45 protein-coding genes and 1 tRNA gene (1 of these 46 only partly in view) are annotated in these 47,943 nt (G+C 49.3%); 19 read left to right on the top strand and 27 right to left on the bottom strand.

What is annotated here, in order from left to right:
* Nucleotides 1-61: 61 nt before the first annotated feature.
* The 13 genes from ACJJID_RS03445 to ACJJID_RS03385 all read right to left on the bottom strand — a co-directional run bounded on the left by ACJJID_RS03445 (nucleotide 62) and on the right by ACJJID_RS03385 (nucleotide 11,338).
* Nucleotides 62-151 (bottom strand) — tRNA-Ser (locus tag ACJJID_RS03445).
* Nucleotides 152-430: 279 nt separating this feature from the next.
* Complete coding sequence (gene csrA, locus ACJJID_RS03440; protein ID WP_091391203.1) at nucleotides 431-625, bottom strand: carbon storage regulator CsrA; 195 nt, start codon at nucleotides 623-625, stop codon at nucleotides 431-433.
* A 239-nt stretch (nucleotides 626-864) separates the two neighbouring features.
* On the bottom strand, nucleotides 865-2,088 hold the full coding sequence (locus ACJJID_RS03435) for an aspartate kinase (RefSeq protein WP_152452370.1): 1,224 nt from the start codon (nucleotides 2,086-2,088) through the stop codon (nucleotides 865-867).
* A 129-nt stretch (nucleotides 2,089-2,217) separates the two neighbouring features.
* Nucleotides 2,218-4,830, bottom strand: a complete 2,613-nt coding sequence (gene alaS / locus ACJJID_RS03430) for an alanine--tRNA ligase (RefSeq protein ID WP_444921496.1) — start codon at nucleotides 4,828-4,830, stop codon at nucleotides 2,218-2,220.
* A 71-nt stretch (nucleotides 4,831-4,901) separates the two neighbouring features.
* Entirely contained in the window at nucleotides 4,902-5,249 is a 348-nt protein-coding gene (locus ACJJID_RS03425; protein WP_444921495.1) for a histidine triad nucleotide-binding protein, read from the bottom strand.
* 4 nt (nucleotides 5,250-5,253) lie between these two features.
* Nucleotides 5,254-5,439 carry a Trm112 family protein gene (locus ACJJID_RS03420; RefSeq protein ID WP_152452364.1) on the bottom strand — a complete coding sequence of 62 codons (186 nt, stop codon included), beginning with the start codon at nucleotides 5,437-5,439 and terminating at the stop codon, nucleotides 5,254-5,256.
* 132 nt (nucleotides 5,440-5,571) lie between these two features.
* Nucleotides 5,572-6,411 (bottom strand): lysophospholipase, encoded by an 840-nt coding sequence (locus ACJJID_RS03415; protein WP_444921494.1) that lies wholly within the window; start codon nucleotides 6,409-6,411, stop codon nucleotides 5,572-5,574.
* Nucleotides 6,412-6,455: 44 nt separating this feature from the next.
* Nucleotides 6,456-7,475, bottom strand: a complete 1,020-nt coding sequence (locus tag ACJJID_RS03410) for a class I fructose-bisphosphate aldolase (protein ID WP_444921493.1) — start codon at nucleotides 7,473-7,475, stop codon at nucleotides 6,456-6,458.
* Between the two features lie 46 nt (nucleotides 7,476-7,521).
* Nucleotides 7,522-9,000, bottom strand: a complete 1,479-nt coding sequence (gene glpK / locus ACJJID_RS03405; protein WP_444921492.1) for a glycerol kinase GlpK — start codon at nucleotides 8,998-9,000, stop codon at nucleotides 7,522-7,524.
* Nucleotides 9,001-9,099: 99 nt separating this feature from the next.
* Nucleotides 9,100-9,588: a regulatory protein RecX gene (locus ACJJID_RS03400; RefSeq protein WP_152452356.1), complete on the bottom strand. Its 489-nt coding sequence runs from the start codon at nucleotides 9,586-9,588 to the stop codon at nucleotides 9,100-9,102.
* Nucleotides 9,589-10,623, bottom strand: coding sequence for a recombinase RecA (gene recA, locus ACJJID_RS03395; protein WP_444921491.1), 1,035 nt, complete (start codon nucleotides 10,621-10,623; stop codon nucleotides 9,589-9,591).
* A gap of 112 nt (nucleotides 10,624-10,735) precedes the next feature.
* The gene (locus ACJJID_RS03390; RefSeq protein WP_444922601.1) at nucleotides 10,736-10,819 is read right to left on the bottom strand and encodes a twin-arginine translocation signal domain-containing protein; all 84 of its coding nucleotides are present in this window, start codon (nucleotides 10,817-10,819) and stop codon (nucleotides 10,736-10,738) included.
* 3 nt (nucleotides 10,820-10,822) lie between these two features.
* The gene (locus ACJJID_RS03385; protein ID WP_444921490.1) at nucleotides 10,823-11,338 is read right to left on the bottom strand and encodes a CinA family protein; all 516 of its coding nucleotides are present in this window, start codon (nucleotides 11,336-11,338) and stop codon (nucleotides 10,823-10,825) included.
* 612 nt (nucleotides 11,339-11,950) lie between these two features.
* Between ACJJID_RS03385 and ACJJID_RS03380 the strand changes: the two genes are divergently transcribed.
* Nucleotides 11,951-13,978 (top strand): glycoside hydrolase family 16 protein, encoded by a 2,028-nt coding sequence (locus tag ACJJID_RS03380; protein WP_444921489.1) that lies wholly within the window; start codon nucleotides 11,951-11,953, stop codon nucleotides 13,976-13,978.
* Nucleotides 13,979-14,487: 509 nt separating this feature from the next.
* On the opposite strand, the gene ACJJID_RS03375 is transcribed toward ACJJID_RS03380, so the two are convergent.
* Entirely contained in the window at nucleotides 14,488-14,736 is a 249-nt protein-coding gene (locus ACJJID_RS03375) for a hypothetical protein (RefSeq protein ID WP_444921488.1), read from the bottom strand.
* Here ACJJID_RS03375 and ACJJID_RS03370 point away from each other — a divergent pair.
* On the top strand, nucleotides 14,647-14,832 hold the full coding sequence (locus tag ACJJID_RS03370) for a discoidin domain-containing protein (RefSeq protein WP_444922600.1): 186 nt from the start codon (nucleotides 14,647-14,649) through the stop codon (nucleotides 14,830-14,832). The genes ACJJID_RS03375 and ACJJID_RS03370 overlap by 90 nt on opposite strands.
* Before the next feature lie 321 nt (nucleotides 14,833-15,153).
* Here ACJJID_RS03370 and ACJJID_RS03365 read toward each other — a convergent pair whose 3' ends face one another.
* The gene (locus ACJJID_RS03365) at nucleotides 15,154-15,588 is read right to left on the bottom strand and encodes a GNAT family N-acetyltransferase (RefSeq protein ID WP_444921487.1); all 435 of its coding nucleotides are present in this window, start codon (nucleotides 15,586-15,588) and stop codon (nucleotides 15,154-15,156) included.
* 27 nt (nucleotides 15,589-15,615) lie between these two features.
* Here ACJJID_RS03365 and ACJJID_RS03360 point away from each other — a divergent pair, with 27 nt between their 5' ends.
* Nucleotides 15,616-16,215, top strand: coding sequence for a tRNA-uridine aminocarboxypropyltransferase (locus ACJJID_RS03360; protein WP_444921486.1), 600 nt, complete (start codon nucleotides 15,616-15,618; stop codon nucleotides 16,213-16,215).
* Between the two features lie 136 nt (nucleotides 16,216-16,351).
* On the opposite strand, the gene ACJJID_RS03355 is transcribed toward ACJJID_RS03360, so the two are convergent.
* The 4 genes from ACJJID_RS03355 to ACJJID_RS03340 all read right to left on the bottom strand — a co-directional run bounded on the left by ACJJID_RS03355 (nucleotide 16,352) and on the right by ACJJID_RS03340 (nucleotide 18,361).
* Nucleotides 16,352-16,687 carry a DMT family transporter gene (locus ACJJID_RS03355; protein ID WP_444921485.1) on the bottom strand — a complete coding sequence of 112 codons (336 nt, stop codon included), beginning with the start codon at nucleotides 16,685-16,687 and terminating at the stop codon, nucleotides 16,352-16,354.
* A gap of 421 nt (nucleotides 16,688-17,108) precedes the next feature.
* Entirely contained in the window at nucleotides 17,109-17,456 is a 348-nt protein-coding gene (locus ACJJID_RS03350; RefSeq protein WP_444921484.1) for a hypothetical protein, read from the bottom strand.
* An 87-nt stretch (nucleotides 17,457-17,543) separates the two neighbouring features.
* Entirely contained in the window at nucleotides 17,544-17,873 is a 330-nt protein-coding gene (locus ACJJID_RS03345) for a DUF4288 domain-containing protein (protein WP_444921483.1), read from the bottom strand.
* A gap of 110 nt (nucleotides 17,874-17,983) precedes the next feature.
* Entirely contained in the window at nucleotides 17,984-18,361 is a 378-nt protein-coding gene (locus ACJJID_RS03340) for a DUF7674 family protein (RefSeq protein ID WP_444921482.1), read from the bottom strand.
* A gap of 1,162 nt (nucleotides 18,362-19,523) precedes the next feature.
* Between ACJJID_RS03340 and mutS the strand changes: the two genes are divergently transcribed.
* The 4 genes from mutS (at nucleotide 19,524) to ACJJID_RS03320 (ending at nucleotide 23,638) form a co-directional block, all read left to right on the top strand.
* Nucleotides 19,524-22,184: a DNA mismatch repair protein MutS gene (gene mutS / locus ACJJID_RS03335; protein WP_444921481.1), complete on the top strand. Its 2,661-nt coding sequence runs from the start codon at nucleotides 19,524-19,526 to the stop codon at nucleotides 22,182-22,184.
* 137 nt (nucleotides 22,185-22,321) lie between these two features.
* Nucleotides 22,322-22,645 (top strand): ferredoxin FdxA, encoded by a 324-nt coding sequence (gene fdxA, locus ACJJID_RS03330; protein ID WP_020411359.1) that lies wholly within the window; start codon nucleotides 22,322-22,324, stop codon nucleotides 22,643-22,645.
* Between the two features lie 67 nt (nucleotides 22,646-22,712).
* Nucleotides 22,713-23,381: a polysaccharide deacetylase family protein gene (locus ACJJID_RS03325; protein WP_444921480.1), complete on the top strand. Its 669-nt coding sequence runs from the start codon at nucleotides 22,713-22,715 to the stop codon at nucleotides 23,379-23,381.
* An 89-nt stretch (nucleotides 23,382-23,470) separates the two neighbouring features.
* Nucleotides 23,471-23,638 carry a DUF1328 domain-containing protein gene (locus ACJJID_RS03320; protein ID WP_152454369.1) on the top strand — a complete coding sequence of 56 codons (168 nt, stop codon included), beginning with the start codon at nucleotides 23,471-23,473 and terminating at the stop codon, nucleotides 23,636-23,638.
* Between the two features lie 46 nt (nucleotides 23,639-23,684).
* Here ACJJID_RS03320 and ACJJID_RS03315 read toward each other — a convergent pair whose 3' ends face one another.
* Nucleotides 23,685-24,227 (bottom strand): carboxymuconolactone decarboxylase family protein, encoded by a 543-nt coding sequence (locus ACJJID_RS03315; protein ID WP_444921479.1) that lies wholly within the window; start codon nucleotides 24,225-24,227, stop codon nucleotides 23,685-23,687.
* Between the two features lie 86 nt (nucleotides 24,228-24,313).
* Here ACJJID_RS03315 and dinB point away from each other — a divergent pair, with 86 nt between their 5' ends.
* The 5 genes from dinB (at nucleotide 24,314) to ACJJID_RS03290 (ending at nucleotide 28,398) form a co-directional block, all read left to right on the top strand.
* Nucleotides 24,314-25,393 (top strand): DNA polymerase IV, encoded by a 1,080-nt coding sequence (gene dinB, locus ACJJID_RS03310; RefSeq protein WP_444921478.1) that lies wholly within the window; start codon nucleotides 24,314-24,316, stop codon nucleotides 25,391-25,393.
* A gap of 429 nt (nucleotides 25,394-25,822) precedes the next feature.
* Nucleotides 25,823-26,344, top strand: a complete 522-nt coding sequence (locus ACJJID_RS03305; RefSeq protein ID WP_444921477.1) for an RNA polymerase sigma factor — start codon at nucleotides 25,823-25,825, stop codon at nucleotides 26,342-26,344.
* A 13-nt stretch (nucleotides 26,345-26,357) separates the two neighbouring features.
* On the top strand, nucleotides 26,358-26,807 hold the full coding sequence (locus ACJJID_RS03300) for a hypothetical protein (RefSeq protein ID WP_152454373.1): 450 nt from the start codon (nucleotides 26,358-26,360) through the stop codon (nucleotides 26,805-26,807).
* A 138-nt stretch (nucleotides 26,808-26,945) separates the two neighbouring features.
* Nucleotides 26,946-27,560, top strand: coding sequence for a hypothetical protein (locus ACJJID_RS03295; protein WP_444921476.1), 615 nt, complete (start codon nucleotides 26,946-26,948; stop codon nucleotides 27,558-27,560).
* Between the two features lie 73 nt (nucleotides 27,561-27,633).
* Nucleotides 27,634-28,398, top strand: a complete 765-nt coding sequence (locus ACJJID_RS03290) for a substrate-binding periplasmic protein (protein ID WP_444921475.1) — start codon at nucleotides 27,634-27,636, stop codon at nucleotides 28,396-28,398.
* 122 nt (nucleotides 28,399-28,520) lie between these two features.
* Here ACJJID_RS03290 and ACJJID_RS03285 read toward each other — a convergent pair whose 3' ends face one another.
* From ACJJID_RS03285 to ACJJID_RS03265, 5 genes are all read right to left on the bottom strand, one after another.
* On the bottom strand, nucleotides 28,521-29,297 hold the full coding sequence (locus ACJJID_RS03285) for an SDR family NAD(P)-dependent oxidoreductase (protein ID WP_444921474.1): 777 nt from the start codon (nucleotides 29,295-29,297) through the stop codon (nucleotides 28,521-28,523).
* Between the two features lies 1 nt (nucleotide 29,298).
* On the bottom strand, nucleotides 29,299-30,075 hold the full coding sequence (locus ACJJID_RS03280) for an SDR family oxidoreductase (protein WP_444921473.1): 777 nt from the start codon (nucleotides 30,073-30,075) through the stop codon (nucleotides 29,299-29,301).
* Between the two features lie 69 nt (nucleotides 30,076-30,144).
* Nucleotides 30,145-31,200 carry a phosphotransferase gene (locus ACJJID_RS03275; protein ID WP_444921472.1) on the bottom strand — a complete coding sequence of 352 codons (1,056 nt, stop codon included), beginning with the start codon at nucleotides 31,198-31,200 and terminating at the stop codon, nucleotides 30,145-30,147.
* Nucleotides 31,193-32,425: an acyl-CoA dehydrogenase family protein gene (locus ACJJID_RS03270; protein ID WP_444921471.1), complete on the bottom strand. Its 1,233-nt coding sequence runs from the start codon at nucleotides 32,423-32,425 to the stop codon at nucleotides 31,193-31,195. Before ACJJID_RS03270 ends, ACJJID_RS03275 begins: the two co-directional genes overlap by 8 nt.
* A 35-nt stretch (nucleotides 32,426-32,460) precedes the next feature.
* Nucleotides 32,461-33,138 carry a histidine phosphatase family protein gene (locus ACJJID_RS03265; RefSeq protein WP_444921470.1) on the bottom strand — a complete coding sequence of 226 codons (678 nt, stop codon included), beginning with the start codon at nucleotides 33,136-33,138 and terminating at the stop codon, nucleotides 32,461-32,463.
* 108 nt (nucleotides 33,139-33,246) lie between these two features.
* On the opposite strand from ACJJID_RS03265, the gene ACJJID_RS03260 reads away from it, so the two are divergent.
* Nucleotides 33,247-34,140 carry a LysR family transcriptional regulator gene (locus ACJJID_RS03260; protein ID WP_444921469.1) on the top strand — a complete coding sequence of 298 codons (894 nt, stop codon included), beginning with the start codon at nucleotides 33,247-33,249 and terminating at the stop codon, nucleotides 34,138-34,140.
* A 212-nt stretch (nucleotides 34,141-34,352) separates the two neighbouring features.
* Complete coding sequence (locus tag ACJJID_RS03255; RefSeq protein ID WP_444921468.1) at nucleotides 34,353-36,389, top strand: oxidoreductase; 2,037 nt, start codon at nucleotides 34,353-34,355, stop codon at nucleotides 36,387-36,389.
* A 138-nt stretch (nucleotides 36,390-36,527) separates the two neighbouring features.
* Here ACJJID_RS03255 and ACJJID_RS03250 read toward each other — a convergent pair whose 3' ends face one another.
* On the bottom strand, nucleotides 36,528-37,799 hold the full coding sequence (locus ACJJID_RS03250; RefSeq protein ID WP_444921467.1) for an MDR family MFS transporter: 1,272 nt from the start codon (nucleotides 37,797-37,799) through the stop codon (nucleotides 36,528-36,530).
* Nucleotides 37,800-38,416: 617 nt separating this feature from the next.
* Here ACJJID_RS03250 and ACJJID_RS03245 point away from each other — a divergent pair.
* The 3 genes from ACJJID_RS03245 (at nucleotide 38,417) to ACJJID_RS03235 (ending at nucleotide 42,959) form a co-directional block, all read left to right on the top strand.
* A complete protein-coding gene (locus ACJJID_RS03245; RefSeq protein ID WP_444921466.1) occupies nucleotides 38,417-40,096 on the top strand; it encodes a hypothetical protein in 1,680 nt (559 codons plus the stop codon).
* A 736-nt stretch (nucleotides 40,097-40,832) separates the two neighbouring features.
* The gene (locus ACJJID_RS03240; protein ID WP_444921465.1) at nucleotides 40,833-42,398 is read left to right on the top strand and encodes a carboxylesterase/lipase family protein; all 1,566 of its coding nucleotides are present in this window, start codon (nucleotides 40,833-40,835) and stop codon (nucleotides 42,396-42,398) included.
* 12 nt (nucleotides 42,399-42,410) lie between these two features.
* The gene (locus ACJJID_RS03235; RefSeq protein WP_444921464.1) at nucleotides 42,411-42,959 is read left to right on the top strand and encodes a histidine phosphatase family protein; all 549 of its coding nucleotides are present in this window, start codon (nucleotides 42,411-42,413) and stop codon (nucleotides 42,957-42,959) included.
* An 88-nt stretch (nucleotides 42,960-43,047) separates the two neighbouring features.
* On the opposite strand, the gene pepN is transcribed toward ACJJID_RS03235, so the two are convergent.
* On the bottom strand, nucleotides 43,048-45,678 hold the full coding sequence (gene pepN, locus ACJJID_RS03230; RefSeq protein ID WP_444921463.1) for an aminopeptidase N: 2,631 nt from the start codon (nucleotides 45,676-45,678) through the stop codon (nucleotides 43,048-43,050).
* A 348-nt stretch (nucleotides 45,679-46,026) separates the two neighbouring features.
* Here pepN and ACJJID_RS03225 point away from each other — a divergent pair, with 348 nt between their 5' ends.
* Both ACJJID_RS03225 and ACJJID_RS03220 read left to right on the top strand, forming a co-directional pair.
* Nucleotides 46,027-46,473, top strand: a complete 447-nt coding sequence (locus ACJJID_RS03225; protein ID WP_444921462.1) for a nuclear transport factor 2 family protein — start codon at nucleotides 46,027-46,029, stop codon at nucleotides 46,471-46,473.
* A gap of 209 nt (nucleotides 46,474-46,682) precedes the next feature.
* Nucleotides 46,683-47,943, top strand: partial view of an intermembrane phospholipid transport protein YdbH family protein gene (locus ACJJID_RS03220; protein WP_444921461.1) — the start only. The gene runs 1,733 nt beyond the window's last position; only the first 1,261 of its 2,994 coding nucleotides appear in the window; the start codon lies at nucleotides 46,683-46,685; its stop codon lies beyond the right edge, outside the window.

Below are 47,943 nucleotides of genomic sequence, written 5' to 3'. Positions count from 1 at the left end.
TGCAAGCCCCTCAAAATTTCTTTTGTGAGACTCAAACCTTCAAACAAGAAGGCCTAAATTATGGCGGAGAGAGAGGGATTCGAACCCTCGATGAGTGTTAACCCATACGCCCTTAGCAGGGGCGCGCCTTCAGCCACTCGGCCATCTCTCCTTCTAGACCTCAATGGAAGCTCAGCTTCCAGGCCGCCTCCGAAGAGGCCTTTCATGTCGATCAATCTGTTTGATTGCTCGCTGAAAGTGGGCGGCATAATACCAACGGTTCGGCAAAAATCAATGGTGAATCAATAACTTTTTGCACTTTTTTGCTTTTCCGGACACCTTTTACACAAGGTGCTCAAAAAAAAGACTTTCCCGCCAGACGCGAAGCACAAACAATAAACAGCAAAAATAAAAAAAGGCCGGGATCCCGGCCTTTTAGAAAAGAGTTCGCTTACTCGTTGCCACCCTCCTCAGAGGATTGCTTTTCACGCTGGATGCGCTGGTAAATTTCTTCGCGGTGTACGGCTACTTCTTTTGGCGCATTTACGCCAATACGCACCTGATTGCCTTTCACCCCCAGCACGGTAACCGTGACATTGTCGCCAACCATCAGCGTCTCGCCAATTCGGCGGGTTAAAATCAACATTACCTACTTCTCCTTGATCATCCTGTGATAAAGAGCAGCCTGCACTTTCCCAAAGCTGCTCTTATTTGGTCATCATAACCGGGTGGCGGTACACGCAAGGTCAAAAACTACCCATCACACTCTTCAGTATTGACCAGTCGAACGAAATCTCAACAGGTTGGATGCAATGCCAAACAACTGAATCGAAATGGGAAGGCTCTCTTTGCCTTAACTCCGGTTATAGCGTTCTTTCATCTCTCTCACTTGGAGAGTTCAAACTCACTGTGCAAAGCGCGCACTGCCAGCTCGAGATAGCGCTCATCAATAATCACCGAAATCTTGATTTCGGAAGTGGTGATCATCTGAATGTTGATATTGTCTTCACCCAGCGCACTAAACATACGACTGGCCACATTCGCATGGGAGCGCATTCCCACGCCGACAATAGAAACCTTGGCAATCTTGTCGTCTGTGATCACCTCACGCGCACCAAGTTCCGCTGAGACACGCTCTAATACTTCGCGAGCCTTGCCTAAATCGTTGCGATGCACTGTGAAAGTGAAATCGGTGGTTCCATCAACCGCACTAATGTTCTGTACGATGACATCTACTTCGATGTTTTCTTTGCCAACAGGTGCCAAAATACGGCAGGCAACACCGGGAGTGTCCGGGACACCACGGATCGTTAACTTGGCCTCATCACGGTTGAATGCGATGCCGGATACGACAGGTTGCTCCATCTCGTTATCTTCCTCATCCAGGCTTATCAGGGTTCCCTCACCCTCTTCAAAAGTCGAGAGCACGCGCAAAGGAACCTTGTACTTGCCAGCGAACTCCACGGCACGGATTTGCAGGACCTTAGAGCCAAGACTGGCCATCTCCAGCATTTCCTCAAAAGTAATCCGATCCATACGGCGCGCACTATCCACCACACGTGGGTCGGTGGTGTAGACCCCATCAACATCCGTATAAATTTGGCATTCCGTGGCATCAAGCGCAGCAGCAAGCGCTACACCCGTGGTATCTGAACCGCCGCGCCCGAGAGTGGTGATGTTTCCGTTGTCATCCACCCCCTGGAAACCGGCGACCACAACCACCTTGCCGCTATCCAGGTCCGTGCGCATACGCTCGACATCAATACGCTGAATACGAGCCTTGGTATGGGCATTATCCGTGAGGATTTTGACTTGCCCGCCAGTATAGGAGCAAGCATCGTAGCCGCGCTTTTTCAGGGCCATGCTCAACAGCGCAATAGTGACCTGCTCACCAGTGGATACCAGTACATCGAGTTCGCGAGGGTCGGGTTTTTCCTGAATCTGGTAGGCTAGATCAATCAGGCGGTTGGTCTCTCCGCTCATTGCGGAAAGCACGACAACCATACCGTGCCCCTTTGCACGAAAGGCGGCTACCTTGTCGGCGACAGCTTCGATACGCTCGATAGAGCCCACGGAAGTACCGCCATATTTCTGCACGAACAAACTCATAACTTTCTGTGTTTCCTTAGCTCCAGGCCAAGTCCGCGCACCGCTCGAAATCGTGCAGGCGCGCACTTAATCACCAAACTTCGGCGAAATCAACTTCACACGCTATTTATGGCGCCAATTTGACCGAAATCAGCTTTTGAGAGAGCTCTCCACCCATTCAGGCACTTCCTGCAACATGCCTGGCAGAGCGGATGCGTCGGTCCCCCCCCCTTGCGCCATATCGCTGCGGCCGCCGCCTTTACCACCAATCTTGCCCGCGGCAAAGCGCATCAAATCACCCGCTGACAGGCGGTCGGTGAGGTCTTTAGTAACCGCTGCAACAAGGGCAACCTTGTCTTCGCCCGGTGCCGCCAACAATACGACGCCACTGCCCAGCTTATTTTTCATCTGGTCGGCCAGATCACGCAAAGATTTGGGATCGGCTCCATCGATTGAAGCAGCTAACAGTTTAAAGCCCGCAATTTCTATCGCCTGGGCACTGAGATCACCTCCGGCACCACTGGCCAGCTTGGTTTTTAGCTGCGCAATTTCCTTTTCCAATTTGCGATTATTGAGCAGTAACTGCTCCACCTTATCCGCAAGTGTGTCTGGACGCGCCTTGAGAAGTGCCGCGACATGTTCGATCCGCTGCTCGGCACGATCAAACTGAGCCAATGCATGAGCACCAGTAACGGCCTCGATACGGCGCTGCCCGGAAGCGATACCGCTCTCACTGACAATACGCAAAAGACCAATATCGCCGGTGCGTTTCACGTGGGTACCGCCACACAGCTCTACGGAGAAAGCGACACCTTCTGCAGCCCCCATGGAAAGGACGCGCACTGTATCGCCATACTTTTCACCAAACAGTGCCATGGCGCCCATTTCTTTGGCCGACTCAATATCTGTCTCACAGGTATCGACCGGTGTATTGGCGCGAATCTGTGCATTTACAAGGGATTCAATCGCGTGCAACTGCTTGGCGGTGACCGCTTCCGGGTGGGAGAAGTCAAAACGCAAGCGCTCGGAGTCAACCAGTGAGCCTTTCTGAGTCACATGTTCGCCGAGCACTTTGCGAAGAGCGGCGTGTAACAAATGAGTCGCGGAGTGATTTAAAGCCGTTGCCTGGCGCACATCTGCAGACACCTCCGCAGTGAGCTGCTCACCGACAGCAATGGTTCCCTGTAGCAATTTACCGGCATGCAAATAATGGCCGCCCTGCTTGTTGCAGTCGCGCACCTCAAAACGGCCCGATGCGGCCTTTAGATAGCCACTATCGCCAACCTGACCACCTGACTCGGCATAAAACGGTGTGCGATCAAGGATTACCACACCTTCTTCACCCTCTTCCAGGTGCTGAACCTGCTCACCGCCTTTAACGATGGCAACCACGGTGCCTTCGGCTTCAGTCGTTTCGTAACCGAGAAATTCCGTACTGCCCTGCAGATCCAGAGCTTCGGTGTAATCCTGCTTAAATTTACCGGCGGCACGTGCCCGCTCACGCTGGGCTTCCATAGCAGCTTCATAACCCGCCATATCCAGGGACAGACCGCGCTCGCGGGCGATATCCTGGGTCAGGTCTGTAGGAAAGCCGTAGGTATCGTGCAAAGTAAATACCAGCTCGCCGGGCACTTCACTGCCTTCGAGAGAGCTCAATGCGCTTTCCAGCAAGGCCATGCCCTTGTCTAAGGTCTTGGCGAATTGCTCTTCCTCTTTACGCAGAGCCTGCTCTATCAGCGACTGCTTCTCGCGCAGTTCTGGATAGGCATCCCCCATCTGATCTACCAGGGCGCTTACCAGTTTGTAGAAGAATACTTCCTGGTGGCCCAACTTGTGCCCGTGACGTACTGCCCGGCGAATAATGCGGCGCAACACAAAGCCACGGCCTTCATTGGAAGGCATAACGCCATCGGCGATCAGGAAGGAACAAGAGCGGATATGATCGGCAATTACCCGCAGGGATTTTTCTTCCAGATTGTCGCAGCCAACAATTTCACTGGCCGCTCGCAACAGCGCCTGGAATAGATCGATTTCATAATTTGAGTGCACGCCCTGCATAACAGCGGCAATACGCTCCAGCCCCATGCCGGTATCGACGGAGGGCTTGGGCAGTGGGTGCAGTTCGCCATCCGCAGTGCGCTCGTACTGCATAAATACCAGGTTCCAAATCTCGATATAGCGATCGAGATCATCGTTGTCGGAGCCGGGAGGACCACCGGGGACATCTTCACCGTGGTCATAGAAAATTTCTGAGCTTGGACCACAGGGGCCGGTATCCCCCATCTGCCAGAAATTATCCTCGTCGAGGCGGGAAAAACGCTCCGGGCTGACTCCCACTTCCTTTTGCCAGATATCGGCGGCCTCATCATCGCTAATATGCACGGTTACCCATAGGCGCTCTTCGGGCAGATTCAACACTTTGGTGAGGAAGTCCCAGGCAAAACGGATGGCGTCGCGTTTGAAATAATCGCCAAAGCTGAAATTACCCAACATCTCGAAGAAAGTGTGGTGACGCGCGGTATAACCTACGTTTTCAAGATCATTATGTTTACCACCCGCGCGCACACAGCGCTGAGAACTCGCCGCGCGCTTATAGGGGCGAGACTCCTGACCGAGAAAGGTATCCTTGAATTGCACCATGCCGGCGTTGGTGAACAACAGGGTTGGATCATTGCCCGGCACCAGAGAGCTAGACGGCACCAGGGTATGGCCCTGTTCGGCAAAGTAATTCAGAAAGGCGTCGCGAATCTGTGCGCTTTTCATCCGGCGTAATTCCACTTCGTTAGTTGAGAGTTATTGAATGACACCGATGACGCGGTGTCTCGTCTGTTCCGCTACTGTGCGAGCCCCTGTTCGGGCATTATTTGTTGAGCCAGCAGATGAACATGCAGGTGAAATACGGTCTGTCCCGCGCTTCGACCATTGTTGACCACAAGTCGAAATCCCTCTAGCGCCAGCTTTCGCCCAAGTTCAGCAGCTACCCACATCAGGTGGCCGAGCAGGGCCTTGTCATCGCTTTTGGCGTCGGACAAGTTAACCAGGGGTTTACGCGGAATAATGAGGAGATGGGTCGGGGCTTGTGGCGCCCGGTCCTCAATAACGACACAAAGATCGTCCTCGTAGATTTTCTCGTTTGCTATTTCGCCCGAGATTATTCGACTGAAAACGCTGGGTTCACCCATTGGTTTATTTTTCCAGCTTTTCCTCAGCAGTCAGCTGACGCGCCTCGGATTCCAGCATTACCGGAATGCCATCCTTTATTGGATAGGCCAGACCACTGGCTTTACACACCAGCTCCTGGGTCTCCTCACGGTACTCAAGCGGCGCCTTGCTCACCGGACACACTAACAGGCTCAGTAACTTCTTATCCATGTTCCACCCCACGATTTCCCCCTGACATGAGAAGCAGGGGGCAAAAATGACCGCGTATCATACAATGCTTCATAGGGTTTTTCACGGCATTCGCCACGGCTTCGAGTCTTCGGAGTTGGCACCCGCTTATTTTTATCCATAGGTGACAGAGCCCACTTGTGGGGCGTAGGATTTCAGGTGCCCACACAGTAAGTCCCGCGCCAGGCGCCCTTCTTCAACCTCATTAAAAAGCTCGTGATAGGCCTCTGGAAAGCAATGCAACATTTTACGAATCGACCCCATCCGCTCAAACCACTCACGGCTAACCGCCACATCCACGAGCCGATCAGATTCTGGCAGTAGCATTAGACAGGGCACCAACAATCGCTCCAGATTGACGGAAATAAATTCCCGCTCACGCAAAAAGGTCTCAAACCAGCGCAGGGAAACTCCGCGATGCACCAACTCATCCTCGCGGTAGGCTTCAACCACCGACGTATCCCGGCTCAACCACTGGCTATCAAGCCTGCTGGAAAGTACCAACCCCGGGAACAGTTTTGCCAGTAATAACACCAGCTTCAATTCCAAACCCGATGGCTCTTTAGCTCCCCGGAATCCCGGCGCAGACAGGATGATACTGTCCACTGCACCATAGCGAATGGCACTACCACAGGCGACCACAGCCCCCATACTATGCCCCAGCAGGTGCAACTTTGTACCGGGATTACCACTTTTGACCAGGCAGATGAATTCATAGAGATCCTCACAATAGAGGGAAAAATCCTCTATGTGGCCCCGCTTCCCTTCCGACAAACCGTGACCGTAATGATCCGGCACATAAACGCTGAAGCCGGCCCGATTGAGGTGCGCCGCCAAGGCACTGTAGCGACCACTGTGCTCTCCCAGCCCATGGGAAATCACTACAACCCCCTGTGCACCTTCAACCCACCAACGACGATAATGCAGAATGACATTCCTTGTTACAAATTCCATGGCCACTCCCAACTCTTTATTGTTTTATCTCGCTTAACTTGTCTTTAGCCCTCACCTTCAAGGCTATCGCGGTACTTGCCCAACATAGCCAGGTGATTCATACACGCCCGCTTGACCAGCGCCCTTTGCGCCACTTCGATGTTCTCCACCTGACCACTCCAGGCCATTAGCGCTGGCTGCTGGAGCGCCCGCCCATAGGAGAAGCTCAACTGCCAAGAGGCATTGTTGAGCTGATTAAGTGCGTTAAGGTTTTCTGTAGCCTCTTCTGGCCCCTGACCACCTGAGAGAAAATTGATACTAGGCACTGCGGCGGGCACACAGCGCCGCAGGCTGCGCAAGGTATGCTCAGCGACCTCCTGCGGCTCAACTTTAGGCAATTCCGATCCGGGAGTAACCATGCTCGGCTTTAGCAGCATCAACTCCAAGATGACACCATGACGATACAGGGCATGGAAAACGCTGTGCCAAACCTGCTCATTGACAGCAGCGGAGCGTTCGAGATCGTGGTTGCCATCCATAAGTACTTCCGGCTCAACAATCGGCACCAGGCCCTCGGACTGACAGGCAGCCGCGTAGCGAGCCAGCATTTCCGCATTGGCTGTGAGCCCCAATGCTGTGGGGTTATGGGGTGTCACCGGATAGACTTCCCGCCACTTGGCAAATCGTGCCCCCTGCGCCTTATATTCACGCAAACGCTCAATTAGCCCATCGAGCCCATAGGTGATCATATCTCCCCCTGCGCCGGGTAACGGCCCCTTGCCTTTATCGACTTTGATTCCCGGCAAAATGCCCTGTGCGGCCGCCACCTTCGGCAGAGGAGTGCCACCCCGATCACTTTGGCCGAGTGTTTCCTCGAAAAGAATCACTCCACAAACAAAGTCCCCCAGCCCCTCACTCGCCAACAGGGCCGCACGGTAATCTCGGCGGTTTGTTTCAGTCGACTCCACCCCTACCGCAGAAAAGCGCTTGGCGATAGTTCCGCTGCTCTCATCTGCGGCCAGAATCCCGCGCCGGCCATCGACCAGGGAATCTATCGTTGCCTGCAACTCATCTCGAATCGTCATAGAGCACCTCCATGTGCCAAAACCCAGTCAAGGATAGCCGCTTCGATCAAAAAGCTTTACAGGCCGCGACCGCTCGCTGCCAACCCGCCAGCAAAGACGTTCTTTTTGTTGCAGGCATCCCCGGCAGAAAATCCCGTTCAATCTCCTGCAAACACTCGGGTAACCGGTGAAAATGCCAGAGATCACTGCCAATTCCCGCCAATAGCGCTGCCCCAATCGCCGTGGACTCTATCTGTCTAGGGCGCTCTACACGCAGGTCGGAAATATCAGACTGAAACTGCATCAGGAAATTGTTTGCACTGGCCCCGCCATCGACACGCATATGAGTGATATCGACCCCCAGGGCCTCCTCCATAAGCCGCGCCAGCTCATCACTCTGGTAGGCGATAGACTCGAGGGTGGCACGGACCACTTCTGCGCGTCCCGCGCCCCGGCTCAATCCACATAGGGTTCCCCGCGCCGATGAGTCCCAGTGCGGGGCACCCAAACCACTAAACGCCGGCACTAAATACACACCACGGGTATTGGGGATGCTCTGCGCGATAATTTCGGTATCGACAGCCTGTTGAATCAGCCCCATTTCATCCCGCAGCCACTGTATTGCAGAGCCCGCGGTGAAAACCGACCCCTCAACCGCATAGGCCGGTGAGCCATGGATATCACAGGCGATGGTGGCAAGCAGACCACGGGGCGGATCGGGCCGCTTATCACCGGCATAGGCCAGCATAAAACAGCCTGTGCCATAGGTATTTTTGATATCTCCAGGATTGGTGCACCCTTGACCAAACAGGGCCGCCTGCTGGTCTCCGGCCACCCCACAAATGGGCGCACTAATTCCGGCAAAGGCCGCGGGGTCTGTATCAGCAAAGTGCCCTGCGGATGGCCTGATCTCAGGCAGAATGGATTCGGGGCATTCGAACAGCGCCAGTAATTCCGGGTCCCAGCGCTTTTGCTCCAAGTTGTATAGCAAGGTGCGACTTGCGTTCGTGTGATCGGTCAAGTGCGCGCGGGCACCGCTCATTTTCCAGATTAACCAACTATCTACCGTGCCAAAACACAGATCCCCCCTGCGGGCACGCGCCTGCAATTCCGGCTGCTCGCGAAACAGCCACAATAGTTTGCTGGCAGAAAAGTAAGCATCCAGCAGCAGTCCGCTGCGCTGGCGCAGCCATTCGGATTTCCCTTCGGCGGCAAACTCTGCGCAAATGCCTGCCGAGCGCCGACACTGCCAGACAATCGCCCGATGTACCGGCTCACCTGTGTGCCGGTCCCACAGGATCGTGGTCTCCCTCTGGTTGGTGATACCCACCGCCTTTATATCGGACGCGCGAATCCCGGCACGCTGCAGAGCCGCGGCACAAACACGCTGGGTGACCTGCCAAATTTCCTCGGCATCCTGCTCGACCCATCCGGGCTCTGGATAGTAATTGGGAATCTCTGAATAGCTGCGGCCCACCAGGGCTCCACCACTATCAAAAACAAAGGCCGTGGTGCCCGTAGTGCCCTGATCAATGGACAGGATCATAAAGTCTCTCACGCTTATTATTTTTTCTCTCACTACCCTGTAGCCCGGCTGGGAAGCATAGCTTCCGCACTCCAAGCAAGCATGAGAGTATAAGCGTGGTTACTCTTCGTCCAGCGCCCAACCGATGGCGTCGGAAGGGAAACCGCGGTAAGCCAGGTAGCGCTGGCGGCGTGCGCGCTCTTTCATCTGCTGCTCACGCGGCAACGCCAAATCAATCGGCGACCGGTATTTACGCTGCAGCTGCTCAAGCGCCAAGGCAAACCAATCCACCTCCAACTGCTCCAGCGCCTGGGATAACAGCCCAGCGGAAATACCGCGCTGCTGCAATTCCTGGCGGATACGCAGGGGCCCCTGGCCACGCTGAACGCGAGAGCGGGCAAAGACTTCGGCGAAGCGCTGATCAGACTGATAGTTGAGTTCTTGCAGGCGCTCGAATAGCGCATCGAAATCGGCATCGGGGAACTTACCCACCAGCTTCTGCCTCAGCTCGAGACGGGAGTGCTCGCGGCGGGTAAGCAGCTCAAGCGCCGCGCCGAAAAGCGCTTGAGCCGGGTCAGCGGTGAAAGCCGCTTTTGAGGAAAAAGACACTTACTCTTCCGGCAGTTCCACAGCTTCTGCGGGGCTGGCCGGCACTAGGTCACCTAACAGTTGAGCGCGCAGCTGGCCTTCAATCTCGCTGCGGATATCCGGGTTTTCACGCAGGAACTTGGTGGCATTAGCCTTGCCCTGACCAATCTTGTCGCCCTTGTAGCTATACCAGGCGCCAGCCTTGTCAACCAAGCCCAACTTCACACCATAATCGACGATTTCACCAATCATATTGATGCCTTCGCCGTACATAATCTGGAATTCGGTCTGCTTGAAGGGTGGAGCCACCTTGTTCTTCACCACCTTCACACGGGTCTCGTTACCCACCACTTCATCGCCATCCTTCACCGAGCCGATACGGCGGATGTCCAGACGCACAGAAGAGTAGAACTTGAGGGCATTACCGCCAGTGGTGGTCTCCGGAGAGCCAAACATCACACCGATCTTCATACGAATCTGGTTGATAAAGATCGCCAGGGTGTTGGTGTTTTTAATATTGCCCGTCAGCTTGCGCAGTGCCTGGGACATCAGGCGGGCCTGCAGGCCAACATGGGAGTCGCCCATTTCCCCCTCAATCTCAGCGCGCGGGGTCAAGGCCGCCACAGAGTCCACAACCAATACATCTACAGCACCGGAGCGCACCAGCATATCTGCCACTTCCAGGGCCTGCTCACCGGTATCCGGCTGGGAGACGATCAGCTCATCCACATTTACACCCAGCTTCTCGGCATAAATCGGGTCCAGGGCATGCTCCGCATCCACGAAAGCACAGGTGCCGCCTTTGCGCTGAGCCTCGGCAATCACTTGCAGGGTCAGGGTGGTTTTACCAGAGGACTCCGGGCCATAGATCTCGACGATACGGCCGCGTGGCAGACCGCCTATACCGAGCGCCACATCCAGGCCGAGGGAGCCAGTAGAGATTGCGGGGATGCGCTCGCGCTCTTTATCCCCCATGCGCATCACTGTGCCCTTGCCAAACTGGCGTTCGATCTGCGACAGTGCCGCCTTCAATGCCTTGTCTTTATTGGAATCCATGACCATTCCCGTATTTCTGAGCTGTGTTGAGTGGAGGCAAGCTTATCGAAGGATTACTGTATAGGCAACCAGTAATTCCGGCACAACCAGTACCACTCTTGCCAGTATAGAATCACAGCCCCCTAGCCGGCACAATCCCGCTGCCACAAAGGCAAACAGACCCGATGCCCTTCAAGAATGCCCTCCTAGATAGCACGCCCTAAACGGGGTGGTCATCCAGAATTGCCAGCATACCCTTGATAGCCTCCACCACCGTTTGAGCCTGCACGGTGGTGCGATCCCCTTGAAAGTGGAAACAGCGGGCATCAATCTGAACTGGCTCCTGCCCTTCCGCATGGGCCCAGGCAATCCACACGGTCCCCACCGGCTTTTCCTCAGTGCCTCCATTGGGCCCCGCAATACCGCTTACTGCCACAGAAAGGTTGGCATCCATCATAGCCAGCACCCCGCAAGCCATCTGCCGGGCAACTGGCTCGCTGACCGCACCAAACAGCTTCAAGTCCTTAACGTCCACCCCCAATACACTGTGCTTGATACGATCGGCATAACTGACGATGGAGCCGTCAAACCAATTGGACGCGCCGGAAATGGAGGTTATCGCCGCTGCAATCGCGCCACCGGTGCAGGACTCCGCAGAAGTCGCAAACCAGTGGCGCTTTCCCAGCTCCTCACCAAGCTGCTGTGCCAACATCGTTATCTCGCCATGATCAACCATTTTTCTTCCCGTTATTTATCTCTCTCGGCAACCATCCGCCAGGGCGACGTAAATATCACCGGATGATATGCGGTAGAAGGCGGCCCTACTATCCAGCTTATAATTTTCCAGCGCCAGGCCATAGCACATAGAATATCAACTTTTTCATGGACGGAATAAAGATAATAAGATTCCAGAAGCGACAGTGTAGTTACAACAACTACAGTCAGAATAGAAATGGATTTAAAAAACTAGTTTAAAGCACAAGCCACTCAATCAAACCAAAGGAAAAAGTCTCCTATATAGATATTTAATTCTCACCGCAATTTGGCTTTTATGGCATTAAAGTCTATCTCTAAGACTCTTTCTGAAAACTTCAATAGAAACAACCCCGCAGCTGACTAAAAATTTTCACATCACTCGTATGCGGCAAGTAGGACCGACCTCACGATAAAGGGGTAGAACTGTTACCCCAGCACAATCGGTTATTTGTTAGGCTTTGATCGGTGCCAATAAAACTCAACCAAAAAATACTTTTCATTAAATCAACGGCACTCACTGCGATCACAAAACGCCAAATAACAATATTATTAAAACGGCATTCCTTATAAAAACCAACAAAGAAAACAAATTATGCTAGTTAAACAGTCAGCGATGGCACTGGCCATTCTCGGTATCTGTGCATCTCCATTAACCACCGCAAAAACCTTAATCTGGGAGGATAATTTCGATAATGACAGTATTGATAAGTCTATCTGGACCTACGATGTAGGCAGCTGGGGTTGGGGCAATAATGAACTGCAAAATTACACTGATAATAGTGATAACTCCTATATAGAGAATGGTAATCTGGTGATTCAAGCCCTGCGTAACAGTGACGGCAGTTTTACATCTGCTCGCCTAAAAACATTGGGCCGACTCTCTTATAAATACGGCTCAATAGAAGCCCGAATCAAACTACCCGACCTCAATGCCGGACTCTGGCCGGCTTTTTGGCAGCTCGGTAATAACTATGGTCAGGCCGGTTGGCCGGCCTGTGGTGAACTGGATATCCTCGAAGCCGGCATGGCGGAGGCACTTAATAGCGGCAGTGTGAATTCAGCTATCTCTGGCGCTTTTCATTGGCATCACGAATCCGATGACTACACCGGGCAGGCAGACTACGGCCAAAGCAAAAACCTTATTGAAGATTTTGGTTCTAGCAGCGACTTAACCGAGGACTATCATATCTTCGGCATGACCTGGACTCCCGACAGTATTACGATGTGGGTAGACGATGAAGCCAATGAGATAATCAGTATTGGGAGTGAGGATCCGGCGTTCGACGAATTTCGCCAAGAACACTTCCTGATCCTCAATCTCGCTGTGGGAGGCATTTTTCCTCAGATTTTCACCGATGAAGAAATCACTGCGCCGATGCCCGCCAAAATGTATGTGGACTATGTCCGTATTTATGATAATGACGACAGCAATTACAGCACTGAAATCACCCTGGCCAAAAACAGCGCAAAAACCGGCAACCTCGGTATATACGGTGACAATGAGAATATCACCGAATCTCTAGAACTCGGGACCGATACCGAGCTCTATGTTTGGAACAATATGGAGTCCATTGCAAGCCTGGAAGACAGTGAAGCACTGGAATTCAATATTGCTGCCGGCGACTGGTTTGGCATGGGCTTTTGGATGCACTACGACCTGAACATGATGCACTACCAAAATGGCCACCTAAACCTACGTATCAAGACCACCAGCACCGAAACCATCGGTATTGGCATTGCCAGTACCGGCAGCGGTAGCGATACCTGGGTTGATTTGGTCGATGGCGGTGAAGCTTATGGGTTAAAGCGCGATGGTGAATGGCACCAGGTCAGCATTCCGCTAAGCAAATATGCGGTGGATTTTCACACCATTAGTCAGGCCCTAATGATTCGTGGTGGCGCACCTGCAGAGAACTTCATCCTGGCCATTGATGACATTTACTTCAGTGAGGGAGAAACAAAGACCATCCCCGCTGGCATCTTTTCCCTATACAGCGAAACTGCCGAGAGCGATTCCACTTTTGAGCTGGGTACCGACGGCAATCTATACGTCTGGGAAAGCACACTGGTGGAAGCCCCTCAATCCCCATTCGAGGGAGAAAAGTCCCTTTCCTACCAGTCCTCTGGAGCTGGTTGGTTTGGCATGGCATTTACCGCCGATAGTTACTACGACCTGTCCGCTTTCGACAACGATACCGCCACACTAAATTTTGCCCTCAAAACCAATAGCGATACCCCCTTCAAGATTGGTATGAAAAGTGGCAGCATCAATGATGTTGAACAAAAATGGATCGAATTTAACAGCGGCTCCGCCCCCTATGGGTTCATCCGTGATGGTCAATGGCATCAGGTGTCCATCCCTATCAACGATTTCAGCGATGAAGTTGATATGACTAACGTGATTCAACTCTTCGAACTACTAGGAATTGAAGGAAATATCGACGCTATTGAAATCGATGACATCTATTTTTCCAGTGGAACAGCAGAATCCAACTGCCAGCGCCCACCCCGCAAATGCCGCCCACATCATAGGCGACATAAGCACCCTAAAGGAAAATGCAAACCCTGCGGCCCCCGCCCACCGAAAAATGGCTCCAGGCACACGGTAATTGAAGGGTAAGAAAAGCCAAACTCCGTTTCTGAGCATATAGCGTCCAAGTAGTGATTCACTTAACAATGAAATAGATGAATATTCATCTATTTCATTGTCGCCCATCGTTAACGAGAACTTGTTGAGCCTTAGCACTGTAACAAGCCAGAACTGTCTAAAACAATAAGTACATATTTACTAGACCTGCCTTCTCCAACCCCAACCAAGAAAAACCAATAGAAATAACCGTTATTTCTACAAAATTCCGCAAATACAAGCTTTTTCTTTTCTCTGGGATAGGGCGAATCCCAATTACGACAGAAAGGCTCTAGGAGCTTTCATTTGGAATTTCTGTTTTGCTAGGTTTCCCAGCCGGGAACTAATTAAACTATCAGATAAAAACAATAAACATTCAAATCAAAGGTGATACTTTTGGTCTGTAACGAGATGGCCAGCGGCATCAAATCTCTATCCTTCTAAGTGATTTCAGTGATGAAGTAGGTGTGTCTAACATAATCCAACTATTTCAGCTCTTGGAGCTAGATGGAGAAATCATTGATATCAAAATCGGTAATATCTAATTTTCTGGAGGCAGCGACAGCGATCCTGGTGGCAATACCGATAATAACGACAATTCCAGTGGAGAAGATAACAGTGAAGATGGCTCCAATAACGATGATGAACCGGATAATAAAGACCTGACTGCCCAAGCTATCATCACCGCCAGCAGTGAAATCCAGCCCATCGCCAATGACGGCAATACAAATACCCGCTGGGAGAGTGCTCACGGCCTGGATAGAGTCAACTTAATCTATGATCTTGGCACACGGCAGGCTATCAGCTCAGTAACTATCGACTGGGAGACCGCCAATACCACCGCCTAAACCTTACTTGGCAGTACCGATGGCAATAACTGGAGCACAATCCAACCCCTTTCTGAATTAAGTACTGTCGAACGTCGAGACTCAATCAGTGTAGACAGCAACTACCGCTATTTAAAAATTGACTATATAGAGTGCAGCACAATATGCGGATATTCCATCTGGGAGATCAACGTTCTCTAAATAAGTGGGGTACAGCCTTGGTCTCGTGCCCCCCGCTTATTACCTGCCCGTAAAAAACTTTAGTTTCATTAAATCGGTATAATGAAATTACATAAATCTAGGATTTACTTCTAAAGTGGAAATAAATATCTATTGATTCAACTATCGGTAGACCATTGCCAAAATTGAACGTCCCTGATCCAAATAACTTTGGTACAGTTCGGCAACGGGTGTAGCCAGCGCTTCTACATCAACCCGCTCAAAGCCCAATGACAAATAAAAAGACTCTAAGTGGACATAGGGAAATGTATAGGTATCCCCACCAAAGCGCTCACCTAGCAGTGTTAACAGCAGTCGAGCAACGCCCTGCCCCCGATGTTCGGGGGCCACCGCAACTCCCGCCAGCAGTTTAAAGGTTTTATATCTGCGCAAGTATCCACAGCCAACTACCTCACCACGCTCGCTACGCACTACGGCACAATCCTCGTGACGTTTGGCTTTGCCACGAAATCCATGCATGCGATAGAATTTGTTTGCCAGTGGAATCTCAATATCTGCCAGCCACTGAACCTTATAAGAAGGCTGTGTGATCCCCATAAATCTGCCTGTACCCAGTAGTCAAAAATGCCCAGAGAAACCTGTAATACCTGTTTGCGCCCACCCAAAGTTTGCTATTGCAGTGCCCTGGTGAGCCTTGCCAGTACCATAAGAGTGGTGATCATACAGCACCCGCAAGAGGAGAAGCACCCATTCAATACCGGGCACATGGCACACCTATGCCTGAGTAACAGCGAGCTGATGGTTACTGAAACGTTATCTAAGTATCAGCTAGATACCCTGCTCAGTGACCCTTCAGCACTACTCTACCCTTCACTGAACTGGCTACCTGACAGTACCGAACTCAATGAGAATCGTCATCTAGGGGAAAACAGGCAAGCAACCGTCAAACAGCTAATCGTGATCGATGCTACCTGGAAGAAATCAAAAAAAATTCTCCACCTAAACCCTTTACTGCAAAAACTTCCACGGATCAACCTTAATGGTGGCCTGGAATCAAATTACACAATCCGCAAGACTTCTATTGCCAATGGCCTATCAACCATTGAGAGTATCGCCACTGCAATGCAGCTGCTTGAACAAAGTGATATTTTTTTAAGATTACTGGAGCCATTCGAAAAAATGATTGCTTTGCAACAGAAAAGTTACACTGTCGAGCCAGCCTGAGAATTAGCTCAGCTGATAAACCATAGCTATCCAATAGTTTCCTGAATCACTCACAAGTGTTCTTAATTTTTCTCATAGAAGAGCTTGTCTGCCCCCATACTCCACGACGGCTAAAATTGCCAACCCCATTTTGTATTTAACCACCGCTCACACTCCGGGAAAATAGATTTATTACTATAACCCCCAAGACGATAAGAGCTATACCTAAAGCCGCTCCCCAATCAAGCCTTTGCCCAAAGAAAACAAAGCCGACCAGAGTAATTAGCGCAACACCTACCCCAGACCACACTGCATACGCGACACCAACCGGAATGGTCCTCAATGAAATAGAGAGCAAATAAAATGCAATACCATAAGATATGACCACTATTATCGATGGAATAATCTTAGAGAACCCATCTGAGTTTTTTAGAAATGACGTACCCACGACTTCAGCAACAATCGCCATGGAGAGATAAACCCAATGTGACATTCAATCTTCCTATTTAAATAGCTAACCAGATTCTGGAAAACAGATCATTCTCTCTATGCTGACCCACATACAAATGTGACCACATCAATACACGCAGGCCAGATACTCAACAATGACTCTATTGAAACTCCATTTGCAATAATAAGAACAAATATTTAACCACTACTAAGGAGCATTACATTTGGATACCTTTCACTTGCCCATTCATGACATAAATCGGAAAGATATTACGTTAAATATTCTTCAATCAGTTGATTAGTGAGTGCGACCACTCTAACTTTAAACTCTGTTGAGTATTCAACAACACGTTTTTCGCTCAATATTTTCGGCATTTTCTCCTACCCTATTCAAAAGGTAGGCGTCTACTCCATAGGGGAAGGTTTCCCGGCGCCGCAAGTCGCGAAGTTCATGGCTTGTTAAGTTATCTACCCACCTCAAACTCGAAGGTATATATGTGATCTTTAACCTGAACCGGATTAACATGGTTCGCAGGTGCTGAAAACTTTGCCTTTTTAACAGCCACTTCTACTTGGTGAACATTGAGGCTTGATGGTTTGACTGAGATGATGTGGTAGTTTCCTACGCGCTCGTCCTCTCCTATGTCAAGTAGGGTCTTCACCAACGCTTGGGTCTTCTGGCCATCATACTGCTGATCAATCAAGAAGCTATTGAACTGCACCAAACTGGGCGGAGATGTGACATTTGGAAGACAGGCATACGCCCTTGCCGAAAAAATCAGAATTACTATAAGGCTTGGTATTTTCTTCATAATTTAACACCTCAATAATGGGCCGGAACGCAGCGGCAAAGCCGCGGAGTGGAGGTCCGGCCCCGCAGGGCGCCATTGATTGATTTATTATGCGTTTTCAGGGTGGTATGTATACTTTTCATAGCGCTCCCTATAAAAGTCATTGAGAGTCAAATCAGCCTCATACAACTCTGACCAAACTTCATACCCATCAATTAGGGCATCACCATCTTGCTTATAGGCTATCTGTTCGGGATGGAGATCAAAGTCACAATCCTTGGCATAGTCTTCAGCTTCTAGCTCAGCTTTCTTATGGGCTTCTTCGAACGATTTGGCCCTGAAGAGCACAACACGCTCTTCAAAAACATTGATGCCCTTAGAATTGACTCCAAAATGATAAAGGCTTCTTACTCCAAACCATTCCATACTTTCACTCATGACGCATAACGCTTGCATGTGCGGCCGAAGTGGAACTGCAAAGCAGTGTAACGGAGGTCCAAGCCCAGCTTGCTGGGCTGATGCACCATGCGCTTGTTATAAGCTTACATCTAATCACTACTTACATTACCTGCTCCCCAAAACTCATAGACTTTTTTCCACCATCTTTTAGATTCTGGCAGCAAATATTTTTCTACTTGTTCAGGAACATTCATACCTACAATGTTTATATTTTGAAGATCTTCAAGCATGCCGACGGTTGCAGCCTCTTTTACGTAATCATCGCCTTCAATATGCCACCGTTCAATTACAGAGAAAATCGCCTTTAACTCTGCATCCTTCGACTGAGATATCAGTTCAGAAATATAACGGGCTAGATCTGCTAGTACAAAATATAGAGGAAGCTCTTCATCGTCTTTCCATTCTTCAATAAATTCGTCCCAAAATGGTTTGAAGCCCTCAGATACGCCCAATATAGGCTCAATCATGCCGTCTCTTGAAATCATAGCCTGATCTATTCTTGCTTATAACGCCCAAAGCAGCCACGCAGCTTACTGCGTCGGTTGCCTTTGCTTGTTATGGTTTTACTTGTTTGATGCATGCGCCTTGTACGCTGTTCGCATTTTTCTTAGAGCAGTGAAGCCGATGGTTCCGGCAAATAATCCAAACCCAGCCCATATCAAAGCTGAAATTTGATATCCAAGCTCTGAGACCCCGTTGTTGATTAATCCCAGGATGTACGCGAAAAAAAACCTACACCTGCCAACAATAGGAAACCCTAGCAAATACAAAGTAGAGATAAGTCAATAGCGAGTATCAATTTTCATGTGAAACCATGACAGTTAATTCAAAAGAAGCGTCTCTATATCACCCTTCTATATAGTTCTAAAGCCTTCAACCAAAATCATCTTAAATAGCCCATAAAATCAAAGGCTACACCAGTCGGCATAAATTCAAACAGGTAGATATATAGCAGCTTCTTTAAAATTCCAACCTTTCTATGCTTTATATCATTTTTCAGCCCACTTAAAAATCAACAACTTAGACAAGTTCCCCAAGAAATAGGAGAAGCTTCTCTTTAATTCTGATATATGCAACAGGACATAGCGTTCAATACTGTATTTTTCTATTTGATGATGCCTATGTGTCTAAATTGAAAGCGTAAGCAGCCGCTTTGATGAGTTTCTTTGCTCACGCTTACGATGAGAACACAATAAAAGTTAGCCGGAATTAAATGCTATTACTTTCGTAGGTTACATCCTGCCAATGGAGGATGTATGGCTATAGGAAGCTATCCCATAAGTTAAAACCCTTACTCCCCAGTGAAAACTCCTCCCCCAAAATTGAGATACTGCAATTCATTCCTCTTGTTGGTGATTAGCCATCCGTAGTGGTTTGCCCCCCACTCTGCTATTCTGCTCCCCCTTAAAGAAGCCCTTCGAACTTTGGGCTGGGCCTCTCGGTTCAGTTCAGCCTCGATTGTGTGCTTCAGGAACATCAGGCTTGGGCTTACTGTTCGATTTTTGAGCGGACTTTTCCATTAAGCCCCTAAACATGCCTACCCTCAACCTCGACCTAAGCTGACTGCACTTCCTGCGGGGCTTACGAGGTTTGCGAACACTTTTGTAACTTATTGATTTTCTTAGAAAAATGCCAAAAACCGCAACCAAGACCAAGGCCGCGAAACCCGAACACACCCCAATGATGCAGCAATTTTTACGCATCAAAGCCCAGCACCCACAGGAGCTGGTGTTCTATCGCATGGGGGATTTCTACGAGCTGTTCTATGACGATGCCAAGAAGGCCGCGGAGCTGTTAGATGTCACCCTGACCGCGCGGGGCAAATCTGGTGGTGAGCCAATTCCCATGGCGGGCATTCCCTACCATGCGGCCGAGGGTTATTTAGCGCGCTTGATCAAGGCCGGAGTGTCTGTTGCCATTTGCGAACAGATTGGCGACCCGGCAACCAGTAAGGGACCGGTTGAGCGGCAGGTGGTGCGTATTGTCACGCCCGGTACTGTTACCGATGAGGCGCTGTTGAACGACCGCCGCGATAACCTGCTGGCAGCTATTTCTCACTTAGGCGATATATTCGGTCTCGCGCTCTTGGACTTGGCGACCGGTCGCTTTGTGGTTCAGGAGACTGATACCCTGGAATCCCTGGCCGAACAGGTTCAGCGACACAACCCAGCTGAATTACTCGCGCCAGAAGACCTCACTCTGCCGGTAGAAATTCAGCGCCGCGCCGGTGTGCGCCGACGTGCGCCCTGGGAGTTTGAGCTGGAAACCGCCCTGCGCCTACTCAATCAGCAGTTTGGCACTATGAATCTGGAAGCCTTTGGTTGCAGCCATATGCACGGTGCCATAGTGGCCGCTGGCTGCTTGCTGCAATATGCACGGGATACCCAACGCACCGAGCTACCCCATATTCGCGGCCTGCATACCGAGAGCGGCGACGAAACCGTTGCTCTCGATGGCGCCAGTCGCCGCAACCTGGAAATCGACCTGAACCTGAATGGCGGCGATGACAATACCCTGCTGTCTGTTTTCGACAGCTGCAAAACCGCCATGGGTAGCCGCCTTCTGCGCCGCTGGTTGAACAACCCGCTGCGCCAGCTCACTACGCTGCGCAACCGTCAGGATGCCATTGCTGCGCTGATTGAAGAGTATGGTTTCGAATCCCTGCGTGATGCCCTGAAACCCGTGGGTGATATGGAGCGCATTCTGGGTCGCTTGGCACTGCGTTCCGCACGCCCACGCGACTTGGCAAGGCTGGGGCAGTCTTTGGCGCAGTTCCCCGAAATCCAAGAACAGCTAGCGGATTCGAGTGCCTCCCTACTCAAAGAGCTTTGCGGTCAGATCGGTGAATGGCCGGAAACCGTTGAGTTGTTGCAAAAAGCGATTATTGAAAACCCGCCTGTGGTAATACGCGATGGCGGTGTCATCGCTACCGGCTACGATGAAGAGCTCGATGAGTTACGCGCTATTAGCGAGAACGCGGGCGATTACTTGGTTCAACTGGAGCTTCAGGAAAAAGAGCGCACTGGTATCCCCACATTGAAGGTGGGTTACAACCGAGTGCATGGCTATTTTATTGAAATTAGCCGCGGCCAGAGTGACAAGGCACCGGCGGAATATATCCGCCGCCAGACCCTAAAGAATGCCGAGCGTTTTATTACGCCCGAATTGAAAGAGTTCGAGGATAAAGCACTCTCCGCCAAGAGCCGTGCCCTGGCGCGGGAGAAGGCCCTCTATGAGGCGCTGATCAATCAGCTGAATGAATCCCTGGCAGAGCTGCAAGCCGCAGCGGCCGGCGTTTCAGAACTGGATGTTCTGGCTTGTTTGGCCGAACGTGCCGATGACCTGCGCCTCTGCCGCCCCGAACTGGGTACTGAACCGGGCCTGCATATCAGTGGTGGTCGTCACCCGGTGGTGGAACAGGTATTGGATGAGCCCTTTGTGGCCAACGATATCGAACTGCGCGACGATCGCCGTATGCTGGTGATTACTGGCCCAAACATGGGTGGTAAATCTACCTATATGCGCCAGACTGCACTGATTGCTTTACTGGCACATTGCGGCAGTTATGTCCCCGCAGACAGTGCCCAGATCGGCCTACTAGACCGCATCTTCACCCGCATCGGCAGCGCCGATGATTTGGCCGGGGGTCGCTCCACCTTTATGGTGGAGATGACCGAAACCGCGAATATCCTGCGCAATGCCAGCGAACACAGTCTGGTGCTGATGGATGAAATCGGCCGCGGTACCAGCACCTACGATGGTCTTTCCCTGGCCTGGGCCTGCGCCCACTACCTGGCCGGAGAAGTGCGCGCATTCACCCTGTTCGCCACCCATTACTTCGAGCTGACCGATCTGCCTAACCAGTGTGCGGAAGCGGCCAATATCCACTTGGATGCCACCGAACACGGCGAGGGCATCGTCTTCCTGCACCGCATCCAGGAAGGACCCGCGTCCAAGAGTTACGGCTTGCAGGTGGCCAAACTGGCGGGTATTCCAGCGGATGTACTGACCGAGGCCCGCGCTCGCTTGGCAGCGCTGGAAGCCGGCGCCCAATCGGTAGATGTACCCGCAGCTGTTTCTAAACCTGATGCAACGCCTAAACAGGAACCTGAAGCGGTTGTGACTCCGTCGGTTTTAGCGCCAGTTCAGCCCGGCTCTCCCCAACAGGTCGACCTGTTCGGCAGCCCCAGCCATCCGGCCGTGGATGCCCTCGAAGAGCTGGACCCGGATGATATGACGCCACGCCAAGCGCTCGAGGCGCTTTATGCGTTACGCAAGTTATTGAAGTAAAAGGCTGGGCGACTTATGTCGCCCAGTGCAACTTGTTATAAACAGTGAACTAAATCGACTGAAAAGCCACTACAATTCGCGCCAGTAATTGATAAAATCCGTGCACGAAAGAATCAGTGCACTATTGAGGGACAATCATGACATTCGTAATTGGGGAAAATTGCATTAAGTGCAAATACACCGACTGTGTAGAAGTTTGCCCGGTAGACTGTTTTTACGAAGGCCCCAACTTCCTGGTGATCCATCCTGACGAGTGTATCGACTGCGCCCTGTGCGAGCCGGAGTGCCCCGCCAATGCGATTTTCTCCGAGGACGAAGTGCCCGACGATCAACAGGAGTATATCGAGCTAAACGCTGAACTCGCTGAGGTTTGGCCCAATATCACCGAGAAAAAAGACCCCCTGCCGGACGCCGAAGAGTGGGATGGCAAGAAGGGCAAGCTCGAACTTCTCGAGCGATAACAAAACACAAAAAAGCCGTCTCAGACGGCTTTTTTCTTTTCTGGGTCAGAGAAAGCTGGATTAGCAAATGAGAATAATAATAACTGCGATTTCGAGTATATTCTTATGTCTATCTATCACAGTATCTGCCAAATCCAACGAGGGGAAACGCATCGCCCTCGCTTTTAGCGGGGGGCCAGTACCAGGTGCAACTGAGTCTCTACTCAAACAGCTAGAAACCCTGCAAATACCTGCGACATTCTTTCTGGTGGGCAAAGAGATGGAGCGCTTCCCCAAACAGACTCGCTCCATTATCAATGCCGGCCATCAGCTGGGAAATCACGGTTATTCCTATATCGACCTGGCAAGCCTGCCACTAAGCAGCGCCAAAGCCGAAATAAAAAAAACCTGTAAGTTATTGCAGCACCATGGATATCAGGAAAGGCCAACGATCCTGCCCCCTTTTGGTAGCCTCTCGGAAGAGCTGGGTAGTCTATTGGCCGCGCAGAATTTTCAGGTGGCCCAGTGGGACTTGGAGCCGCATCTGCATGTCGATATGAATAACCCCGACGCCATCGCCGACTATATCGTCCAGAATGCCAAAGATGGCAGTGTGGTTATGCTGCACCCAATGTATGAACACGGCAAAGAAGTGGCGGAGGCGCTGCCGCTGATCTATACACAGGTCACAGAACAGGGGTTTTACTTTGTCAGCCTGGCGCAGATCACTGATACTGGCAGTGTCGGAAATTTGTAATTACCGTCTCAATACACTACCAATTAAGTCGTTGGGAGTCGGCCCCCAAAGTACTACCTCCGGTTCCCTTATCTTATATGGAGACCACCATGATACGTTGGGCCATTATCTTCCTGGTGATTGCGCTGATTGCCGCCTTTTTTGGCTTTAGCGGTGTTGCATCCACGGCAACAGAGATCGCCAAAATCCTGTTCTTTATCTTTATTGTACTTTTTGTCCTGGCATTGATCTTCGGCAGGGGTCGACCACCTAAGTAGAGCTTCTGAAGTATTCTACTGGCCAAACCCCGGCACCTTGCCGGGGTTATTTCTGGTGCGGAGTCCTGGTAGGCACAAGACTCAACGCTTCTGCCAAATGGTTAAAACCCAACACCAACTCCATCACCCCCAAAGCCTCCAGTAGCTCGTCGTCTCCCGCCCCCAGCTTCCGTGCCTCCGCAATAAGGTGTTGCCGGTGATCATCTGGTGCCTTATTGGCGTTGCGGGCCAGATCAAATAACGCGTGCTCCTTCTCGGAAAAGTGCACATGCTTTGGATCGGTCCGAATACGCATCACCTCATCAGGGGTAACCCCAAGCATTTGCAGGGAGGTGCTGTGGTGATAAATGCCATAGTCACAATGGTTATCCGCAGAAACCGCCAAGCCAATAGCTTCTTTCAACTGAGCCGACAGGCAGCCGTGCAGCATCACCGCCTTGAACTTCTGCCAATTGGCCAATAACAGCCCCTCATGGTGGGCATAAATCCTAAATAGACTGGGAATTCCACCCAGTTCATCCTGTATTTCCGCAAATACCCTGGAAGCCTCTTCCGAATCAGGGGTCTCCACTAAAGGGATACTGCTCATCACTCACCTTCCTGCTATCCAGCTGTCTATTGCCTACTGGCAGAAATAACTTCCTGGCGTCACAAAACACTGTATATAATCACAGCATGAGAAAGATCATCCACTGCGACTGCGATTGTTTTTACGCTTCGGTCGAAATGCGAGACGATCCCAATCTCCGTGGGCGCCCGCTCGCTGTTGGCGGTAGCAGTGATCGCCGCGGAGTCATCTCCACCTGCAACTATGAGGCCCGCAGTTATGGTGTCCGCTCCGCCATGCCCACCGCTCAGGCCAAGAAACTCTGTCCTGATTTGATTGTAGTACCCGGTAACATGGCCAAATACCGGGAAGTCAGCCACCAGATTCGCGAGATTTTCCTCGATTACTGTGACGATATTGAGCCACTTTCCTTGGATGAAGCATTTCTCGATGTCAGTAATAGCGGTCGCTGCCACGGTAGCGCTACTTTGATGGCCGAGGAAATCCGCCAGAGGGTTAGAGAGACCCTTGGTATTACTATCTCCGCCGGAGTTGCCCCCAATAAATTCCTGGCCAAGATCGCCAGTGACTGGCGTAAACCCGACGGGCTTACGGTGATCACCCCTGAAGAGGTTGATCAATTCGTATTGCGTTTGCCGGTAAACAAGATTCATGGCGTAGGCCGCGTCACGGCAGAGAAAATGCACCGCCAGGGTATCCATACCTGCGCCGACCTGCGGCATTATTCCCAGGTAGAGTTAAGTAAAACCTTTGGCAAGTTTGGGCGCCGCCTCTACGAACTGAGCCGAGGTATCGACGATCGCCCGGTGAGCGGGGATGGCTCCCGCAAGAGTGTCAGTGTGGAGCGCACCTTTAACAAGAATCTCTGTGAATATGATGACTGGCTAGAAGAAATGACGAGCTTATATATGCGCCTACTGGAACGGCTGGAAAAACTCGGCGATCGTTATGAAGTAAATGGCGCCACCGTAAAGGTAAAGTATGCCGATTTTTCCCAGAGTACCCATGAGCGCAACAGTCGTGCAGGGCGTATTTCTGAGTTTCGTCAATTGCTGCAAGAGTGCTGGGATAAACGCTCCACTCCTATTCGCCTTCTAGGCGTGGGGCTAAGACTCACGGACTTACGCGCCGGACGCGGCCCATTGCAACTTCCTCTCCCCCTACCAGATTTGCCAATACATCATTAACTTGGCCATTCCTTAGGCAGGATACTTTTCACAAATTATTCATTCTGAACTTTCCAGATCAGTCGCGCTTTCCAACAAACCACACACCTACCGTTATTCAAAAACGTCCTTATTAATAAAGAATAACTTGTAATAATAAAAAATTATCCGCCATTTTAATAAAGATGAAAGGCTTAACACGCCAAGCGACCGTTTATCAAGATATGGCGTTACCCGTTACCCTCTGTAAGCCCCTGAAGAGCTGGGCCATCTATACTTCGCAGGCCAAGAGAACTCGGCTTACTCAAAAACCAATAGAAATCCCGCTCGTTCTCAAAGGTGCCAAGTTTAACGTTTATACCGACTACAATTTTTATGATCAATGACGCATAAACCCAGGCCTAAGCCATCTCTGGCTTGCGGGTTACCTGCGTACGGAGGCACGACATTTTGTCTCGCAAAGTGTTCCAACATTATTCCGATGAGAAGCTGCTCGATCACTACCGGGAGACTCGTCGGCTTGCTGCTTTTGAGCCACTGTATAACCGACACAAGGATGCCCTCTACCGTTACTGCATCCAGATGGCACCAAATTCCACCACACAATTATTGCAGGCTCTGTGGCAAAGCATTCTGGAGAATCCTCCGCAACTCCACGGTCGGCTATTTAAAAACTGGCTGTTTATTCAAATCAATAAGTCCCTGCAGAAGCAAACAGTCAGCAGTCCCCAACCTCAGATATTAGAGGGGGAAAATAAGGTTATCGCAGCCATTCAGAAACTCCCCAAACTTCAACGCAACGTGCTGTTGCTACACATGGAGTGCAAGCTCTCCCTGGCTGCAGTAGCAGATATAGAGCGTATATCACTGAAAAAATGTAGAGAATATTACCAATTAGCTCGGCAGCAAATTGAAACCCTGATTTACGGATCTCAAGCACAACCCTGGCAAGTGGAGGCCATTAAAGAGTGATAGAGGTAGAAGCATGAGTAACTGGGAGCACCAATACCGCGAAGAGGCGTCAGCTTTTACCTCACCGCAACAGTTAGATTCTGAAGTCTTACTACAGGCAAAGGGCTACCAGCCGAAAAAGGATATAGGCCGGATGCTATCCGGTACCTCGCTGAGTTGCGCTCTAGTGACCGCTTTATTGATGTTGGCACACCCGGCACAGCACCTCGGTGCCAGGACTCCCGCAATGACTCAAAATAGTGAGTTTCAACTTGCCACCCAGGAAATAGCCCAGTGGCAACCCCCTCCCCCAGAACCCGAAATACAGGACGATCCCTGGCAAACACTGCGCAGCCAGGTCAATGCCGAAAACTATGTTGCTCTCTGCCAGGAATGGCGACAACAACAAAATAATATTGCGGAGCAAGACTTGCCCCGCGAACTGCGAAAAGCTGCCCAGAAGCGCTGTCGTATTCTGCCCTAGCGAGAGGAGTTGAAACGTTTGTTGTGCCCAGTTTCAGTCGCAGCAGTATTCGGAAAGTGCACAAGCAACACTGGACGGCTAAGTAAACTGTATATCCTAGAGAGTTACGCCCCTTCTGAGTAGTGCAGTTGTACAGCAATGTCCCTGACTATTAACAGTGTCCCCAGCGCACAAAACTTGGTATCAAAAAATACATTGGCGGTGGCCGGCTTTTACGGTGCCGGTGGTCCAAACGCCGGGGACAACCAGTCGCTCAACGCCTGGGTCTCACACATGGGGGGAGCCATGTTCAGCCCCTTAGCCAAAAGACAGGCAAGACAATATCTTATTCATGGGGCTTCACAGGGAAAGTTTCTGATATTAGTAGGTTACAGTCGGGGGGGAACCGCTGCTATTAAATTAGCAAATGTTCTCGGACGCCTGGGAATTAGCCTGAGTCACCTGGTCATTTTCGATGCACACAGTGTCTTCGATAACAAAACCTTTAAACTGAGATACAACAATATCGGCCAAGCACATAACTTCTTCCAGAGAAACCCGAGAAGTGCTGGCCAATACGGCTGGTGGGGAATAAACCCTTACTGGGGATGTCCCTTACAATCGAATTACATAGAGGTACAGCAAATAGATTTTACCGGGGATTATTTCAAGACAGGTATTTTAGTTTCCCACCTCAACATTGTCCGTCAGTCACTAGCTGCTTTACCTTCGGCATCGAACCAAGAACACCTAGCGCAATCTCTACCGACCTAAAATGACCAATGAACGCTCAATGATTCAATATCAATGATCCCTGGAAAAGCAATGCTCGCTCAAGGAGTCAAATATGGAAAGCAGGCATTTAAACACCTTGATTCTATGGGTTATTTTATTATTTTCAGCACCCTGCACTACTGCTAAAGAGTTGAAAGTTGCCATATCTGAGGATGCTCCCCCCTATGTTATGGATCACGCAAAAAGCGGCTTGGAAATTGAGGTCATCTCACAATCCCTCTCAGGGTATTCTATAGCGTTTGCTCAAATGGGTTGGGGAGAAATACAAGGTGCAATTGATCGTGGTATCGCCGATGCTGAAGCCAATGTTCATGAAGCCAGCAAAAATTTATTCTACTCAAAAGACTATATTGCCTTTATAAATTACGCCATTAGCAAGAAAAAAGACAATATCACCATAAACAGTGTCAGTGATTTAGCCGGACATCCAATCATTACCTGGCAGGGTGCCCACCGGGATCTCGGCCCCGAGTTCCAGGCGCTGTTCTCACCTGGTTCACCAACTAGTCATAACTATATTGAGCTACAAAGCTCACAAGAGCAGGTGGAAAAGTTCTGGCAGGAGGAAGGTGCAATCATTGTCATAGATATCAGCATATTTTCCTACCTCTCAAAACAAAGTGGACATTCACTGGAAGCGGTATCCCTACACAACTTCAAAATGCCTACCACAAAATTCAAAATGGCATTCAAAAAGGAAGAGGACAGGAACACCTTCGATCTTGGCCTCAGTAAACTCTGCAGCAGTGGCGCTTATAGAGAACTCTTGAGAAAGTACGGGGTGACACCAGCGGCCGATGTCTGCCCCCCAAAATAGAAGTAGAGATTATAAGCTAACTTTTAAAAGCGAACTAAAGTCCACTATAAAATCCACTAAAGGAGCGGGGGTCTGCCACTTTAGCCATTTACCAACTCTTTAGCTTTAAATCACTCCTATCCTCAATATGCCGATAAACCGCCATCCACCGCCAGTGCCTGACCGGTAACATAAGTCATCTTCGGGGAGAGTAGCATCAACATAGCTGCTACCACTTCTTCCGCCTCACCAAGACGCTTCATCGGACAACCTTCGGCAAGAAAAGCCTGAATATCTTCCGGGCTGGCCCCAGGGGCTTCCACAGAGGTCACCATGGGCGTCAGGCAATAGAATGGGCAGATGGCATTCACCCGAATACCGTACTTGGCGTTTTCCATCGCTGCAGTTTTGGTCAGTCCAATAACCCCATGCTTGGCGGCAGCATAGGAGGCAATTTTGGGTGCGCCACCCAGCCCAGCCATAGAGGAAACATTGAGTATCACACCGCCACGATCTTTCATTAATGGCAGCTGGTGCTTGAGGCCGAAAAATACGCCCTTTAGGTTTACATTGTATTGAAGGTCCATCATTGCTTCGTCAGTCTGCTTCAGGGACATCATTGGCGGAGCGATACCGGCATTATTAACCGCCATATTCAGGCCACCGAACTCAGACTCAGCCAATCGCACCAGAGCGACACAATCCGCTTCAGAGGAAACATCGCAGCGTTGAGCCCGCACCTCTATACCATCACGACCCAGGTCATCGGCGAGCTGCATCAGGCCCTCTTCATTAATATCACCAAGCACCAAGCGCGCTCCGCGAGATCCCAACTCTTTAGCCAGCAGCTTGCCAAAACCACTGGCGGCGCCGGTAATTAGGGCAACCTGGTTGCCGAAATCCAATATTGGATCTTGCATATTAAATTCCCCCACAGGAAGTCATTCCGCCATCCACCACTACGCATTCGCCCGTTGTGTAACTGGAAGCATCGGAAACTAAGTAGAGTACTGTACCCGCCATCTCTTCCGGTTCGGCGTGACGGTGCATAGGGATATGGCCGATTGCGGTTTTATAAATATCCTCGTGGGTGAAGAGTGCCCCGGCAAACTTGGTTTTGGTCAATCCAGGCAATAGGGCATTAACACGGATATTGAACTGGGCACACTCCTTGGCAAAGGCTTTGGTCATATTGACTACTGCCGCCTTGGTGATGGAATAGATTCCCTGGCCCACACCAGGCTGCAGGGCATTAACCGAGGCAGTATTCACAATCACACCACCGCCCTGCTCGCGCATCAACTTGCCCGCTTCCACAGACATAAAGAAATAGCCACGAATATTCACTTCAACGGTTTTTTCGAAAGCGGCGAGATCGGTATCGAGGATATGGCCAAAGTAAGGATTGGTTGCTGCGTTGTTTACCAGAATATCCAGTCGCCCAAAGCGTTCGCGAACATCGGAAAACATTTTCTGGATATCTTCCATATTGCCGATATGACAGGGCACCGCTTCCGCTTTACCGCCGGCATCGACAATCGCATCGGCAACAGCCTGACAGCCTTCAATTTTTCGGCTGGATACCAGCACATGGGCGCCCTGCTCTGCCAAAAGTTTTGCAATTGCCTCACCAATACCCCGGCTAGCACCGGTTACCAGAGCAATTTTTCCAGTGAGATCAAAAAGATTCTTTGCCATTTTTTATCCTTATCATTTTTCCAAAACACAATAAAAAACGAAATAAATTGTATCGAGATGACCTTCTAACTAACTCGCCTCACTGGCAATGCTCATTGCCGTTTGTGCCAGTGGCGCTACCAGAGCGCCGAGACTCGCCGCATTGCGATTAGAGGCGTTGCCATCCTGTGCGCGTTTGGCCACGCCCTGGACTATCGCCGCTAAACGGAAAAAACTAAACGCTAAATAAAAAGGCCAGTGATCAATGCTTTCAATCCCCATACGCTCACAATACTTGGCCACATAGGCCTGTTCAGAGGGGATACCCAGCGAGGCAATATCCAGCCCCAACAGGCCGGACATCTTGTCACCCCCAGCAGGCATACGCATTTGCATGCACTGATAGGCAAGATCGGCAAATGGGTGGCCCAACGTAGAAAGCTCCCAATCCAGCAGGGCGATCACTTTGGGTTCTTTAGGGTGGAAAATCATATTGTCGAGGCGGTAATCACCGTGTACTAGAGCTATCCGACCATCGTCTTCCGGGAGCGCGCTGCCAAGCCATTCAATCAACTCTTCCATCGCCGCAATAGGCTGTGTCTCGGAAGCCCGGTATTGCCCCGTCCAGCGTTCCAGCTGCCGCTGGAAATAGTTTCCCGGGCGGCCGTAATCGGATAACCCCATAGCGTCGATGTTGAGACTATGTAATGCGGCAAGCACCCGATTCATTTCATCGTACATAGCACTGCGCGCAGGAGCATCCACCTCGGGAATTGCCGCATTCCAGAAAATCCGCCCCTCACAGTATTCCATCAGGTAAAACATGGAGCCGATCAGATCCCGGTCTTCACATAAATGAAAAACTTTGGGCACCGGTACATCGGTATCTGCCAGTGCAGACATAACACGGTACTCACGATCCATTGCGTGCGCAGATTTCAACAGTTTTCCCGGGGGTTGCCGACGCAATACATAGGTATTTGAAGGCGTTTCCAGCTTAAAGGTGGGATTGGATTGACCGCCGGAAAATTTACTGACTTTCAGTGGCCCGGAAAAACCTTCAACATTTGCGCTGAGGTATTCCTGCAACTTTTCCAGCGGCAAAGCTTCCACTGAGTTACGTGACTCCTTTACGGTTTCAGACATGCTCCTCTCCCTGTGCAATCTCTGCGGCATAACGGGCAGCCAAGTTGCGTCCCAGCTGCATCATATGTACTTGGTCTGGTCCATCGGCTAAACGGATAGTCCGCGCGTAAGCATAGTGGTGGGCCAAGCTATAGTCCTGGCTCAACCCTGCCGCACCGTGAATCTGGATAGCGCGGTCAATCACCTTGCAGGCCATTTGCGGTGCAACAATTTTAATCATGGCAATCAGGTCTTTGGCCGCTTTATTGCCAAGTCGATCCATTTGCGCCGCAGCTTTTAAAGTTAGCAAACGTGCCTGCTCAATTTCACAGGCAGACCTGGCAATATCCTCCCGCACTGAGCCCTGCTTGCTCATCGGGCGTCCAAATACAATACGATTTTCCGCGCGGCCTGCCATCATTTCCAGGGCGCGCTGGGCCTGGCCAATTAAACGCATACAATGGTGAATTCTGCCCGGCCCCAAACGCCCCTGGGCAATTTCAAAACCACGCCCTTCTCCGAAAATCAGATTAGACGCAGGCACCCGAACATTCTCAAAAATCACTTCAGCATGACCTTCCGGAGCATCGTCGTAGCCAAATACCTGCATGGGCCGAATTATTTTTACCCCAGGGGTATCTGTGGGAACCAGGATTTGCGATTGCTGGCGATGCCGATCCGGATTAGTGGGATCGGTCTTGCCCATCACAATCATGACCTTACAGCGCTTATTCATTAGGCCACTAATATAAAATTTATGACCATTAATCACATATTCATCGCCATCGCGCACGATAGAAGTTTCGATATTCGTAGCATCGGAGGAGGCCACCTTGGGTTCGGTCATGGCGAATGCCGAACGAATATTGCCCGCCAATAATGGCCTCAACCAGGTTTCCCGCTGCGCTTCCGATCCGTACTGGGCCAGCACTTCCATATTGCCGGTATCCGGGGCGCTGCAATTAAAAATTTCTGAGGTAAATAAGACCTTGCCCATCTCCTCCGCCAAAGGCGCATATTCCAAGTTGGTAAGGCCGGCACCATAGCGGGAATCGGGTAAGAATAAATTCCACAGCTCAGCCTCACGGGCCTTTTCTTTTAAGGCCTCCATAATAGGGGGCTCGCCCCAGGGGTCATCCTGCAACTGCTGTATATAGGTACTCTCAGCGGGATACACATATTCCTGCATAAAGTTTTTGAGCCGCTGCAACAGGCCCTGTACCTTTTCTGAATATTCAAACTCCATGTCTTTTCACCTTTAATTTTACTGTAGGGTTTAATTCAGCTGTAAGTCACGGAAGTGTGGCGCTCATCTCTCTCCAAATGAGGCACGTGGTTAAAACTATTCAAGCTGAGCCCCTGCCCTGCGCTCGAGAAAAAACGGGTAGTGCCGGTATTCTGTATCTGCATATTGAGCTTGATCACCGACTCGGGAGGACCTCCCAATACCTGCCGCACCATCATGGCAATAGCCCCACCGGAACTGACCACCAGAGTTTTACTGCCTTTGGGGCTATCGCTGATTAAATCCAAAACTTCACGAATGCGATTTTCGAATGCCTGCCAACTCTCTGCCGGCGCGATTTCCCCTGCGGACCAGGCGAGCATGCCCTGCATCAAAAAACGGTAAAAATCGGCACGGGGTGCGTTGGGGCCGGGGGTAACTGCGGGGTTTTTCTCACTGTAGAGGCGAGCTACTTCAAGGAAGTCGAACTCATTCAGTTGGGGAACCACCGTCAAGTGGCTCTCTAAATCGATGCCAAGACCTGCACAGATACCCTCGGTAGTTTGCCGATGACGGCGCAGGCTGCCGCAGAAAATCCGGTCAAACTTCTGGCCAGTGCCCCGCCAGTATTCTCCCAGCCAACGGGATTGCTGCCAGCCAATATCGGAGAGATTGTCGTAATCATCGGCGCCGAAGGACGCCTGTCCATGGCGCACCACAATTGATTCGGCCACAGCGAGTTCCTCTTTTTATGGAACTCCAACACTAGTCCTCTCGTTTGAATCATCAAAGTTTATTATGCGAATATATGATCATTCACACTGGTTATGATTGAGGCACAGATGCAGCTGCAAAAAATGGATATGAACCTGTTCCTGGTTCTGGATGCCATTTATAACTCGGGCAACCTCACCCGTGCGGCTGAGCAGTTGCATATTACCCAGCCGGCGGTGAGTAATGCCCTGGCACGTCTGCGCCGCACCCTGGACGATCCATTATTTATTCGCGGCCCATCCGGTATGACTCCCACTCCTCTTACGGAGTCCATTATGCCCAGGGTGCAGCAGGCCCTTTCCCTACTGGGTACCAGCCTGAATGAACACCGCCAGTTCAATCCCGCCATGGCACGTAAGACATTGCGACTATCTATGAACGATATGGCGGAAACCCTGTTGCTACCGCCCCTTTTGGAGCGCTTGGAAAAAAAAGCACCGGGTGTGACAGTAGAGTCATTCCATGTACCCAGGGATCAACTTGCCAAGGAGCTGGCAGCCAATACATTGGATTTCGCTCTGGATATCCCTCTGGCGACAGCACCCCAGCTACAACAACAGCGCCTGCACCAGGACCGATATCTCTGTATGTTGCGCAATGAGCATCCCTTGGCTGGAGAGTCGAGCCTGACACTGGAACAGTATCTACAACTGGAACATATCCATGTTTCCAGTAGGCGAACGGGTCCTGGGTTGGCGGATATAGCACTGAATAAACTGGGGCGTCGACGCACCATCAAACTGCGTGTACAACACTACCGAGTGGCGCCTTTAATCGTATTACGCACAGATTTGGCTCTAACCGTACCGGCGAGTCTGGCCAGTCAGTATTCGGCACGCCTATTTGAACTGCCGTTCCAAATACCCCTGATGGACTGGCACCTGTTATGGCATAAAAATCTACAAGAAGATCCCGCCAATCGCTGGCTGCGAGAGCAGCTTCTGGCAGTTTTGGCTGTGTAAATGAACAGACGAAAACCCCTTTAAAAACAGGCATTTCCGCCAAATGAGAATGGGACGCAAATAGCTTAATAAAACGTCAGGAATTGATCACTGAATTCGACCGGAAAGGTCACTGTTTCGCGTCTAAGGCTCTTGTTATCCTGCTGGGCAACGATATGCACTTTTTTGCATATATAAATGAACCCCAAAGGTTACAAGAAGAGAATTTTGCCATGTCCCAAGCCTACCCTAATATGCTTGCCCCCCTGGACCTGGGCTTCACCACCCTGAAAAACCGGGTGCTGATGGGCTCCATGCACACCAACCTGGAAGAACACCCCGGTGGCTTTACCCGTTTGGCGGCATTCTACGCTGAGCGCGCCCGCGGTGGCGTTGGCCTGATTGTAACGGGGGGTATCGCGCCCAACGAAGAGAGTGGCGTATTTAAGGGTGCCTCTAAAATGAACACCCCAGAAGAGGCGCAACAGCACCGGGAAGTGACCGAGGCCGTTCATGCCGAAGGCGGCAAAATCTGTATGCAGATCCTGCACACCGGCCGCTACGCTTACAACGAAAACCTGATTGCTCCCTCCCCCATCCAGGCTCCGATCAACCCTTTCACTCCGCGCGAGCTGACCAGTGAGGAAATCGAAGGCCAGATCGATGATTATGTACGCTGCGCCACCCTGGCCCGCGAAGCCGGCTACGACGGCGTAGAGATCATGGGCTCCGAGGGTTACTTTATTAACCAGTTCATCGTAAAGCGCACCAACAAGCGTACCGATGAGTGGGGCGGCAGCTTCGAGAATCGTATCCGCCTGCCGATCGAAGTCGTTCGCCGTGTGCGCGAGGCTGTTGGCGAAGACTTCATTATTATCTACCGTCTGTCCATGCTGGACCTGGTGGAAGACGGCAGTGACTTCGACGAAGTGGTTGCCCTGGGCCAGGCTATCGAAAAAGCCGGCGCCACGATTATCAATACCGGTATCGGCTGGCACGAAGCGCGCGTTCCCACTATCGCCACCAATGTACCCCGCGCCGCATTTACCGATATTACCGCCAAGGTGAAACAGCACCTGACTATCCCAGTAGTTGCCAGTAACCGCATCAATGTGCCGGAAGTGGCCGAAGAAGTGCTGGCCTCCGGGCAAGCCGATATGATCTCCATGGCGCGTCCATTCCTGGCAGATTCCGATTTCGTCAACAAGGCCGCAGAGGGCCGCGCCGATGAAATCAATACCTGTATTGGCTGTAACCAGGCCTGCCTGGATCACACCTTCCAGCTGAAGCTCACCTCCTGCCTGGTCAACCCACGCGCTTGTCATGAGACTGAGTTGAACTACCTGCCTACCGAAAACGTGAAAAAAGTTGCTGTTATCGGTGCCGGCCCCGCTGGTTTGGCTGCCTCCACGGTTGCCGCCGAGCGCGGACACCAGGTAACCCTGTTTGAAGGCGGCGACAAAGTCGGTGGCCAGTTCAATATCGCCAAGCAGATCCCCGGCAAGGCAGAGTTCCAGGAAACCTTGCGCTACTTCAAACGCCGCCTGGAAGTGACTGGCGTTGAGGTCAAACTCAACACTATCGCTACCGCAGAAGACCTGCAGTCTTTTGACGAAGTGATTATCGCCACCGGTATCGAGCCGCGCACTCCACCGATCCCCGGTATTGAGAGCGACAAGGTGTTGGGTTATCTGGACGTACTGAAGCACAAGAAACCAGTTGGCGAAAAAGTGGCCATTATCGGCGCGGGCGGTATCGGTTTCGACGTGGCGGAATACCTGACTCACGACGGCCCCCACTCCACCGAAGAGGAAGTGGTTGCCAGCGATAAAGAAGAGTTCTTTAGTGAATGGGGTGTGGATATCGAGCTGGAACAACGCTCTGGCCTGAAACCCCGCGAAGCGGTAAGCACTCCCCGCCAGGTTTACCTGCTACAACGTAAAACCACCAAAGTGGGTGCAGGCCTGGGTAAAACCACTGGCTGGATTCACCGTGGTAGCCTGCAACACCGCAATGTAGAGATGATTGCCGGTGCCCTTTACGACAAAATTGACGATAAGGGTCTGCATGTCCGCGTTGGCGAAGAAGAGCGGCTGTTGGAAGTGGATAACATTATTGTCTGCGCCGGCCAGGAACCTGCTCGCAAACTCTATGAAGCACTGCAGGAGCGCGGAGTAAAGACCCACCTAATCGGTGGTGCCGACGAAGCCGCAGAACTCGACGCCAAGCGCGCCATTGACCAGGGCTCACGCCTCGCCGCAGAGATCTAAAAAATTCCCCGGCAATATTCTTGTCGGGGATTTTCTCAGGCACATCAGAACGGGAAACTCCATGCTTACTGCTGGATTTCCCGTTTTTTATGCCTCACAGACACCATCTATTTCTATATCTGAAAAACCTCTTTTTAACTATCCAGTGATTTTGGCACTTTCACCTGAAGAGATTATCGGCTCTTTCTGCTCCGGCCACTGTGGGCGGGAAAGGTAAGCTGTTGTGCGATAAAGGGCGAATACGACACCACAGAGCATCAGCAACATCCAATAAAGTGTCGGTCCACCCCACCATTCTAAAACCACCCCTCCAGCCAAAGGAGCCAGGGCCCAACCAAGGGCATAAAAGGAGGAAGCCCCAAAATAGGTACCGCGCAAATGCTCAGGTGCCAGACGGTCTATCTGTACACTCATGGTTGGAAAGAGAATCGCTTCAGCCAAACTGAGGACAAAGGTCGCCCCCATCCAGCCCCAAAACCAATGCACCGGATTTAAGGCAAACCACATTTGAGCCACAGCCAAAATCACCAGTCCAATCATTATTCGACCATTAATATCCAGTTTGCGCATCAACTGCATGAGCGGAAACTGCAACAATACGATGGTCATTGCGTTCACAAAAATCATGCTGGAGATCAGCTCAACCAATCTCGGTGCCTCTGCCCGTGTCAGGTACTGCACCAGGCTGGAATCCATATGGGCATAGATAAACATCGTGAGGATATTGGCAACAATCACCACCATAAACACCTGGTCCCTGCGCAATATCGCCAGGGTACTGCCTAAATCGACAGAACCATCACCATTGCTCTTTACGAGCTGTCCCTTCTCTGTTTTTGCAAATCCCCAAATAAACGCCAGCGCCAAAAGCAAATAACTGAGAGAAGTTAAGCCAAAGGTGGACTGCTGCGCACTCAGCCCCGCCCAGACACCAACAATGGGCCCTAATGCCGCTCCCGCATTGATAAGGAAGTAACGCAGCTGCAGAGCTAGCTCACGACTCGCCTGGTTATCAATTAAGTCGCCAATCAATGCACTAGCGGGCGGCTCCCAAACAGCGCGACCAATTGAACACAGCGTCATTGCCAGAATAAATCCCGGTAATGTTTCAGTCACTGCCAATAGGGCAAAAGAACATAGATTGATTAGCGAACCTAATAGCAGGATATTCCGACGTCCATAGCGGTCCGACAAGGCCCCTACATAAAACCCCAATAGCGCCGCACCAATTGCTGAAGCACTGAGAATCAAGCCTATTTCCGCTGCACCCAACGCAAATTTATTGAAAAGAAGAATGGCCAGGAAGGGCCAAACCATAAAGTAAGTGCCACGGCTAAAAAAACTGCCTATTAATATTATCCAGACCAGAGGAGGAAAACCCCTAAGGTTCTGCCACCAATTCCAACGCATTGCCTAATACTCCACATCAATTTCTTCCTTGTTCTCAAATAGTCCATAGAGACTTTTTGAACCCCGCGCCAAAGAGGCAATCTCTCGTTAAATGCCAGGGAGGACAGCCCGTCACATAGACTTAACGCCCATGTGCCACATCAAAGGTCGACAGGGTAATCAACCGCGAGAACCGACAATCAATTAGGCGGCCAATAGTTTTGACAAAAAAACCCGAAAGGATGGCCTTTCGGGTTTTAGGGATTGGCAAGCGTATAACCTGCAAAATCATTCAACCTGGATATTAACCCTCGAAATTGCCTAAGGGTTAATCGTGAAAACCTTCGACACTTTGCGTGCCTTTCATTCTCTAGCGCGGTATCCCAATACTATCCAAGTGGATTCATTTTGGAAACCCAATATTCATAATAAATTTTATTGAAAGCAATTTCCCATGGGAGCATCACTTTCTCTCCTGCAGGATCTGTACACAAGTCTATACTCCAGCAGAAAAGTCCTCCGATGATTATCAAAATAAGCAAAATGGAAAACCTGCCCACATCGTGATCCACAGAGAGCAATAGCATATGTCCCTATCCAGCATGCTTATGCGGGCACGCCCACTGGTGGAGCGGGCCTTGAGTAAGGTAGCCCCACCTTACACTCTTTTTTTTTCCATTAGCGACAGTAAACAACGCGCCGAAGTGAGGCATACTAACGCCGCAGACTTTTCCAGCGCCTGGCAAACCCTCACCGCCGACATCCACCAGGCTGTTTGGCAAGCTAAGATGAACCCCTGCTGGCTGAGGATCGACTGGGTTACCAGAAGAAGCTCTACCACCCTTGCCAACCTCCATGAAATTCTTTCTGACACCAAACCCGGTTATTTCCGCTACGGCTTAGCGTTGGATCAAGACTGTAAGATCGCTTTTCTGGAGCAGGAACTAAATGGTAATGCCATGCTCTATGAGGGCAACTGTATAGATCATGCGGCCCTCAACAAAAGAAACTTCAGATCCTATTGCCAGCGTAGATTTGGAGATCAAGTCGAACTAGATTTTGCCGACGAAAGAAATGTGGTTCTTTTATCTACAGAAGGGCTTTTCTGCGAAAGCCACAAAGAGCCAGTATATCTATCTGGGGCCGGTCCGAATACTGGACGAAGGATTATCAATAACCTCAATGCAAAACTGATCACCCAATTAATCGAAAATGCCAGCAGCTACCTAGGGCGCCAGCTTACGTCCAGTGGACATTTTCATTCTGGTTGGTACCCATGTTTTGATCTTGAGATAGAAGGCCACAACAACCTACGCCACGCCAGCTGTGCCCATGCCATGATAGAGGCCTGGGAAGTCAGTAAGGATCCCGCCTTACAAGCGGTAATAGAACGAGCATTAAACGTTCTCACTAGTGATTTAATCCAAACGATACAGTTAAAAACAGGAGAGACCGCTGCCTTCTTGGTGGAATCCAATAGTGAAATCAAGTTAGGAGGCAATGCACTAAGTCTGTTGGCTCTCGTTAAATATTCCGAGGCTATGGGAGTAAGAGCCTATGCAGACCTAATGGAACAGCTGGCTAAAGGCATCGAATTTATGCAAAACCAAGCCAGTGGTCAGTTTTGTCATGTCCTCGACTACCCTTCACTTAATATCAAAAAACAACGTTTATCCATCCAATACGACAGTGAGGCAGCCCTCGGATTGATACGTTTATATAGCTGGGACAAAAACCCCCGCTGGCTCACAATGGTAGAAAAAGCCCTTGAATACTTTATAGCTACTGAGCAATGGCGCACTCATGATCACAGGCTGAGCTATTGCCTGAATGAACTCACCAAATACCGCCCCAAGGAAAAATATTATCAGCTTGGCATCCGCAACTTTGCTAACCATCTGGGTTTTGTTGAAAACTGCAAGACTACTTTTCCCGCCCTACTTGAACTAATGATGTCTGCAGAGAAGATGATTTCCCACCTGCATTCCCAAGGATTATTCCAAGAGCTTCTCGACCAGGTCGACCTAGAACATTTCTATCACGTACTAGCCAAAAGAGCCGACCACTTACTAAACGGATACTTTTGGCCAGAATCTGCAATGTTCTTCAAAAACCCGGAGAAAATAACAGGCAGCTTTTTTATTCGTCACAAGGCCTTTAGACTTCGAGCGGATGAGGTTGAACAATATCTTTCAGGGCTTATCGCCTATCGTGATTTTATATTAGATCAGACACTCCAAAAACCAGCCTGTATAGATAATCCACCTCAAACTGAGAAAGCCAACCATATTGACAACATAATGTTCTCCACATCTTAAAACCCAGGAACTCCTTCGATAACAATTAGGCTCATCGGTATCAAAGTACCTATAGTTTACTGAGAGTTAGATATACCAACAATTTCCAATCAGCTGCAACACCAATGAATAACATTCAAATTCATCATACAACCCTATAATAGCGAGTATTAACCTACCCCAACTGATAATGAATGATATAAGGGCAGATTAACTTATCACCTCTAGACTCAACAACCTTAAATATTTACAGTAAATTTGATCCGCCCATTCTCTCCAAAGATAGATCAAACATTGAGAGCTTCGAGCTTAAAATAGAGATTAACATCACTCCAACCGATAGCAGATCATAAAGACCACTGCATCCAGCCAATAAGAACACAATTCAAATTTTGCATTGTTACCGTTACATGAATAGAAGCTCAGCCTGTCACCACCCACAAATGAAGCATGACAATTAGCACTACCAACGACAATACTGCTTCAAACTTTAATCACACAATAAAACTTCAGGAAATACAAAAACCTCATTAAACCCACAATGATTTGACTAAAAGACAGTTATTACCGCATCAAGGATCTACCCACGACTAAATTTATTATTACCTTACATACTCAGTAAAGGTATAAGCGTGCCAATTATTTCATATATATTTCTTTGGATTAAAAATCCCAGACACAACCTTACAAAAGACCTCTAGGGTTTAATCGCAAGCGTAAAGAGTTAATTGATTTTTTGATATAATGGACGGCAGTCATGACAACGGACCCAGGCATTGGAAAGCACTTAAATAAAAATCTAACGCCAGTTGTTGAAACAAATGCCGGTCCAATTATCGGCACCAGAGATACAAAATCAGGCGTCTATAGATTTCTCGGGATACCTTATGCAAGACCTCCAGTGGGAGAGCTGCGCTGGAGCGCTCCAGAAGAACTACCCCCCTGGACAGCCCCATATCATGCGGAAGAGTTTGGTACGCCAGCCGCACAAAACCCTTCCGCCTTGATAGAAGTGCGTGGACAAGATGGAGCTCTCCCAGAAAGTGAGGAGTGCTTATATCTCAATATATTTTCCCCGCCTATTGAGAACAACCAAAAGCTTCCTGTCATGTTCTGGATTCATGGAGGCTCTTTCTATATGGGATCTGGTTGCCAACCTGTTTACAATGGCAGCTACCTCGCCTCCAGCGGTAGGGCGATTGTGGTTACCATCAACTATCGGCTTGGCTCTTTTGGTTTTTTAAGGCTGACAGATATCAGCAATATTTCATCTACAGGCAACGAGGGGCTTCAGGATCAAATTGCTGCCCTCAAATGGGTAAAGAAAAACATCTCGGCATTTGGTGGCGATCCCGAAAACATTACAATTTTTGGTGAATCTGCTGGCGCCATGAGCATTGCCTCCCTTTTAAATATACGTGAATGTCAAGGCCTTTACTCTCGAGCGATTGTACAAAGTGGCCACCCTAAAGCCCTCCACTCTATTGATCGAGCCAATCATATGGCCGAAGCTTTTATCTCCCACCTAAGAAAAAACTGCGGCAAAAAATCACTTCGAAACTACCTTGTAAAAGATCTTCTACAAGCTCAGAATGAAATACTACATGATCCTCAAATGACTAAACAATGGGGTCAACTTCCCTTTAAACCGGTCATTGACCACATACTCATAAAGGATAATGAGGCTAACGAGTTAGCCACCTCAAAAAACATCCCCCTTCTTTTAGGGAGTAATTTAGATGAATGGAATTTATTTAGTGCCCCCAACCCAGAAATATACTCCCTAACCTACCAGAAAATTTGTAACCACTTAGAGTGGTTAATACCCGAGAGCAGCTTAAAACCAATCATAGATTACTATTACCAGCAGGCATCAACTACAAAAGATAACCTCTGGCCTAAGTGGAGTAAGACCTGGAATCTCATGCTTACAGATATGGTATTTACTCTTCCAGGAATGAGGCATCTAGGTGTACATCAAGGAGACTGTTACCACTATCACTTTACCCAACCGCTTATCGCTCAACCTTTACTGGGAGCTTGCCATGCAGTGGAGCTCGGCTATGTTTTTGGAACTCATGGTGAGGATTCACTTCAAACACTTTATGGAGGTGAAACCAAGGCACACATACTTAGCGCTTCTATTCAGGAGGCATGGTTAAGCTTTGCCGAGAAGGGTAATCCAGGTGTGGATTGGCCCGTTTATTCTGGTATAAATAGCAAAAGATTTGGACACAACCCTGATAACAGAAAATTTAACACCACTGAACTCCTTCGCCTGTGGCAAGATATTCCTGATGAAGTTTTAAACAAGTATCTGTAACCTAGTAACAATATGATAAAAATTCTACTTGTCCGTCATGGAGAAGCAGCAAAAGGCCCCTCCATCGCAGACCCGACCCTCACTACTTTGGGGCAGAGACAGGCCTCCCTTCTAGCTCAAAACTTACCTGGCGATACATGCCTGAAGTTGGTTAGCAGTCCAAAATTGCGCGCACAACAAACTGCACAGCCAGTAGCTGAAAGATGGGGGCAAGTTATTACCCTAGAAAGCAGAGTTAGTGAAATCCCTACTCCCAAAGGGATCTCATTACAGCAACGACTGCCTTGGCTACGCTCCTTATTAACTCAGAATTGGGATCCAAGCAATAAACAGCAAAAAGAATGGCGTGAGGGTATCATAGATTACCTTTTAGGAGTTCACGAAGACACCATGGTCTTTTGTCATTTCATGGTGATCAATTCTGTAGTTGCACACATATTAGAAGATTCGAAAGTCCAGCAATTTCGGCCTGATTACACATCCATCACCGAGCTAAGGCTCACCAAAGGAAGCCTTGATCTAGTTCAACTTGGCAGCGAGCGCACCACTAAGATCTCATAACCATCAAAGAAAATCTTGCATCCACTCTAGATCAAAGCGAAATTGGGGCGCTTTAGCGCCCCACATACAAAAATTCCAATAAATAAACTTATTTAAGACTTTTACTCACCACCTCAAAAACATCTGGTGACAACTCTCCTGCATCAAGCACATGTTGAAGTGCAGCTTTCATTTTTTCAGAGAGGTTTTTACTATATTTTTTCCATCGGGTAATCGGCACAACAAGTCGGGCAGCTATTTGAGGGTTTAACTTATCGAGTAAAATTACCTGCTCGGCAACAAAGCGAAACCCACTGCCATCTTCCTTATGGAACTGTTTGAAGTTTCTATTAGCAAAACCACCGATTACCGCCCGAACTTTATTCGGGTTTCTAACCTCAAAGGCAGGATGGCCCATAAGATCTTTGATTTTATTCAAAGTGCCATTACGAGCACTACTACTCTGTAAACCTAACCAAAGCTCCACAACCTGTGTATCACCTTTCCAGTGTTGATAAAAATCTTGGATAGCAGAATCAGATTTTTGCATATCTCCGTAGTTGATCAATGCGCTGAGTGAAGCGGCACTATCCGTCATATTTTCAGCAGCCTCAAACTGCTTTTGTACAAGTTCTAAGGCTTCAAATTTTTCAGTGGCCGCAAGATAAGTTAAACAAGTATTTTTCAAACTACGTTCAGCGATATCCTTTGCATTAGGATCGTAAGGCTTCTGAGCATTCAATTCAGAGTATTTCGCCCAAAGCTCAGGAAATAATGCTTCAGCCAGTGATTTATACGCAAACTCTCGAGCCACCACTATAGCTTCAGCATCAATTAAGTCACTCATCTCGGCTATGGACTGCTCACTTGGCAATCTTAATATTTCAGCCACCAAAGCAGGGTCAAGTGCGGTGTTACTTAGCACATCTCGATAAGCCTCAACCAGTTCTGGCTGTAACTGCAATGCCCTTCCATTCCGGTAGTCTTTCTGGAGCTTAGATAGTGCTAAGAAAGCTAGCCGCTGCGAAGCATCCCAGCGATTAAAAGTATCGGAATCGTGGCGCATTAGGAAAATTAATTGCTTTTCGGTGTAAGGATAACGAACCCTGACCGGTGCTGAAAAATCACGTAATAGTGAAGGCAGTGGTTTTTCTTGAAAACCACTAAATTCAAATACTTGATCTGATTTAGTGATTTCAAGTACTTCTTCAGTATTTCCTTTGGAATTCAGGACACAGTCATTACCACTTTGGTCCAATAATCCAATTTTTACTGGTATATGAAGAGGTAGCTTATCCTTCTGGTCAGTTGTTGATGGGCAAGATTGGGAGATTTTAAGACTATAAACACCCTTGGCCTGATCAAAGTCATCTGTGACATCTAAGACTGGTGTTCCAGCCTGACTGTACCAATGACGAAACTGTGTAAGGTTTATCTGATTGGCATCTTCCATCGCCACTATAAAATCATCACAGGTTACTGCACATCCATCATGGCGCTCAAAATAAAGGTCGCTTCCCTTGCGAAATCCCTCCGGCCCCAGCAGCGTATGTAACATACGAACGACTTCAGCGCCTTTTTCATATACCGTCAAAGTATAGAAGTTTGATATTTCCATATAAGAATCTGGCCTTACCGGATGGGCCATAGGGCCAGCGTCTTCTGCAAACTGATTGGTGCGCAGTAGAGAAACATCCTCAATACGCTTTACTGCCCGGGAATTCATATCAGCAGAAAACTCAGCATCACGAAATACGGTAAAACCTTCTTTTAAACTGAGTTGAAACCAATCTCGGCATGTAACCCTATTTCCAGACCAGTTGTGAAAATATTCATGCCCGACGATAGATTCTATTCTTTGGAAAGCTGAATCAGTTGCAGTCTCCGGGCTCGCTAGCACGCAAGCTGAGTTGAATATATTTAACCCTTTATTTTCCATGGCTCCCATATTGAAATGGTCTACCGCCACTACCATAAAAATATCCAGGTCATACTCTCTGCCATACATCTCTTCATCCCAACGCATGGCTTTTTTCAGGGATCGCATAGCATGATCGCATTTACCAATATTTTTTGGCTCAGTAAAAATCTGTAGCTTGACTTCACGACCACTGCCTGTAGTAAAGGTATCTTCAACATGCTGCAGATCGCCAGCTACCAAAGCAAATAGGTAAGCCGGTTTAACGAAAGGATCCTCCCAGGTAGCGAAGTGACGCCCATCTTCGCAATAGCCACTATCAATCTGATTACCATTAGAAAGTAATACGGGATGGTCTTTTGGTGACACTATGGTAGTGGTGAATTTTGACATCACATCCGGCCGATCCGGATAAAAAGTGATCTTTCGAAACCCTTCCGCCTCACACTGTGTGCAATACATGTCGTTGGATAGATACAGACCTTCCAAGGAAGTATTATCCTCCGGGTTAATTCGGTTGTGGATCTCAAGTAAAAATTCAGGTTTTTCTACTGAAATAGATAACCCCTGGGGTGTTACTTGATAAGTGGGTTGGGAGAGAATGGAGCCATCAATGGCAACAGACAACAACTCTAAATCAATGCCATCCAATAACAAAGGCGGCAGGTCTTTACCAGCTTCAGGGTTTCTACGAATTTTAAGCTGTGATTTCACCAGGGTTGCTTTGGGCTCCAGTTCGAAGTGCAGATCGGTGTTATCCACCAGGTAATCTGGTACTTGATAATCCTTGAGATAAATAGTCTTCGGCTGGGCGTCTTGCATTTTAAAAAATCCTCGATAAGTGCGTTCTCTAAGGAACAGTAGGGAACTATAAGTTGGGGTGAAATATGTCAATACAAGTTAAGAAACCTCTGCGTATATTTTACCTCTTCAGAATTCCTGTTCAGCGAACTCCTCTCTTCTATCAATCTCCGCGAGGCTTAACACCTCTCCAAGTGATCAGCCGAGACAACCCATCCCGCCCAAGGTACATCATTTGTTTCGAGTTCTAACGGACACTAGGATTGGCTCGATTTCTTCAGTATTTACAGAACCTATCCACTGGCTGCCGAATAAAAGCAATACGACTTTCATTGGCTTCTGTGGGCTTCAGATTTAGAGGGTGACTCAATGGGCTACAAACTGATTTCCTACCTCCTGATAGCAGGAGGCTTGTTGCTCGCCAGCGCCTCAACCCTGGGCTCCAACTTGGATATGGAACTAAAGTCGCGAATGGGCAGCTTTAAAGCAGCATTCATGGAGCATAACGGGGAAACCATCAAAGAAATAATGACAAAGGATGGACTGATAGTTACACCCTATTACAAGAGACCCTTAACATCAGGACAAATTGCTGCGAAATTCAAGGCCCTGAAGATCAAAAAGCACCCCTCTTATAAGATCTCTGTAATGCCATTGGGACCTAAAACCGCCTTGATGACTATGTATACCTCTTTTGAAGGCAGCTTTGAAGATGACCCTGTCTCCGCCTGGTTATTCACTGCCAGTATCTGGGTTAAGGAGCAGGGCGTATGGCGCCTGAAACTATTACAGGAAACCATGACTGAGGCCCCATGACCGTAACTTCATTTCGGCACAGGTAGATTGGCAGTTTAATGAACCATCTCGATCATTAATAATCCAATTCCCACACGGTATTATTCTGCCAGTTTGATAAGATGTTCTTTTCTCAAGTACGCAGAAGACGTCACTGACTTATTACAGGCTACTGCGGCTTACTAGCGGTAATACAAAGATATCTCCGCCCAGGAGTTTAGAGGTTTAGTGTGCGAAAGCCCCGCATTCTTGTCACTGTGTTTGCAGTCTGCTTAATCACCCTACTAATTGCTAGCTGGTGGAAAAAAGACATTGTTGTCTCACAATTAGTCAATCTGCTTGCAGGCGAAGTTGTTATTCAGCAACTATCCGGATTGGAATTGAATTTTAGTCAAGCTTCTATCGAACAAGTCCGCCTTCAGTCCGGTCATGATAGCAATCTTGTCCTTAATAAGGTTCAGATCCTCAACCCTTTTCATATAGTTTTTGATCGGGATAACATTCAAGAGGTTGAACTATCTATTGCCGAACTAACCTATCAAAAAGTCAAAGAGACAACCTCTTTCATAAATAACCCATCGATAATTGATCCGAATGAGGGAAGTGCTTTAACTCTAGATAATATTATTCAGAGTATATCCAGATATATGCCTGGATTGGTGTCCGTAGAAAAAATTACGCTTGACCAGAAATTTACAGCCGGCCCACTAAGGATTACTCGAAATAACACAGAACTCTTTGCAGAGCTACCATACAATTCCACAGAAACAGGGCAGCTCAATATCACTCTAAAAGCTGATTTAACTTCAAATAATATAACTGCTAGAGCACAAGTATTTTCTGATTTCTCTGAAGATGCTTCTCAATTGAAGCTAAACATTTCAAGAGTTAATCTTGACCAGTGGGAATTTCACTCAACTGCGAATTCGAACTTAAATTCTATCGATCCTATTCTTAGCTTTTCTGAGGCGTTGGCTGTATTCCCTTCGGATGGAATGAGCGCAAACGGAAAAATTTCCATTGATACCAAATCTATTATACCAAACAACTTCTTATCAATAGCAGACTATCAGGACACCCTAGTTAAAGTTGAAAGCAATGGACTAGAGTTAACCTTTCTCAGCGAATCTTTTAATAGCAAGGTAAAGGCTCACTTATCGACTCAATCACCTATAGAGCTCAAACTAAAAACGCTCAACCCAGTAAAACTTGAATCTGCTACTGGTTCCGGCTTTATCGAGCTCTCAACGGTTAAAAACGCAGTTGCTAAAAGCCATTTAGCAAGCTTAAAATTTAACTCTGCCAACCTCGTGGCCGATCCTAAACTGCAGGTAAACGGCTCTATTGATCTGCTTGCCGCAAAACCACTATTAGAATCACAGCTAGTGAAGGAATACTTTCCCTCACTAATATTTACTAATCTCAAGGGTGAGCTTAACTTCCAAAGTGAAGCTTTTTTGAATCTCACTGGCACTTCGTTCACCGAGCAAG

The organism is Microbulbifer sp. CnH-101-G, from assembly GCF_052466775.1.
The sequence above is the reverse complement of the archived record's forward strand: the minus strand, read 5'-3'. Positions and strand labels throughout refer to the sequence as shown.

Bases quoted from the DNA above. Each gene is read 5' to 3' on its own strand.
- pepN (WP_444921463.1), bottom strand. From the start codon at position 45,678: ATGCAAGACGCCCAGCCGAAGACTATTTATCTCAAGGATTATCAAGTA.
- ACJJID_RS03320 (WP_152454369.1), top strand. From the start codon at position 23,471: ATGATACGTTGGGCCATTATCTTCCTGGTGATTGCGCTGATTGCCGCC.
- alaS (WP_444921496.1), bottom strand. From the start codon at position 4,830: ATGAAAAGCGCACAGATTCGCGACGCCTTTCTGAATTACTTTGCCGAA.
- ACJJID_RS03380 (WP_444921489.1), top strand. From the start codon at position 11,951: ATGCTAGTTAAACAGTCAGCGATGGCACTGGCCATTCTCGGTATCTGT.
- ACJJID_RS03415 (WP_444921494.1), bottom strand. From the start codon at position 6,411: ATGGAATTTGTAACAAGGAATGTCATTCTGCATTATCGTCGTTGGTGG.
- ACJJID_RS03350 (WP_444921484.1), bottom strand. From the start codon at position 17,456: ATGAAGAAAATACCAAGCCTTATAGTAATTCTGATTTTTTCGGCAAGG.
- ACJJID_RS03435 (WP_152452370.1), bottom strand. From the start codon at position 2,088: ATGAGTTTGTTCGTGCAGAAATATGGCGGTACTTCCGTGGGCTCTATC.
- fdxA (WP_020411359.1), top strand. From the start codon at position 22,322: ATGACATTCGTAATTGGGGAAAATTGCATTAAGTGCAAATACACCGAC.
- ACJJID_RS03360 (WP_444921486.1), top strand. From the start codon at position 15,616: ATGCCCAGAGAAACCTGTAATACCTGTTTGCGCCCACCCAAAGTTTGC.
- ACJJID_RS03300 (WP_152454373.1), top strand. From the start codon at position 26,358: ATGAGTAACTGGGAGCACCAATACCGCGAAGAGGCGTCAGCTTTTACC.
- ACJJID_RS03420 (WP_152452364.1), bottom strand. From the start codon at position 5,439: ATGGATAAGAAGTTACTGAGCCTGTTAGTGTGTCCGGTGAGCAAGGCG.
- mutS (WP_444921481.1), top strand. From the start codon at position 19,524: ATGCCAAAAACCGCAACCAAGACCAAGGCCGCGAAACCCGAACACACC.
- ACJJID_RS03355 (WP_444921485.1), bottom strand. From the start codon at position 16,687: ATGTCACATTGGGTTTATCTCTCCATGGCGATTGTTGCTGAAGTCGTG.
- ACJJID_RS03340 (WP_444921482.1), bottom strand. From the start codon at position 18,361: ATGATTGAGCCTATATTGGGCGTATCTGAGGGCTTCAAACCATTTTGG.
- ACJJID_RS03410 (WP_444921493.1), bottom strand. From the start codon at position 7,475: ATGACGATTCGAGATGAGTTGCAGGCAACGATAGATTCCCTGGTCGAT.
- glpK (WP_444921492.1), bottom strand. From the start codon at position 9,000: ATGATCCTGTCCATTGATCAGGGCACTACGGGCACCACGGCCTTTGTT.
- ACJJID_RS03280 (WP_444921473.1), bottom strand. From the start codon at position 30,075: ATGGCAAAGAATCTTTTTGATCTCACTGGAAAAATTGCTCTGGTAACC.
- ACJJID_RS03240 (WP_444921465.1), top strand. From the start codon at position 40,833: ATGACAACGGACCCAGGCATTGGAAAGCACTTAAATAAAAATCTAACG.
- ACJJID_RS03365 (WP_444921487.1), bottom strand. From the start codon at position 15,588: ATGGGGATCACACAGCCTTCTTATAAGGTTCAGTGGCTGGCAGATATT.
- ACJJID_RS03275 (WP_444921472.1), bottom strand. From the start codon at position 31,200: ATGTCTGAAACCGTAAAGGAGTCACGTAACTCAGTGGAAGCTTTGCCG.
- ACJJID_RS03225 (WP_444921462.1), top strand. From the start codon at position 46,027: ATGGGCTACAAACTGATTTCCTACCTCCTGATAGCAGGAGGCTTGTTG.
- ACJJID_RS03260 (WP_444921469.1), top strand. From the start codon at position 33,247: ATGCAGCTGCAAAAAATGGATATGAACCTGTTCCTGGTTCTGGATGCC.
- ACJJID_RS03285 (WP_444921474.1), bottom strand. From the start codon at position 29,297: ATGCAAGATCCAATATTGGATTTCGGCAACCAGGTTGCCCTAATTACC.
- ACJJID_RS03315 (WP_444921479.1), bottom strand. From the start codon at position 24,227: ATGAGCAGTATCCCTTTAGTGGAGACCCCTGATTCGGAAGAGGCTTCC.
- ACJJID_RS03345 (WP_444921483.1), bottom strand. From the start codon at position 17,873: ATGAGTGAAAGTATGGAATGGTTTGGAGTAAGAAGCCTTTATCATTTT.
- dinB (WP_444921478.1), top strand. From the start codon at position 24,314: ATGAGAAAGATCATCCACTGCGACTGCGATTGTTTTTACGCTTCGGTC.
- csrA (WP_091391203.1), bottom strand. From the start codon at position 625: ATGTTGATTTTAACCCGCCGAATTGGCGAGACGCTGATGGTTGGCGAC.
- ACJJID_RS03425 (WP_444921495.1), bottom strand. From the start codon at position 5,249: ATGGGTGAACCCAGCGTTTTCAGTCGAATAATCTCGGGCGAAATAGCA.
- ACJJID_RS03290 (WP_444921475.1), top strand. From the start codon at position 27,634: ATGGAAAGCAGGCATTTAAACACCTTGATTCTATGGGTTATTTTATTA.
- ACJJID_RS03250 (WP_444921467.1), bottom strand. From the start codon at position 37,799: ATGCGTTGGAATTGGTGGCAGAACCTTAGGGGTTTTCCTCCTCTGGTC.
- ACJJID_RS03295 (WP_444921476.1), top strand. From the start codon at position 26,946: ATGTCCCTGACTATTAACAGTGTCCCCAGCGCACAAAACTTGGTATCA.
- ACJJID_RS03255 (WP_444921468.1), top strand. From the start codon at position 34,353: ATGTCCCAAGCCTACCCTAATATGCTTGCCCCCCTGGACCTGGGCTTC.
- ACJJID_RS03385 (WP_444921490.1), bottom strand. From the start codon at position 11,338: ATGGTTGATCATGGCGAGATAACGATGTTGGCACAGCAGCTTGGTGAG.
- ACJJID_RS03325 (WP_444921480.1), top strand. From the start codon at position 22,713: ATGAGAATAATAATAACTGCGATTTCGAGTATATTCTTATGTCTATCT.
- recA (WP_444921491.1), bottom strand. From the start codon at position 10,623: ATGGATTCCAATAAAGACAAGGCATTGAAGGCGGCACTGTCGCAGATC.
- ACJJID_RS03270 (WP_444921471.1), bottom strand. From the start codon at position 32,425: ATGGAGTTTGAATATTCAGAAAAGGTACAGGGCCTGTTGCAGCGGCTC.
- ACJJID_RS03235 (WP_444921464.1), top strand. From the start codon at position 42,411: ATGATAAAAATTCTACTTGTCCGTCATGGAGAAGCAGCAAAAGGCCCC.